Source organism: Kitasatospora sp. NPDC059327 (assembly GCF_042752535.1).
GTDB lineage: Bacteria > Actinomycetota > Actinomycetes > Streptomycetales > Streptomycetaceae > Kitasatospora.
Genome location: NZ_JBHYYB010000072.1, coordinates 1 through 45,583, shown reverse-complemented (window position 1 = coordinate 45,583; position 45,583 = coordinate 1). Strand labels below are relative to the sequence as shown.

Sequence of the window (45,583 nt, the reverse complement as noted above, 5' to 3'; positions counted from 1 at the left end):
CTCGGACTCGCCCACAACGGCACCACCTGGCAGATCGGGGCTGCCGCCTGACGGCGGCAGCCCCGATCACACCAAGATCTTCATCAGCGTTCTAGCACCCCTCGACGGTGACCTTGGCAAGGACTACCTCGAATTCGGCGAGATCAAGGCCATCGCCACCGGTAACCCCCTCCTGCTCAAGAAGATGCAAGTCGACGAGGAACTCCGCCAGCTCGAATCCGCCTACAGCAGCTGGAAGCGAACCAACAACCACCTGCGCAATGTCGTCGACACCGCCGACGCCACCGTCAGCGCAGCCCAGAAGCGCGCCGAGCTCGTCGGACGCGCCGCCGCCGCCCGCACCGACACCACCGGCACGGCCTTCAGCCTGGAGACGCCCGACGGCACCGTCCACACCAAACGCACCGACGCCGCCAAAGCGCTCCACACCCAGCTCACACTCATCAAGCGCCACTCGCGCGGCGCACGCAACAGCCGTTTCGAGCGCATCGCGACACTCGGTGGTCAGGACATCCAGGCGCGCATCGACAACTTCCATGACCACATCCAGTTCACGATCGAAGGGCTTAGCCATATCGCGCAGGCCACCTTCGCGATCGACGACGCCAGCGCCTTCCTCAGCGAACCCAAACCGCCGCTCGGCCTGATCGCCCGGCTCGAGAACCACATCGAGAAGCTCGACGGCCTCCACTCGATCCACCTCACGGTCGTCGACGAACTCAAACTCGAAGTCGACCGCGCGACCAAGCTCGTCGACCAGCCCTTCGGCAAACACGACAAGCTGATGCGCGCCCGCGCCAACCAGGCACAGATCGACGCGGAGATCGCCGGCCAGGCCACTGGCCAAGCGCTCTACGACGACGACCAGCCCCACACCCCGGCCCAGGGGGCGCAACCGGCGGCCGGCCCCGACTCGGTCCGGGACAGCGCCCGGGAGGTGCGCGACGCGTACTTCGGGTGGTACCACGCCAACGGCTACGGAATTCGCGACGGCAAACGCCTCACCGAGCCCGCCGACACCGACCCTGAGGATGCAGCGTTCCGCCTGCTGCTGGGCGTGGGCAACGAATGGGCCGCCGAGAACCAGCGGCACCTGGAAGACGCGCGCGCCGGCGGACACCCCGACTTCCGCGCCGTGGCTCAGACCCAGGCCCTCGTCGACGCGGCGACGGCCTACCTCGACATCCTCCAGACGCTACCCAACGACGAGAACAGAGACTCGGACAATCTTGTTCGCGAGCTGGTCTACGCGGCACGCGACCATCTTGCCGCGTCACCTACCCCCCACAGCGCCGCCGGGGCACCCCAGCCCTCCGCACCTGGCCCCAGGGCACCCCGCTTCCCCCGCGGCAGGCCCCTCCCAGGCCAAGAGGCTGCCCAGCCGTACGCCGACCGGGCGGAGTACTGGGCCGCAGAGCAGGCCATGCTGGACACCTACCAGGCCTGGACAGATGAACACGGTAGCCATCTCGCCGACGGTAGCCCGCAGGAGCAGGCACTCGCGCAGGCCGGGCAGCGGGCCATCACCGCGATCACCCACGCCCGGCGCGCCCGACTGCTCCACCTCCCCGGCCAACTCGACGTGCAGATTATCCGTGACCTGACCGACGCCGCCCGCCGTGTCGGTGAACAGTGGGACCGCGAAGCGCGGGCAAGACGTAGCGTCTCTGCCACCTGGGACATGATGAAGTCCGCGCGCGAGCACGCCGACCGCTATCTCGCGACCATCGACAACCCCCAGGTAGAGGCCTTCCAAGCCTGGAAGAACACCACCGAGCCGATCAGTGCTCCCGCGCAGGACGTGCCCGACAACCCTGACCTGTCAGGGTCCACCCACTACACCGTCACCGGAGGCGACGGCGTCCGGGGTCTGCCAGCCGACGGCACCGACCTGCAGACCACCCTCCAGCAACTGATCAGCGAAGGTGCCGTCCTGATGAAGCGCCCGCACGGGCTGACCCTGACATGGTCCGACGGCACCCGCTACGACATCGCGCCGGCATCACCCACCCCCGCTCCGGCCGCCCACGACCACGCCGCCGTTCCGGCGCCCGACCGTGCGTCCGAAGCCGACGACGTGATCGCGTCCCCTCCGGCTTTGGAGGACGCGGTCGGATCCTCGCTGCCACGGGTCAGGAACCTCGCCATACTCCTCGGGCACTACGGCGATGCCGGCGAAGCCGTGGCAGGGCGCGAACTGGTCCGCGCGAGGGCCGAAGAGCTCCGCACCGCCATCTCCCTGGCCGCGACCGGCACCCTTCAGCCCGCGGACCCCGAGGCGCTGGCCGCCACAGCCTCGGCGATCGACGCGGCGGCCAGCAGCGACCCGTACACGCCCGTCAACGTCTTCGCCGCCTACGACGCCCTTGCCGAGACCGCCGAGCGGCTCGCCGAGTTCGAGATCGCGGGCGTCTCAGAGCTGGCCCAGCTGCTGGCTGACCGCACTCACCGTCACCTCGCCCGCCTGCACGCCACCCGCGACCTGTACGAGCTGCTCCTGGACGCGGCCAACCTCGACCCTGAGTCCTTCGCCGTCCAGGCACGCAACGACCCGCTGAAGGAGAGGCCAAACCCATACGGTGACAGCGGACACTACTTCTACGCCCGCTCGATCGTCTTCGAGACGTACGACCGCTGGTCCGACGCCCACACCCCGGCCGGTAGCCCTGCCGCCCAGCGGCTGCGCACCGTGATGTGGGACCTGCGGCAGACCCCGGACACCCTTCTCGGCCGGGCGATCCCCGAGTGGCTAGAGGTGGCGGGCCTCGCCCTCGAAGCGGCTGTGGACGCCGAAAAGCCGGCCAGCCGCGAGATCCTGCGCAACGTCGCAAGACAGGCCTACCAGCATCAGCGCAGTCTCGCCGCCCCCCAGGTCGCCGCAGCCAACGTCGCCCCTTTCGGCCCGGAGCAGCCCTTCGAGCAGGGGACGCGCGATCTGACGGCCTCACTGGAAGCGTGGGTGAGCACGGCGACCGCGAAGCGCCTCGCCCACGGCGGAGTCGATCCCGCCGCCGGCGGTCCCACGTCCGCAAAGGCCCATGAAGGCCTGCGGGAAGCCGCCCACCATGCGCTCTGGGCGACCGCCGCCGACGGCACCCTCGACGATCTGGTCCGCCAAGCTGCCAACCTCGCCCACGCCTCCTACGCGATGGCCCTGAGCCTGCCGGAAGCGGCCTACCGCGACCGCGACGACCGTAAGGTCCTCGCGCACCTAATCCGGTCCGCCTACAGCTACGCGGCCGCTACCCGCGCCTCCCAGCAGGAGCCCGCCGCAACCGCGCAGATCCTGGCAGCCCTCACCGCCCGGGACAGCGTTCCGGCCTCCATCCCCGGCAGGCTCGCCACCGCCGACGCAGGGCCGCAGACCCTCGACACCCCCACCCCTGTACCGGCCTCGCCTGCCATCGAGATCGAGCACCACTACCTCACGAGCACGGTGCGAGGCGTCACCGACAGCGAGGGCGACGCCGCGGTCCGCACCGCCCTGGAACGCCAGGGCTTCAAGCCCACACCGACACCTGGCGCCTGGGCACTGCCGCCCCGCACGAACTTCAGCACCCGGGACAACCGAGTCCGCACCGCCACCTTCGCCCTCCAGAACCTCCAGCGCACCGTCCGGACCATCACCGACCCGCCCGCACTGCCCCAAGACGGCGACATCACCATCCCAGACGGGCAGCCCTACACCTCCAAGCAGGAAGCCACCCACGACTTCGACGAGATGTTCAGCGGCCTGTGGCGCCTGAAGGAGACACCCGCCGGCAGAAAGCTACTCACCACCGGCCTCGGGGCCAGACCGGACGGCGAAGCCGTCTGGAAGGCCGTCGAAGACCTGCGCCAAGGGCCGGTCGGCAGCAGCCTGGACCCCTTCGTCCACCCCGCTCGGGATGTCGCCGAGCGCTGCCGCCGCCTCGCTACCGCAGCCATCCAGCTGTCCCGCAACCTCGAGCGTGAGCACTACCGCGCACCCGTCGCACTACCCCACCTGCGCACCCTCACCCAGTACGCCACGCTCCTGGCCTCCCGCACCACCGCGACCGCCGAACGTGACGGCGCCCGGGAGCTCACCTTCACGGACATCGTGGCGCAGACCGGCCAGGAGCAGGCAACCACCGATCAGGCCGAGGCGGAGCCCGCCCAGTTCACCAGCGCTCCCGCCATCTCGAGCGATCCGCTCATCGCCGGACCGTACAGCGCCGAAGGCCTCCAGCAGGCCGCCGCCCGACTGACCGCACTCCACCAGCAGCTCGCCGAGGCCCTTCCCCGGCACGTCCGCACCTCGTCCGAAGGCGACGGCGCCGCAACCCAGTTCCACGCCACCTGGCAGGAAGCACACCGGGAGGCGACCGCCGACGAGCCGAACCACCCCGCCGTCATGGACGCCTACCTGCGCGCCCTCGCATCGACCAACCGGCTCGCCCAGCAACTCGCTGCGGCGCCGGCAGGCGACGACGCAGCGAGCGCGCTGGCCCAGCAGCTCCATAGTGAGGCCAAGAACCACATCGTCAGGCTCACCCTGACCATCCGCCAGGAGCAGGAGGAGCAGCGGCGCCGCGAAGACCGCCGTGCCCGCGACCGGGCCACATCCCAGCCCGGCAGCACGACCGACCTCCCGGCGCCGAATTTCGTCGACAGCGGCCGAGTAGGACTGGGTGAGGGGAGCGTCAGAGAGTCCGACGGCTCCCGCCGGCGAGCATCCGGGGACCTCACCCGGATGACCATGGTCACGGCCCTGCGGGCCGCAGAGGTTCAGGTCGAGGCCGTCAACCGCCCCAACAACACCACCAGCTACCGGGTCGACGGCGAGGAGATGTCCCTGGCGCAGGCCGGCGCCATCTTCCTCAACACCGCCGAACCCGTCCCCGGCCGACCCGGCTTCGTCACGGCTCCCTACAGCGGCGACCAGCACTCCGTCCGGGACGTTCTCTCCCTCCCCGACTACACCCCGCTCGCGCAACTGGTGTTCAGCCCGTACCTGCGGCAAGGATGGCAGGTCAAGATCGATGACGAACAGGTCGGCGACGTCCACACCGACATTGACCGGGCTGCGCAGGAAGCCGTCGACCAGGTCAGGCAGCGCACGGCCACCCCCGCCGTCGAGGACGTGCCGGGAGCTGCGTTCCTGCCGGACCGGTGGTACACCTACGCCAGCGTCGACGGCACTGTGAACGACGAGTCAGGCCGCATCCTCGGCGAGCTCGTCGCGACCACCCCGGGAGTCCAGGCCACCCGAACCCCCGAGGGGCATGTCATCACGTCCGGGCCCGCCGGCGAGGTGACGAGCACACTCCTGCCCGACGAGTTGCCGGCGGCGGTCGCCGGACTAGAGGACGACGTCCGGAGCATGCTCGAGGAGGCGGTTCGGCACTTCAACGGATCCGCCGGAGACCTCGCGGGCCGGCTGGACGCCTGGCTCACCGAACGCGCCGGAACCGGGCCACTTGCCGCTGCCATGACGTCGCCGGAAGACCTCCTGGCCTTCCGCCTGGCGATGCGCCACTACTTTCACGACGTCATGGCGAAGATCAACGCCTCCGCCGCACAGCCTGCCCCGGAGCAGTCGGCCGCACCGGCCAACCTGGCGACCGCCGCCGCGGTGCCGGTACAGAGCGCCGACGCCGACGCCGACGCCGGCGCCGGACCACCGGGCGCTGTCGACGAGCCATCGCCGCAACCCGCCCCGGACCAGCCGCTCGGCGAACCTGCGCCGGCCAGGGCCGAAGTCATCATCGCCACCGCGCTCGCCAACGGCTGGGCCGCCGAGGGCCGCTGGAACCGCGAAGGCTACTCCGACAGCTACGACGTCACACTGAACGCCCACACCGCCACGGGATGGCGCCACTACAGCCTCACCTGGGAGCTGACGAAGGGCAACTACACCTACAACTCCGAACACTCCGTCGCCGCCCGTCTCAGCGGGAAGTCGGCCAAGGAGGGCTTCCGGCCCAACCTCGCCACCGTGGAGCAGGACGTCCGTCGGCCCGCCGTACCCGCACCCGCCGACCAGATCCCCGCGGAGGGGCCCGGTCCAGAGCGGCCCGCAACCGCAACCGCGCCCATCGAGGCTGAACCGGACCGCCTGCCCACCCTGGAGTCGGACACGGCCGCCGTCGCCCCGGCAGCGGTCGACGATGGCGACCGGCCCCGCCCCGCCGAGGTGATCTGGATCGACCACACCGGTCCCACCGCTGAACTCCACGGAGTACCCAAGCAGGGCGACGACGAAGCCCAGGCCGCCTGCGGCGAAACCCAGTTCGTGTGGGCGCCCAGCCGCGGAGTCCACGTCCAGACCAGCAACACGAGCCGCTCCACCAGCCTGTACAAGTCCAGCCTGTTCGTGACGGCGATGCTGGCGCGCGGCCGCACCATCGCGGTCCGCCAGGACCCGGACACCCCGCCCGGCCCGGCCGACGCCACCGCTCCCGAACTCTGGTCCGACCAGCGCCAAGCCCTTCACAGCACCGAGATGGAGCAGCGCAAGGCCCGCTGGTCACCCATCGACCTGAGGGTCGGTGACGAGATCCTCGCCGGATCGACACCCTGGTGGCGCCGCGTCACCGCCGTCAACGGCGACGACATCCGCACCTACGGGAACGAGCCCGACGCCTACGCCAACCTCTGGGCGGTGCGCCGCGGCGACCACCTCCTCACCGTCGCCGACGCGCCCAGCACCGACCAAGGCACCGCAAGGCCGCTGACCGGCCCCCTCACCGACCTGACGGACGAGCAGATCCACAACGAACTCGGCCAGCTCGACCTGCCACTGGCACAGCCCGGCCACGCCGCCTACGTGGCCGCGCGCAAAGCCACGCTGAGCGCCAGCCTGGAGCGCCGCCACACCATCCGGCGCGAGAGGGAGCAGCTGCGCGCCGAACGCTCCGATCACCAGCGCACACCTGCAGGCCGCAGGAATCTCGTGTTGGACGAAGACGCAGAACCACTTGGCGCCACGGCCAAGGCCGGAAAGGTGTTCCTGTCCCTCGACCGAGACGGCCACCCCCGCAGCGAGCACAAGACCCGCCAGGGAGCACGGGACGCGGTCTACGACCGCGCCGACTTCGCGGCCGACCGCGCCCCGGCCGGCTGGAGGCCCACAGCCTTCGACGACCTTGAGCCAGGCACGGTGCTACGCCTCCCAACCCGTCGTCCGCCATCCGACGAGTCCGACCGCGAGATCCTCTGGTCCGAGCCGCTAACCCTGCTCTCGGTCACCCGCAACGACACGGGCGAGATCACCATCGAGGGCACCCGGGACGCGCTCGCGGTCACCGAGACGGTCCCGGGACCGCTGCGCCGCCACGGAGCCATGCGGCCGGCCGAAGGCGATGTGGCCTACACGGCCGACCAGCTCGCCCGCCGCGCTGCCCGCGCCTACCTCCGTGGACGGCAGGGACCGCGAGCCAGTTACATCATCACCACCCGCATGACCACGTTGGTGACCGCGGCAGCCGCTGCCGTCAAGGCCGCACTGGAGCGACCACTCGGCAGTCAGCAACTGGCCGAACGTCTGGACGCGGTGGCCGTCGCGGCGACTGCGGTCGCCGCCGGGGAAACCACCGGGGATTCCGACCTGCGGGCCGCGTACACCGAGCTGGCGACCGGCGCAGCCACCTGGGCCGGTCGCGTCCGTGACCCCCTTACTATGCCGGACCTCCCACCCGCCGGGTCTGCGCCTTCGGCCGTCGACGACGGGGCTGAACCGCTCGCGCCTCTGCCCCAGCCACCGGCCAGCGCGGAAGCTGACCTTGATGTCCCTTCCGCACCCCAGCCGGAGCCGACGGCCGACGAGGACACCGTTGCGCGTCCGATCGCAGAGGGAACCCACCTGCTGACAGAGGCGGACCAGGGAAGCGCGCGGCAGGAGGCAGCGGTCACCCACGCACAGGGAGCCCCATCGGCGGAGCGGTCTCTCCTCATTCCGGTCGACGGTCTGCCTGGCTTCAGCATCCGCACCCTCGTCGACAGCGGCGAGGAGCAGCACGAGCTGGTCTTACCCGACGATGGGACCGCGGCCACCTGGGACTCCGCCGTCGGTCACACCGTCGACGGTATGCGGGTGAGTCCGCAGATCACCTTCGGTGTCCGTGGCACGGACGGATGGGTCCCGGTTACGAACGACGCCGGGTTCATCGGCTCCGTGCGCCGGGCAGCGGAAGGCGAGTGGTCGGCCCGGCTCAGCGACGGCGCCCCGTTGGAAGGAGCACCGTTCCACCGCCAGGCGGGCGCTGCCGCTGCGCTGCACGCGGCAGCAACCCAAGCGATCGCCCTCCTCCCTCCTCGGACAGAAGGCGAGGTGGTGGGTGCCGAGCAGACCACCGAGGGGTCGGGGCCGACTGAAGTCGCTGACGGCGCAGAGCACGCCAACGGCGGCCTGGGCGCCGGCCATGAGTCGCCGGTACACGACGCGTCCGCCGCAGCAGATGAGGCCGTGTCGGAGGGCCCTGACGGCGCGGTGGCCGCCTCGGTGCAGCTCACCACCGAGGTCGATGCGGCAGCAGGAAGGCCGGCGGAGCATGAGCAGGAACCGGACCCGAACGCGTGGAGTAACCGCATCCAGATCACCACAGCTGGGCGGGCGACCCATATCACCGGGACGGGACAGTCGGGCTTCTTCGAGTTGGAGGATGACCTCCGTCAGGTGCTGCGGGACAACGGCTTCGGCTTCAAGAAGAGCGAGAGCCGTTGGACATACAGGCGCCGTGACCGCAGTGGCCTGCCGCGCATCCTCGACAAGATCCGCGGCTACCTGGCGGACATGGACGAGCGTGAAGCGGCTGCCGCCGCGAAGGCCCTAGCCGTAGAGGCGGGCACGGAGTATCCGCCCACCCCACAGCAGCAGAAGATCATTGACGCGTGCCTGGCTGGCCTGGACGTCGCCGTCCAGGCCCTGGCCGGTACCGGCAAGACGTCCACACTGCTGATGGTCACCCGCCGCCTGCCAGACAAGCGCATCGCCTACATCGCATTCAACCGGTCCATCGCCGACGAGGCGAAGCGCAAGATGCCGCGCAACGTCACCGCTGACACCAGCCACGCCTTCGCCCGAGCCGGACTGAAGGACACACCGATCGAGCGCAAGGTCGCCATCGCGCGCACCCACCCCGGCGCGCGCCGGGACAAGGATGTCGCCGCGGCCCTGGGCATCACCCGGCCCCTCATGTTCACCGGGGGAGAGGTCGACCCGGAGGACATCGCGAAGATCGCGATGCAGGCGGTACGCCGCTACCGTGAGAGCGCGGACGACGAACTTGGCCAGCAGCACCTCGGCCAGTGGGGCCGCACACCCGCTGCACCTGGCCTCCTGGACGCCGCCCGCCGCGCCTGGGCGGACATCACCGACCCCCACAGCGACAAGATCGTCTTTAACAGCGACGACTACATCAAGATCTGGGCACTCACCCGGCCCCGCCTGCCCTACAGCATGATCCTCTTCGATGAGGCGCAGGACATCAACCCCGTCCTGAAGCGCGTCATCCAGGACCAGCCCACCCAGACGATAGTCGTCGGGGACAGCCAGCAGTCGATCTACTCCTTCCGCGGTGCGATCGACGCGCTCAAGGACTGGCCCGCCGACATCGTGCTCCCGCTCACCCAGAGCTGGCGCTTCGGCCCGGAGGTCGCCGCCGTCGGGAACGGCTACCTGCAGCTCCTGGGCGCAGACCTGGAGCTCCAGGGGAATCCGTCCCTGGCCACGAGGATCGGCCTCGTGGAAGAGCCCGACGCCATCCTGACGAAGACCAACATCGGCGCGGTCGGCGCGGTCTTCGAGGGCCTGGACGCGGGCAAGCGCGTCGCGATGGTCGGCGGCGGGACCGACATCAACCTGATCGCCAAGGCCGCGAAGGACCTCAAAGCCGGCCGTCGGACCAAGCACCCGGAACTGAGGGCGTTCGAGGACTGGGACGAGGTCCGCGAGTACGCAGAGTCCAACGACGACGCCAAGGCACTACAGACCTTCGTCCGCCTCCTTGACCACTACAGCCCCGACGACATCATCGACATGGTCCGCCAACTGGTTCCGGAGGACGCCAAGGACCCCGGCCAGAAGCCGCAGTTGACCGTTTCCACCGCCCACAAGGCGAAGGGCCGCGAATGGGACCAGGTCCGCATCGGACCCGACTTCCCCCAGCCCAAGGAAGACACCGAAACCGGCGAACTCGTTCCGCCGGGAGGCGAGGACCTGCGCCTGGCCTACGTCACCGTCACCCGCGCCAAGAAGCGCCTCGAGCTCGGCTCACTCGACTACGTCCTGCGTGTGCCCGGCGCGATGCTCCGAAAGCTCAGCGACGGCGCCGGCGTTTCGGCGCTGCAGAAGGACGCCGAGCAGCTCCGCCAGGACGAGATCGGCGCCACGCCGACGCCCCCGCAGGGCGCCCCGACAGCCTCTGTGCTCGCCCCAGCTGTTCCGGATCGGCACTTCGAACCGGCACGCCGGATCGTGACCGGGCCGCGGACCACGATCACCCTCTCCGCCCCTACACCCGACCGGCTCTCCGTCACCCTGACACCGGACGATGCCGCGCCGGCGATCCAGCCGCTCCCCGGGATCCCCGTCGACGAGTTGCCGGGGACAGCCCTGCCGCTGACCGTGGTGGTGCCTGCATTGGTTCGGCCCGCGCACCGGAACGAGCACCTGGTTGAGACGAGCGAGGTGACCGCCTGGCTCGACACGGTCCTCGCCGACGAGCCGCTCGATGCCGCTTGGAACAGTGCTCCCGTGCGCGGGGCGCTCGCCTCCGCGATCGCGGAGGCGATGAACGACATCCTCGCGCCGTCCGCCGACGACCTCGTGGAGTGGATCGCCAACGATGTCGCGCAGGATCCCGAGCTGGTCCGGCATGTCGAAGCCGGCGATCTCGACCGGTTCGCCCAAGCGCTTGCCGACACCGTTGACGACCTGCTCTGGAACGGTGCGACGGAGCATCACCTCTGGGCCTACCTGCGCGACGGCGTGGCCGAGGACGTCCTTGCCCGGACGACTCCCCGGGCCTGGGAGAAGATCCGGACAGCGGCCCTGCAGCCGGCCGACACGGTGCTTGGTGCCCCCGAGCCGAGCACCGGCGGATCTGCCGCGGCCCCTGACCCCGCAGCTGTCGAGGCGGAGTCAGAGGCTGCGGTGGCGCTGCAGACGGCTTCTGACCCCGATCCGGCTAATGGCGTGCCCGGCGCGCCGGTCCCGATGGTTAGCGCAGGGGTCCCGGTGACATCGCGTCTGGCCGGTGCACCTCCGGTGCCTGGCGAAGTGGCCCCGCCCCACGACGTCGTGTCCTCGCACTGGAACCCCACCGAAGGGGGCCAGGTCTCCAACGTCGCTGCCCAGCGTGTGCTGGCGGCGGGCGCCGACCACGCCCGCAGCGCCGAATACCTGCGGATGCTGCAGGTCGCCGAGCGGCTCGAGCCGCTCGCGCAGTTCGACGCCAACTGCCGGCACTTCTGGGAGCAGAACCTCGGCCAGGCCAAGGCCCCATGGGTGCGGGCGCGGCAGGCCAAGGCCCTGCGCGGCGACATCGAACGGGTCGGCCAGCTCGCCCTAGCCGACTACCTCACACGGATTAACGACGCGGGCTTCGACCCGCAGGCTCTGAAAGACGTCTTCTTCGGCGACCCGCAGGGACCGCAGACGCGCCGGTCGGGCATCGCGGGCGAGACACGCCACCACGCTCGTCTGCGCCAGGTGTTCGCCGAGCGCCTGGTCACCGCGCGAGCCGAGGCTGAGAAGGAGAGCGACGACCCGGACGCCGTCGTGGACTTCCTGGGCCACATCGCCGGCGCGGCCCCCGCGCAGGACGCCGGTGGCCTGCCCTGGCTGGAGACCGTGCTGGACGCGGCACTCGCCGAGGCCTATCTCGCGTACGCCCGGGCGCACCTGAGCGAGGACGCAGCGAACTTCGCGGACCACCTGCACCGTGACGCGGAGCTCAGTGCCCGCATCCAGGGCACACCGCCGATTCCGCTCCCCGAGAAGTCCCGCTGGGTCGCGGGCGCCGACGTGGAACCCGGCGCAGTCATCCGCAGGCACCGCGACGGCCAGTGGGACAATCCTCAGCTGGTTGAGGCCAACTACGGCCACAGGGTTGACCTCGCATCGATATTGGAGGCGGGAGGATCCTACGGCGGTGACTGGGGCCGGCACTCGCACGTCGCCGTCATCGACGGGGGCCCGGATGGTAGGGCCGCCAAGCGCAAAGTCCGGACGGACAAGCGCCTGCGCGAGAAGCTTGAACGTAACCGGGCAGCTTGGCGCGAGCGGCAGCAGGAGCCGCCCGTCGACCGTGACGCCGGCCTTCCCGTCTACGGGGAGGGTTTGTTCAGCGAAAAGCACCGCCGGACCCTCACCCGGGCCGTTCTGATGCTCTCCGTCCAGCGCCCCGGCCCTGGGCCGGCCACATCCGCCGAGCCGTGGGTGCCACTGCGGTGCACCCCGGCCGACCTCGTCCAGGGGAGTTGGTTTCTCAGCGGCGGCAGCCACGCCAAGGCCTACCAGGTCGACGCCAGCGGACTCAGCAGGAACCTGCACCAGGTCATCGACCCCGTCATCGGCCCGGACCTCCACCTGAGCCCGGACGAAGAGATCACCGCGCTCGTACCAGCGCAGGATCTGGTCCTGCCCGGCGAGCGCCTGGCCGTGACGGCGCAGACCGTTGAGCGAGACACCCGCCGACTGGCCGCCGCATCGAGCACCGAGGGACTGCAGCTCGACGATCACGGTCACCGGCTGATCGACCTGGACCTGGACAGTGGCACGGGGCGGGTCGTCGATGCGAACGGCCACACCCAGGGCTGGATCCGCACCCGCAGCCACCGAGGCGATCGTCAGTGGTGGGCGCAGGACGCACGCGGTGGCACCCCCGCGGCCGACCGGTGGAGCGCCCCAGTGGGCGCCGCCGTCTGGACCGCCTGGCACACCTCCAAGCCGCTTCCCGAGACAACGCGGTTCCTCGCCGCCCCCGCCCTGAACGCCGACCAGGTCCAGCAGGTCGCTCCGCTGGCCGTCGCCTGGCGCACCAGCAACGATCCCCATCTCGCCGAGGCCGCCACCGCGTGGTCGCGAAACGCTACCGCCGGACGGCCGCTGTCCCACGGAGGCCTGCCGGTCACCAGCGCCCACCTGCACACGCTCGCGGACGCCGCACGCGAGGCCGCGGACGCCGCCCAACCGGGCACCAGCCCGAGCGAGCTGCTGACACAAGTGGCCCAGGCCCTGCGCGCCGAAGCACAATCCCTCGACGCCGCCTTCACGCCCCTGCCGCCACCTCACGAGCCCGACCCACTGGTCGAGCTGCCCACCTCAGCGAACCTGCACGGGCAGAGCGGCCTCGATGGCCGGCCGAAGGAAGTCCTGGCACACCAGCTCGTGATCGGCGACCTCGTGCGCGCGCCCTATCTCATGGCCGGGGAGAGGGCATGGGCTCAAGGGCGGCTCACCGGGTACTCGACAGCGACGGTTCGCTCGCACGAGGGAACCGTGACCGGACACCGCCTGTGGGTCGACGACCCGGACAGCCTGGACACTCCGTTCGTGCCGTTCGGCACCCGGGTGCAGGTCCTCACCCAGGAGCAGCTCGCCCAGAACGTCGGCGCTCCCGTCCGACCGGCGGCCGTCGCCGAGCCAGTCAGTCCGACAGACCCGGCACCCGCGGGCTGGCGGCCCCTGGACCAGGTGCCGCAGCGCCTGTTCGCAGGTGACATGGTTCGCGTCCGCCGCGGCGACGGCAAGGACACCTGGTACGAGAACGTCACCGTCCAGGACGGCCCCGACCACGACTGGTACGACACCGTGGGACCGCACATGCGGTTCTCGATCACGCGCGTCGTGGCCCTGCCGGAAGCGGACACCTGGTCGCTGCCGCCCACCGAACAGGTCCTTCCCAGACTCGGACCTACCCCCGCGCACGCAGTGGACAAGAGCGCGCCCACGGAAGCCACCGCACCTGTGGCCGAGGGGCCCGTCCCGCTTTCGCCCGCGGAGGACGACTTCGGTGTCGGCACCGCGCCATACCGTGCCTGGGCCGCAGGCGACCCTGCGTACTTCCGCACGGCAGACGGGTCGCTCGCACGCGGGGAGTTCCAGGAGGTCCAGTGGCCGTACTACGTGATGGTCGACGGCGACGGCACCTCGCACCAGGTCGGCGTCCGCGATACCTGGTACCGGGACGACGAACCGGTCATCCCGCCTTTCTGGGCCGAGGCCGTGCCCGAAGGCTACGGACCGGCCCGGGCGTCCGACGTCGCCATCGGTGACGTGGTTCTCACCGTCGAGCACCGCAACGAGAAGGCCGAGTTCGGGATCCCTCGCATCGTCACGAGTCTGGACCTGGGTCCCGGCGGGCTGTACGACATCCATCTCTCGAACCTCGGCACCAGCACCAACGGCCACACTCTCCGTCTCGCCCCCCGCGAGATGGTCCCCCTGTCCCACGACTCGGCCATTGTCGCCCGGGCCACCGCCCGGATGAAGCAGCCCGACATGCGGGAGGACCTCGCAATCGGAAGGCGCGGTGCGGCCCGCAACGCCGACGCTGTCTCCAAGGCAGCAGCAGACGTCGCCGCCGGACGGATCCCGGACTTCCTCACCCCGTTCCCAGCCCAGGACGGCTGGGTACCCGGCGACACCGTCGAGATCTACACCCGCGACGGCACCCACATTCCGTACTGCCACGTCACCATGGCCGAGCACGCGGTGGCCTGGTGGGTCCGAGACCCCGAAGGACACGACCACCTCGTGCCCCAGGGACGGATTCGCGCCACCGCCCCCCAGGGACCCGCTCCGACGCCGGACTGGGCCGCGCAACTGCCCGCCACCAGCCGCATCCTGCGCGCCGACGAACTGCAGCCGGGCCAGATCGCCCGCGCGGTCCGACCCCCATACAGCGGAACTAAGCTGTTCGGCTGGCCCTTCCTCGTGGCGGGCACCGGGCCCGAACGCCGCGGCGCGACGAACCTGCGCCTCTACACCTGGCTTCCCGAGGAAAACCTGGCATCCTCCTCCGCAGGCCGGCATCTGGACGGCGTCCACCCCCGCACCGAATACGTCGTCGACGCGGGCCCCGACGAGCAGGACCTCGCTTCGCGCCTGCTCGCCGAACCCCGGGTGCAGGCACACCAGCAGGCCGCCGCAGAGCGGACAGCGCTGATCCGAGCCCACGCCGACGGCAACGCGATCGCCCCGACAGGCGATGAGCCCACCGAAGCGCCCGCCCCCGAGGGATGGCAGGAAGTCGTCGGCGACCACCTCGCCCTCCAAGGCGGCGAAAGGGTCCGTGTCCGCGGACGCGGCAACACCTACCTCTCCACGCGCATCGGCCCGCTCACCGGCCGCGAGCACTACGAGAGCATGACCCCAGGGTTCCCCTTCGTCTTCCCCGCCTCGGCGATCGTCGCCATGCCGGCAGGCGCGCCCGTCCCGTACCGGCCGGGCACCACGTCGGCCAAGCGTCAGGAACGCCAGGCCAAGGCCCAGACGGCGGGGCAGGAACAGCTCGACTTCGACAACCCCGCACCGACGGCGACGACGGCGGCGCCCACGCCTCAGGCAGGCGATCAACAGCTCCCCGCCCCAACTGTTGCGCCAGGACCGGCCACCACGATTCCGGCCGGCGGGGCCGAGGTTCACGAGAGCGAGCCAGCTGCGGACACGCGTGGCACCGCTTCCCTGCCCTCCTTGGTCCGGATGGAGCGCCACCACGCCAGCGCGGCCACCATCACCGTCGACGGGCTGCGCTTCTCCGCACAGCTCACGCAGGACCAACGCGGCGCCGGGCAGTGGACCCTCTCCCTCGGCGGCTCGACATCCCTCGCGACAGCCCCGGACGCCGAAGGCCTGGTACCGGAAGCCGTGCGTCACGCGGCCCAGCTGTTCGCGCTACCGGCGGACACCAGCCTGTGGCCCGAAGCACCGACCGCCGACGAGCAGCAAGAATGGCTTCCCGGCCCCAGACTGCTGTTTACCACCAGCGGCCGGACCTACGACGTCGGCACCGACGAGATCGTCCACATGGCCACCGCCGACGGCACCAACTTGGAGGCGGCCAGCCGCGAGGAGATGCTCCACGTCCTGCGCCGCCACGCCGCGCCCCGGCGGGGTACCGCCGTCGACTCTCTGCTGGAGGAATCGGAGGGCTACACACCCCCCTTGATGAGCCGGGTGTACATCTCCGTGGACCCCGGCACGGGAGCGAGCGAGTACAGGATCCGTCAGTCGGACGGTGCCGGACTCATTCCCGTCGGCGGCTCCAGGTTCCGGCGGGCGTCATCCAAGCCTGCCAGCGACATCGCGGCAGTCCCCACAGACCGGGCGGAAGCGTTCGCCGGCAGGTCCGGGTACCGCATCGCGGGAACCTGGGAGATCGTCAACGAGACCACCAAACGAGCACTCCTCGACTTCGCGCAGCGCACGCCGGCACCGCAACCCACCACTGAGCCGGCCCTGCAACCCGCCACCGAGCAGGCCGTCGTGCCGACACCCGCAGAGCCGGCGCGCGCCGCGGTCCAGGCCGAGACGCAGCTGTGGATCGAGCACAACGGATCTGTCACGCGCCTGCACGGGGTCGACCCCAAGGACAAGGAGTTCGACCAGGTCCGCAAGGCTGTCGGCGGGTTCAGGCGCGTCACCTCCGACGGCCTGGTGCGGTACTGGGAGCTGCCGACGGCCTGGAAGCAGCGGGTCAAGCGCGATACACGGGTCACGTGGTTGGTCGAGCGTCTCGCCGACCTGGGACGCGAGATCCCCGTCTATCTCGACGCCGCCGACCGGACGGGGGCGCTCGAACCCGGCGGCCGCCACAGAAATCCGCTCGAACAACTGACCACCGACGAACGACGCGGACTCGAAGCCAACACCGCTGACGACCGCGCGCGCCGCTGGTCGCCCGTTGACTTCCGGCCCGGTGACGAGATGCTTCTCGCCAGGGGCTGGTGGCAGACCGTCCGCACTGTCCAGACCACCTCCCTCGACACTGGCGACTCCGCCCCCGTTCGGACGGGATGGGTGATCGCCCGCCGCCGGGCCGGCCGGATCACTACCGCCGACTCGCCGGTCCCCACCGGCCATGCCCGCCCGGGCTCGCTCGACCCGGCCAAGATGACCTCCGCCGAGGTCACCGCAGAACTCACCAGCCTCGACCTGCCCGCCGAAGACCCGACGCACGAACCGCTCATCGAACGACGGCGAGCCCTGCTCGCCCAGCGCGCCGAGCACCACCACGGCCTCAACGTCAGCCGTGAGCAGGAACGCGCCCAGCTTCGCGGGTGGATGGCCGAACCCGAGCAGGCCCCCCCGCACCTGGTGCGGGTCACCGACGAGGCCGGCGCGCTGGTCGGCTGCGTCGTGCCGGCCAGCAACGGCTTCGCGGCCGTCGATGTCGACGGCGGCTCCGCGATGGACATGATCTTCGGAGCGATCCCGGACGCGATCGCAGGCGTCCACGAGCTGCGCCGGCGCCACGAGGACCGGTCCCCGGCCGGCTGGAGCTACGCGGCCTGGGCCCAGGTCGCCCCTGGCGAGAGCGTTCGGCTGCCCCTCCCGGAGATCGCCGGCCGAGGCGAACTCGCCGTCGCCCCCGATCGCTGGGGCGAGCCGTTCATTCTCCGATCGGTCGAACGGGCCGCTGACGGCTCGCTGACTGTCGGCGGCGAACAGCACGGACAGACGTTCACCGAGCAGGTCCCCGCAGACACGGCGAACCTGGGCACCTCCCGGCCCGCCGACCCGGCGACCCCGGTCGAAGGCGGCCGCAGCTGGCTCGCCATGCAGGAGCGCGACTTCGGGATCCCCGCCCCGGCTGCCCAAGAAGCCGCGGACCCCTTGTCCGCCGACCCCTACGGCACCCCGCTCATCACCGTGGTCGGCGCCGACCAGGACACACCGCTGGTCGCCGGAGAAGCTGAGATCCCACGAGACCAGACACCGCCGGCGGCAGGCCCCCAGCACTATTCGGCCGCGGCCGCGGTCCAGGACACGCCTGGGCTCCCTGACACGCCCGAGCACTCCGTCATCGAGGCCGAGGAACGCCAGGGGCGCGACCAGGCCCGCTCCGAGCCCCTTCCTGGCCAGGACACGGCGACGGACAAGGCCGATGAGGAACCGGCTGGCGACGCGAGCGAGGCCGACGCCCCCGACACAACCGCGGCCGCCCCCGTACCCAGTCCCTTCGAGTTCGGGGAGGAAGTCCACGGCCACCAGGGTCTCGTCGGCCGGTTCTTCGCCGTCGACGACGAGGGCAAGGCCCACGTCCAAACCGAGGACGGCTTCACCGCGCGGCCGGTGGGCGAGCTGTGGCGTCCGGAAGGAACTCCCGCGACCCAGCGCTCCCGCGAGCACTGGCCCGCAGCCCTGGCCCAGGCGGCCACCACCGAAGGCATCGACCTCGCCGACGACGGCGCCCGCCTCTCGCACCTCGACGAAGTCGCCGGCTACGGACTCGTCACGGACCCGGACGGAAATGTCATCGGCTGGATCCGGGCACGCATCGGCCCGAAGGGGCGCCGCTACTGGTGGGGACAGGACGCCCGCGGCGGCAACCCCCACCTCATGCAGTGGCACGACGCCATGCCCGACACCGTCGGCATCCCACAGTTCCGGGCCGCCAAGGCCGCCGCCTACGACCACGACCGCGGCCTGAACAGCGACAAGCGCCCCGTCCTTCCCGGCCAGGCCCACGAGGAGCTGACACTCACCGAGGCCCGGGTCCGCGAACTCAACCTGCTACACCTCCCGGCGGACCGCGAGGACGGCCCGGAGCCGATGACCTTCAGGCCCGGAGTGTGGTTCCGGTACGTCTTCAGCTCCGCACACATGCGCGCCTACGCCGAAGCCGCGCGCAGCGCCGCCGCCGACATCGTCATCGACGACAGCACCCCAACGGCGGAACGTCGCCGCAAGCAGGTCCTCGAGCGCCTCGCTCAGTGGCTGCCCCTCAAGGCCCACGAGGCGGAGACCCGCCGCGTCACCCTGCCGCGCCCGGGCGAGCCCGACCCATGGGCCGCCCCCCATCAGGACAACCGACAGGACCAGACCCTCGACGCCGCCGCACCGGCACCGCAAACCGCGCAGACACCCGAACCGGCCTCCACGACCAACCCCGCCAGCGGTGACCCGTCAACCTTCACCCAGCCCTCGGAAGAGGAACCGGTGGATGAGGCACTCCCGATCCCCGAAGCCGCCCGCTACATCGGCCGGCCCGGCCAGCAACTCGCCCCGCTCCTGGCCGAAGTCGCCGAAGCCGGCATCGTCAACGGCGCCACGGGCCCCACACTCCGGGTCCGGCTGCGCACCGACGCCGGCCAGTCCCTGGTCCTGTGGAACCCCGAAGGCGGCCCCGCCGCAACCGGGGACCAAGTCCTCGTCAGCGGCACCGTGGCCAAACACTCGCTTCTCGCGGGCGAGCCACGGACCGAACTGCAACGCGCCCGAATCGAGCTGGCCGCCAACGCGCACGAGCGGGCCACAGCCCGCCAGGCCGCCCCTGCCGGATGGATCGCGATCACCCACGGCCGCGTCCCTCCGCAGCTGGCGGTCGGCGACCAGGTGCGTGTCATCGACCTGGATGGCCCGTTCGCCCGGCTCGACACACCAGCCACACCGGGCAGGTACTCGCCGCGCATGATCCGGCCCGCCACCACCAGCTACAGCACGGTGACCGTCGACTCCGTCACCCAAGACCCGGTCGGTGACCGCTACACCGGTCACACCCGGCACGCCCGCAAGATCGAATTCTCGGCCGCGGACATCGCCGCCATCATGCCCACGACCCCGCAGCCTCCCGCTCTCATTCCCACCCCCGCACCTGCCCCGCCGGCTTCGCCGGCGGTGGAGGTCCAGGCCGCGCCGGAACCGCAGCCGACGAGTCGGCCCGACGGCGCCGACCTGACGCCCGCCGAACGCCGCCGCCTGCGCGCCGTGCTCTCCGCCCTGCCCTTCGACCGCCGGGTGGCGCTCTGGGCCGCGCAACCCCTCCAAGCGGGCGACGACGTCCTGATCAGTGACAGCGACTGGCTGACCGTCGCCGACGCCAACCTCAACACCCTGCGCACCACCAACGGCGAGTTCCACAACGTCGCCGCCGTGTACGCGGCACGGCGAGGCACCCAGATCACCACCGCCGCCACCGTCCCACCCCGGGACCAGCAGACTGCCGCGCCCGAGCGAGCGGCGGAGTCGCGCCTGGAGGAGGACGGCCCCTTCACAGACCCGGTCACCCTTCTCGGTGCCCACCAGCGACTGAGGCAGGCACTGGTGGTCCTCGATGCCCTCATCGGCAAGTACGAGGTCACGGCGGAGGAGGCGTCGAAGAGCGTCCTGGCGGCTGCCCGGTCCGACTTCGGAGCGGCTCCCGCCGCCGCCCTGACAGCGGAGATCCTGATCCCGCCGGCAGAGATGGTCGCAGCCGCTCGCGTTCTGGCCGGCCACCCGGACGACGCGACTCGCCATGCCGCGCAGCGGGCCTCGCGCGACAAGGACCACAACATCCGGATCGAGGCGAGGATCGACGCCGGGCACCCGCTGAAGTCGGTTCGCAGGGCGGCCCGCGACCTCCACACCCTCGCCGGACACTTTGCCGGACGCCTGGAGGCGACGTCCGGAGCCGACCTCGGCACACTCGCCGCCGCTGCGGCGGCGCGGGCGACCGGAACCGAGCTGGAGGTTCCCGAAGGCTGGGCGTTCTCCGCGATCCCCGGATCGCTCGGGCAGGGCCAGGACGTCCGCGTACAGAACAGCGACGGCAGCTACACCGTCGCACGTCTCCTCGATGCCGGCCCCGGTCCTTGGCAGGCCACCGACCTTCTCACCGGGCGGCCGCGCACCATCGAGGCCAGCTCCGTCGTCGCACTTCCGGCCGGCCAAGCGCCCGAGGGCCCCGACGGGTCCGGTACCGAAGCGGACCCCGCCGGTGTCCTGAGGAGGGCGGCCTCCGGGGAATGGGGGCGCACCATCGCTGCCCTCGCCCTCGGCGCCCCCGAGCGGACCAAGGACTTTCGCCGAGCCTCCCAGGCGCTCCACCAGCTCGCCGGCTCCCTCCGCTCATGGGGGGCCGCCGTGCCGGAACCCATCGCCCTGCTCACCGCCCCAGGCACCCAGGCCGATGGCCCCGAGCTGCCGTTCTTCGACGACGCCGATCAGCTGAGGGAGCACTACCGCGAGCAGCCGATTCCCCGCGCACACGACCAGCGCGCCGCCCGGATGCGCCACGAGGAACGCATCCGCCTGTCTGCCGACGAGCACTTCTCCCTCTCCGAAGGGGGACGCCTGGTCATCATGCGTGCCGGAGACAGGCCGCTCAGCGGACGCCCGAAGCGGGGCCACGACGTGGGCTGGGAAGTCCGGTTGCCGTGGTTCCTGGCGAGGATTAACCACCCCGGCAGGATCACCACCCGTACCCACGCCCAGATGATCGCCAACGCGCTGGAGTCCATCACCAACGCGGACGGCAACCCATTCTCCTGGGACGCCCCCGAGGTGGACGAGCTCATCGAGACGTTCCGCGACCGCGAAGGTCGTGACTTGGCCGAGGCCATCGCCCACACCCTTGCCGTCACCCCCGGCCTGGACGAGGACGCGACGTTCGCCCGCACCGCGGCCCACCTGCGGGCCCACCGCGAACAAGGCTCCCCGCCCGCACAGCCCCCAGCCCCGAAGTCGCGCCCGCGGAGCACCGTACTGACCAGGCCTGTGCCCCGGCCTCCGGACGCAGCAACCCCCGTCATGCCCAGCACCGAGACACCCGCCCCCCGAACAACGCCTGGTAGCGGCCAGAACGTGACAACCCCCGACCACGTGATGACCCCGGCCCCGGTCAAGACGAGGACGGCCGAGCGCTCCGAAGGAACCGCCCTTGCCGAGGACGCCCTCCGCACGCCGGAGCCTTATCCAGAAGACGGACCCGCCGCAGCCGCCGAGCCAGCCGCGCCCGTTGCTCCTTCACAGGAGCAGGCGATTTGGCAGATCGCGCCCGGCCACCCCGACGCCGTTCCCGACCACGCCGCCCCGGACAGCCACTGGCCGAGCGTCGAGTCCCGGGGACACGAGCACCGCGGCGCCTGCCTGCGCTGCCCACACCGGGGCCCCGTGCGCAGTGACCAGGCGAGCGCTGTCGCGGACGTGCTCGACCACACGCACCCCGGCTGGCGTTCGACCCCCGTCTTCGCGTCGCCGTTCTGGATGGACGCCGCCAGCCTGCCGCGCCGTGTGCGGGACGCCGAGGCGTGGGCTCGGGCCTCCCAAGCCGTACTTCCGGACGGCTGGGTCGACTCCGCCGGTCCCGTTCGCGTCCATGGCGCGGAGCAGGCTGTCAGGCCGCCGAGCAGCGGCAGCGGACGCTACGAGGTCGTCACGAACGAGCCGGTCCACGTCGCGATCACCCGGAAGAAGGCCGGCCAAGGCGTCCTCACCTTCCCGCCGACGCCGGGCATCACCCGGCCCACCGACACGGAGGGTGCACGTCCACTGCTGGCCGCCGCGGCCGAGCACGCGGACGACGAACGACACGACGCCCTGCAGACGGCGCGCCAAGCCAAGACACTCGCCCCGGTGGCGGACGGCCTGTTCGTCACCTTCTACGCGGACAACGGGTGGAACCTGATGCCGGCCGGCGGCGCCCTCACCCCCCTGCCCCCCGCCCTGCGACGCTTCGAGAGCAAGGGAGAGGCCCTTCGGTTCGCCGCCAGGGCGGCGATCCTCCTCCACACGCCACCGCTCGCCGGCGCCACCCCGCCCCTCGACTTCGCGGACCCACAGTTCGAGGAAGCCGTCACCCGGCACCTCGCCGACACCAGCGCGCACCCCTCGACTCTGACGAACCTGCTGCTGGCCACCCGAGCAGGCCTCGAGCGGGACCTCCAGCGCCCCGGCTCCCACTTCGTCCGTGAACGGGCCCCGTTCGAGACAAACCCCGACCGGGCAGCCCCCCAGGACGGCCACGCCTGGGCCGACGAGCTCCGGCAAGGCCACTGGATCTCCATCACCCTCCCCGGCCACCCCACCCGACAGGCAGCCCGGATCGTCACCGCCGCCACAGACACCCTGGGCGCCGTCCACCTCGACCTCGACATCGACGGCACCCCGGCCAGCCACACGATCCCCCGCAACACCGCCATCGCCCGCGCCACCCGCCCCCAGCCCGTCGCCGCGCAGCCGACGGCGGCTGCGCCGGGAGTGATTGCGGGAGCAGAGGCGTCCCCCGAGGCTCCAACCGCGGTGGGGGAGCCCGCCGCAGATCCCTTCGACATCGTCGAACAGCCGGGGGCTGCGCCGGAGGCGCCTGCGGGTGCCGTCGGCGTCCCTGCGGACTCCGTCGCGGCCGAAGAACCCCCTGCGGACGCAGCCGACACCGCCGATGTCGTCACACAGTCGACGGCGGCTGAACCCTTTCCGGAGTCCCAGGACCCGGCCACCGTCGTTCGTACCGGACTGCTCGCGCGACTGGAGGAGTACCAGGACGTTCTGGACTCGGAGCCGGGCATGGCCCGCTTGGCGCGCGACGCCGCACCGGGGCCGGTCATTGACGAGCAGGTCCTGCACCTGGCCGTCGTCCTCACCCCCGACGGTGTGAAGGTGGCCGCCGCACTCGGCCACAAGCCCGGCCCGAACGCGGCAGCGTGGACGGCAACCGAGCTCCGGGCCGCCAACCCGACCGACCTCCTTTCCGCTCTCCGTGTCCCTGCGGTCGTCGAGCCACAGACCCAGCCGGATGCTGTAGTCCCCGCTCCGCAGGCCCCGACACCGGCCGCGCCCGCCAGAGAGCGGCTCCACCAGGTCCTGGCCGCCGCCCAGGACCTGCTCGCCACCAGTCTCAGCACGGGGGCACGGTCCGAGCCCGCCCGCCGCTACCTCGCCGAACGGGGCGTGCCCGCAGAGGGCCCCGTTGCCGCGCACTGGGGCGTCGGGTACGCCCCCGGTGGCTCGGGCACCTACGTGACCGCAGCCCTGCGAGCCCGGGGCTTCACCGACGCCGAGCTCCTCGCCGCAGGTGTCAGCGCGGAAGGCGACCGGGGCCTGTTCGATGCCCTGCGCAACCGAGTGACGTTCCCCATCCTGAGTGGCGACGGCCGCGTGATCGCCTTCACCGGCCGGGCCTTGCGCGCATCCGACACCAACCGCAAGTGGGTGAACACCCGCAACACCGCGCTGTACACCAAGGGCGAGGCCCTCCTCGGCCTTGGCCACCACCGCCAGGCCCTGGACGGCCGAGGCCCGTTCGTCATCGCGGAGGGCGCCTTCGACCTCGTGGCCGTGGGCGAGGCCCTGCGCCGCGCCGACCGGCCGGCGCCGATCCCCGCCGGGCCGTGCGGAACCGCCCTCACAGAGCAGCAGGTACAGGCCCTCGCGGCCCTGGACCGGCGACGCGACATCGTCCTCGTCTTCGACCCGGACGAAGCCGGCGACAAGGCACTGCGGGCCGCCTGGGACCTGCTCAAGGGCTGGCGGGGGCGCGTCTACGCCGTCCGCCTGCCCGCAGGCAACGACGCGACGGTCAAGAACGACCCTGGCCGGATCTTCGAAACGCAAGGCCCCGAGGCGCTCTACTCCCTCATGTCGAGCAACTATCAGCCGGCCCTCGACGCCGTTCTCGACGCCGAACTCGCCCCGCTGACCGGCGACCCGGTCCAGGCGTGGAAGGCGACCGAGAAGGCCGTCGAGCTGATCCTCGCCTCCGGGAACCCGCAGGAGATATCACGCCAGCTACCCCGCCTGGCTGTCCTGGGCCTGGACCTGGAGACGCTGGCGGAGGAGATCGAACGCGAGCTGTCCCACCTCGCCGACCAGGCCCTGGGCGATGCCTCCATGCGTGAACTGCGCGCAGCCCGGGCGGCAACGGGGACCACCGCCCACCCCGACCGCACTCAGAGGCCGACCATGACCACACCAGAAGCCACTGCGCCGGCCCAGCCCCAGCAGCCCGACGCCAATCCACCTGCGACACACCAGACAGAGCCCCTGCCAGCACCCGAGCCCTTGGCGGACCCGGTGCCGCCCGCCCCCGCGCCGGTCGGCTCACCCGCATGGCTGGCCCACTGGGCCGAGCGGCTCCCCGAGCAACTGCCTACCAGCGTCGCCCCGATCGAGCGTGTGCAGTTCCTCAACCTCGTGCGGGACCTGGCGTTCCGCCTCGGCGACGGGCCGGACCACCTGCCCGGGCTCCGGGAGCGGGTCCTCGAGGCCACGGAGATGTTCGCGCGCGGCGAGGGCGACCAGGCGGTGCGTCATCTCATCATCGCGGCCGGCGACCACCCGACCTATGAGGAGATCGGACGCGTCCGGCAGATCCTCGACCAGGCCGACCACCAGCAAATCCCGGAGCACGGAAACCGGTCGGAACCCGGCCCGACGGAGGAACCGGACGTGACAACTCCCATCCCCACGGGCAGGGCAGGCCAGAGCGACGCCCCGTACCGGCACGTCATGGGCAAGCCCAGCGGAGACCCCGAAGGCCCGACGTTCGCCACCGGCCGCGAGATGATCACCGACGAGCTCAAGCGCACCGACCTGACGCCCGAGCACCGCCTCGAACTGCAGGAACGCTGGATCCTCAACGCCCACGGCGAGGACAACGAGTGGCGTGCGACCTACGGCGAACCCGTCGACGGCACCTTCCCCGGCACGCAGCGCCGCGTGTGGATCGACCGCGACTTCACCGCCCCCGAACCAGCGCGGCTCGTAGCCGGCGCCCCCGCCGGACAGGACCCCGTGGCCGCGCGACTGGCCCTGATCCGTCACCTCACGACGCGAGCAGCGCAGGAGGCCAAGGATCGCCCCGACGTCGCGACAGCGTTCCGTGACACGGTCCAGCAGCTGCGCCTGGAGGTCACCGGCCGCCCATCTGACCGGCCCGGAGCCCCGGCCCTGACCGACCCGCCGCCCGACCTGATCATCAAGGCGACCCGTATCATCAGTCTCTCTGCCAGCGCCTCCCCGCTCGCGCTCTGGGCCGGACTGGGGACCAGCTACGTGGCCACCGAGAAGCTTCTCGACGCCATGGAGAAGGCCGGAGTCGTCGGTCCGTTGGCTCCGGGAGGAGCGATTCGGACGGTCAGGCGACGCCCGGCTGCCGAGGGCGGTACAGCTGGTACCCCCTCGCCGTCGCAGGCTACGACGTCGGAACAGGCAGCCCCGGCCGCGGGCACCACCACCGCACCGAACTCGGCCGACAACCAGGCAGCGCCGATGGACCAGCTCGTCGACAGCGCAGCCACCGCGATCACCGAATCAGCGGCCGGCACGGAAGGCGCCCTGGAGCAGATCGAGGTCCTTCGCCGGGAAGTCGCCGCGCTCCGGTCCCATCTCAAGCAGATGTTCACTCCGGAGGACGCCGCAGCCACCCGGAGCACCGCCGACCCGGAGAGCCCCGCCACGCTCGCCGAGGCCATCGGAGCCGTCGAGCGGGACGCCGCCTGGTACCTGAACATGCCGCAGTGGCTCCATATCCAGAGCGTCCAGGTCGCCGCCCTGGACGCCTGGTCCACGATCAGCGAGCACCTGCGGAGCGCGCCCGGGGACCACCGCCTCGAACGGCTGGCCCGGGCCGTCACCGCCCTCGGCGCCCAAGGCATCGCCTCCGCCGCGTTCAGCTTCGGAAACGAACTCGCGACTCGCGGTCACAGCGGCTCTCCGGCCTGGACAGCCCTGCGTAACCTCTACCGAGCAGCCGACGCACTACGCGCCCGCGTCCTGGGACACAGCCCCTCACCCCGCGATGCCCAACTGCAGATCGCGATCGAAGGCGACCTACAGGCCGTCGCCAAGGAAGTACGTACCGAACGGGATGCCGCAGCGCCCGACGTAACCCCCGAATACGGTCCCGCGACAGCGCAGACGCCGCCCGCGCCCGCTCCTGAACAGGCCGACGAGCAGGCACTGCCCTGGCTGCGGCGCGCAGCAGAGGGAGTCGGCACCTGGCTGACGGACATCGACCGGCGTCTCGGCAACACAGCCGACCAGGCGTGGAGGGGGATCATGTCCCTCTGGAACCGCATGACCGACGCCCTCCAGGCAGCCGCAGACAGCGGCGAGAGGTTCGGCACCGACCTGCGCTCCGTGGGCCTCTTCAAGACCCTCTGGCTGCGCGCCGTCGAGAAGGTCAGCGACCTCCTCACCGACTACACCACCCGCCGCACCGCCGGCGACCAGCCACCCACCCGCACCGACGAACTCGCCCGCAGCGCCCGCCACCGCCTCGAAGAGCACCGCGAACACCTCCGCGGAACCCTCCCCACCAACCGCGTGCGCCCCGAGGGCTACTACGACGACACCTCCTTCCTCAGCCGCTCCCGCGCCTCCCAGACGCTGCGCACCGAGCGGCGAGCCCTCCTCCAGGAGCTCGAGCAGCCGAACCTCGCGCCCCACCAGCGGCTCGCGCTCCAGGAACGCTGGATCCTCAACGCCCACCGCGAGGACACCCTGGCCGCCGGCCACGCCCAGGTCGCAGGGACACCCGAGGCAGCCTGGCAAAGCCAGCTGCCTCTACCCGAACACGCCGCACTGCGGGAGCCGGCCGAGCTGGTCGCGGGCTCCCGGCCCACGCCCGATCCCATCACCGCCCGCGCCGACCTCGCACGACACCTGGACGCCCGAGCTGACCAGCTCCGGCGCGCCGAGCCCGAGACGGCCCGACTCTTCACGGACATCGCCCAAGGCATGCGCCGGGAGATCACTGGCCGGCCCCTGGCCCTGAGCGACGAAGACGCCTTGCCCCCGGAGAGCTTGCGAGCCGCCGCCCGTATCATTGCCGAGGGCGCACCCGCCTCACCCCTCATGCTCCGGGACCGGCTCGACCTCAGCTACGCCGACGCCGCGCGCGTCCTGCTTGCCCTCGAAGGCGTCGGCGTCGTCGGTCCCATTCCCCCGCAGCAGCAAGGCGTGACCCTGCGCCCGACCCTCGTCAGGCCCGACCAGATCGCCGACCTCGACCAGCGGATCAACGCCACCCTGCCCGCTCTGTCCGGGCCGCCCAGCCGGCAGCATGCCGACCCGGCGTCCCCGGCCGACCTGACGCCAGCCGAAGTCCGCTCCACCCTGCGCGCCTTCGCCGAGGACCACCTGCGACGTGTGGGACCGGACACCTCGCAGGGCAAGGTCACGAAGAACCTCCTGGAGTCCCTTGACCCCGCGGCACCCAGGCCGGTCGTACGCAACACCCAGAGTAGGGCGGCGGCACCCGTGGTCCTGGCCTCGCTGCAGGCGGCCGCCGCGACCACCTCCGCGGCCCACCAGGACCTCGCGGTCATGAAGCAACTCGTCAAGGACGCCCTGCGAGGCGATGCGCCGGTCGCCGCGGCTGCGGCCGGGCGCGGCTCGGCCAGCAGCCGTCAGGCCAAGGCCGGCACCCGTCCGGCACAGCAGCAGCGACCCCAGCCGCCCGCGGCCGGGCGCCGCCCGGTGGCGGGCGGCTGAAAGACAGGGAGGAGTGCTGGTTCATGGCAAGGCAGATGAGTACCCGGGATCTCAGCGAGGAGCGCGCCCGGCTGATGGCCGCCCTGCTCCGGTGCCAGAGGGGCGTTCTTCGGACGGCAGGCTGGCCCGAAGGCACCAGTGCCTCGGCCGAGCTGCAGCGCCAACAGGCGGAACTGGAAGCTGTGGCCGCGCAGCTGCGGGAGACGATGGCCGAGCTGGAGCGCCGCACCGCGGCGGCGGCCGACGGCCCGGTGCAGGCGGTTCGGAAGACGCTTGCACCACTGGCTGAGTGGCAGCAGACGCAGACATGGCATCACCGACGCACGCCAATGGGAGATCGCACGGAGGAGGAGCGGCGCGGCAGAGCGTGACCGCGCAGCTCTGCTTTCCCGTCGACAGCAGGCTCAGGTGTGCTGTTGACCCAACCTGCCTGTGGCTCTGTTCACGTCACAGAGCAGCGTTTCGACAGCAGTTCGGGCGGCAGCGCCCAGTCCGGATGTTCACGAGAAAGGGCAGCACCTCGGTGGTGGCCGGCCGGACGCCGACTACCGCCCGCTCGGGGCACGGGGCAAAAGCGCTGGCTACGGGCGCAGGCGGCAGCCACCGACGCGCCGTTGCCGGGCGTCGGCAGGTGACTCCCGTTCTTGTGAACATCGAGTCGTCCGGTCTGCAGACGCCTTCCAAACCCGTGAACAACTGACTTCACGAGTCGTGAACAAAGCCACTGCCTGTATGGCCGATCAAGCACCTGCCTGGGAGAAATCCCAGTCGCCCATCGACGGCCCGCACCCGCTGTGACCGGCCGGAAGCGTTCGCCGATCGCGTTCATGTCACCGTTCGGGCCGACGCAGCGGGGCAGCCGCTCCTGTCCGGCGAGGTCCCAGTCCCGGCTCCGGCTGGATGTCCAAGTGAGCCCTCGCTGTGGTCGCAGAGCCGACGGCATGACAGTGTCAGCCGGCGGGTGGGGGCGGCTCCACCGGTTCGGCGGAACCTGCTGGGGCCGGCGGCTCGGCTTGGCAGGGCGGGCCGGCCTCCAGCAGTTCGGTGCGGTAGGCGGCCTCGGCGAAGGGGATGCGGGACTTCGGTTCGTGGAAGCCGTTGACGCAGCCGCCGAGCCAGTTGCGGCTGATCCGCTCGATGGCCCGGGCCAGAGCGTCCTGCCACAGGTAGGGGGAGGCGCCGACGTCCTCCTCCGAGGCGTACGCGGAGGAGTGCGACGTCCACAGAGCGGTGAGTTCCTCGACGACGGACGCGTGCTGCCACCAGCACTGCCGGGGAAGCTGCTCGGTCGTCAGCTCGTACGCATCCGCGAGCCAGATCACCCACGCGACGAACTCCGGCCACAGTGCGGCCCTCTGCTCCTCACCCATCGACTGCCACAGCACCGGCGCACCGGCGGCCCGGTCGGACGGACCGCCGCCGGCCGCGCCTTCACCGGCTCCGGCACTCACGGCGGGCTGGCGCTCCTCCAGGGTGGCGAGGCGGACAGTGATGGAGGCCAGTTCGGCGTTGATCGACGCGAGTTCGTCGAACAACGGGTCGAAGGCGTCAGGCACCGGGGACCACCTCCGGGTTGACCATGGCGAGTGCCTCCTTGGTCGCGGCGGCGATCTCGGCCCCCCGCGGCCCCTCGTATGCCCGGACGAACCGCACCCGGGTCGCCGGGGTTCGCCGGTGGACCAGGAGCCCCATCCGCTCCTCGAGCATGCGGATGTCGCTGGGCTCCAGCGCGGCCCGGCGTCGCACCGACAGCGAGGAGGAGACCCGGTCGCCATCGTCGGACACTGACTCGGTGTCCTCGTCGAACTCGCCGACTAGCGCCGAGTAGGCCTTCAGCTCCTGCTCGTCCGACACACCACCGAGAATGATCTTCGCCGTTGCGGATCCGAACAGCTTGCGCACGCCGGTCTGCCCCCAGCGTTCCTCGGCCTGCGCCAAGTTCTGCAGGACGGCCGCGACGAAGATGTTCTGGGACCCGCTGACGGACATGAAGCTGGGGATCTGGGGGAGTGGCGCCACGTTCGCGAGCTCGTCCAGGAAGCATCCCAGGGGCGGGTCGAGCCGCCCGTTGGGCATCCGGGCCGCGACCTTCTTGGCCGTGTCGAGAATCGCCTGCACGAACGTTGCCAGGATCGGTGCCAACGCGCTGCCCTCCTCCTCGTCCCCGATTAGGAACAGTGTCCCGCCGCCGCGCAGCCACGCCTCGATGTCGAAGTTGCTCCGCCGCGGAGCGAAGATCCCCGCGACCCGCTCGTCGTACAGCGCGATGAAGCTCTGCTCCGCGGTACGCCAGGACGCGCTGCGCTCCTCCGGCGCGGCAGCGTGCTGCGCCGCCAGCGCCCGGGACAGCTCGACTTTGCGGTGGCGGGCCAGGAGGTCGACGGCCTCCCGCTCGGTCGGCGAGGTCGCCCACTTCAGGATGTCGAGAGCGTTGCGGCCGTCGAGGGCGGCCGCGTGCAGCCAGCAGGTGATGAGCATCTTCGCGTTCATGACGAAGTACCCGCCGTTCTTGGTGCCCTCGTCGCTCTTGGTGGAGGAGGTGAGGGTCTCCGCACGTCGGCGGGCAGTCTGGAAGTCCTCGCAGCCGTCGGTCAGCGGCCACTGGAGCTGGTGCGGCCATCCGGAGAGCCCGGTGGCGTCCAGAGCCATCACCTTGCCGTGGCGCTCGCGTAGCTTCGCCGTGGCGAAGAGGACGTCGGTCTTGCTGGATGTGGCGAGCACGGTGCCGGCGAAGTCCAGGATCGCGGGCAGGATCAGTTGCTGGGTCTTGCCCTCCCGCGGCGGCGCCACGATCAGCAGGCTCTCCTCGATCGTCAGCCACAGCGGCAGCCTCGCCGGATCGGCGGTGCCGCAGAACACCGCGACCTCGCGCACGTCGACCGAGCCGGCCGCCGCCTTGGCCAGACTCGGGCGCAGCGACGCCACGCGGGACAGCGCCTTGGCCTCGCCCATGGCGTTCTCGAGCTGCTTGCGGGTGGCGAGGCCGTCGGCGCCGTCGGACAGGCGGCGCTGCCAGCGCAGCCACACGGCCTTTGTGAGGTAGAAGGCCCCGGTGCACTCGCCGGCGAACAGACCCCAGAAGGGGACCGGTCCACCGACGCCGGAGCTCGCGTGGAAGGCATCCGACGGAGAGGTGAAGTGGACGAACACCCGAGCCGACGACGCGCCGGCCTCGGTCCAGCTAATGGCGGCCGGCTGGTGGTGAGTCGGGAGGCCGGACATGACGGCGGCGAGCCAGATGAGGGCGGACAGGACGACGAGTGCTAAGATCAGGCCGATCCACCACGCGTCCCGGCCAAGGCGTATCCGGGTGGCGGAGAGCGGCGAGGCGACCTTGTTCATGCTCCTGTGGCGCTCCCCTTGTGGAGGGCGATGAGTGGGGCCTCCGAGCCGGTGGGCTGGCTGGCAATCCCTTCGCTCATTCGGCTGTTGGTATTCGTCAACCGAACCTCCGTGCTCGAACGAATGTGCTGTACCAGCGATATTCGGCCGCCGACTTGCCAGACCGCGCGTCCGGGCGCGCACACGTTGGCACCGTCGGCGATGGCCTCGCGTGCCCAGGCGGGGAGTTGCAGGTAGGCCGCGGTCGCGTCGGCGTCCGACTTGTCGAGGTGGTAGAGCACGCGGGTGGCGGTGAGCTTGAGGATGGCCATCGCTTCGGGGGATTCGTCGACGTCGACGTCGCTCAGGTGGTGGATGACGGCCATGAAGGACAGGCCGAGGCGGCGGCCGTAGCGGACGAATTCCTCGAAGAGCCGCGCGACGGGACGGTGGCTGAGGATGTGCCAGGCCTCCTCGACGATCAGGGTGCGCTTGATCCGGTCGTGCGGGCGGATCCATCCGAAGCGCAACCATGGTCCGATCACCGACATGAGGAGCGGCATCGCCATGCCCTCGCGCGGGAGCCGGGTCAGGTCGAAGATGATGAGGCGGGCGTCGAGGTCGATGCCCTCGGTCGTCGGCCCGTCGAAGAGGCCGGCCAGGTCGCGGGTAGGGGAGCAGAGCTCGTCCAAGGCCAGCGATGCGGGACGGCCCCAGCGGCCGAGCTCCGCGGCAGTGACGGTCTTCTTCCCGAGGTCGGAGGGCTCGGGGGCGGTGAGGGCGTTCAGCACGTCGGACAACACCGGTACTCGGGAGGCGGTCGAGGCTGTGGTTACGGCGACCTGGTGGGCGACGGAGAGGGCGAAGCGGGTCTCCGCGGTCATCTCGCCGTCGATGATCTCGATCATCGAGCAGAGGATCTTGAACTGGTGCTCGGCCGGGATGCGGGGGTCGAGCGGGTTGATCCGCACCGCTCCGTCCTCGTCGGCGCCGCCGTAGATCAGGCGGATCGGCTTGATGCCGAGCGCCCGGGCTATCGAGTCCCATTCGCCCACGCCGTCCTCGCCCTGGGCGTCCAGGACAGCGAACGCCCGGTCCTGGAAGCGCAGCTGGCGGAGCACGTAGCACTTCTCCAGGGCGCTCTTGCCATAGCCGCTCTTGCCCAGGATGAGGACGTGGCCGCTGGGCAGCCGCTCGCGAGCGGAGGGGTCGTACAGCACGAACGGGTCGTAGATGAACGCCTTCCCGCTGTACATCTCCCGCCCGATGATCACCCCCCTGGGGTCGCCGGTCGGTGCGCCGACCGCCGGGTATAGGCCGCAGGCCTGCGCGGTGGTCGTCCTCAGGGCCCGTCGGCGGGTCTGACGCTGGGGCCTCAGCATCTCCAGCACCGGCTCAGCCCTTCAGCAGGCCGCCGGCCAGCGGCAGCGTGTTCGCATGGGCCCGGAAGTGCTCGCGGTCGCACCACTCCAGACGGAGGTTCGCGCGCGTGGCCTGGGCCCGCAGCAGGTCCCGGTGCTGGCGCAGCGTCTCCGCATCCGGTGCGGTCACGGTCACCCAGCCGGCCAGGCGGATGCCGGCGGCGCCGTTCGCGATGTCGTGCATCGTGGCCGTCGCGGTGCGCCGATCCTTGGCCTCGCGAGGGTCGCCGACCTTCCCGACCTTGCTGTCCGCCTGGCCGATCTCGTTGGTGACGTCCGCCATCGCTTCGCGCAGCGCCTCGTCACTGGTGACCAGGTCCATCGTCACGGAGACCGTGAAGATGACGTCCTGCACGTAGAGCAGCAGCGGTGCGAGGAAGTTCACCCCGACCGGGAGCACCGGCAGCTGCTTCCACCAGGCGGTGACGCTGTGCCAGGGTTCGGTGCCTTCCCAGCTGCGCGAGAGCATCACGGCCGGGTCCCGGGCGTCGACCTCGGCCGGCCAGGCGCTTGCCCGGTCCATGCCCGCGGTGTCGTTGATCCAGTGGCTCGGGTCGTAGCTGTGGTGGAACCAGCTGGCAAGAGCTGGCTCGTCCAAGTTGCGCACCCACCGCAGCTGAGCGAGCCCGAGCCGGCGGATGAACTCCTCGATCTCCTTGCCGAGCACGATTCCGAAGCCCTCATGCAGGGTTCGGTAGCGGCGGGCCTCGGCGACCAGCTCCGCGTCGTAGGGGATGCCCACCACGATCAGCAGCCGCCGGTCCTCTGCGGAGATCGCCACCGTGCGCAGCAACTGGTCGTAGGAGTCATGCAGCCACTGCGGCGCGGCCGCATCGCGCCTGGCCTCGGCGTCGCGGGCATGGGCGTTCGGGTCGGTCGGCACCACCCGGCTGACCCACTGCAGCCTTCGCACCCGCCCGCCGGAGTCGGCGGTCGACTTCAGCAGGAACTCCCATGCGCCGACCAGCGCCTCTTTTTCCTCCGCGTCCAGGCCACCGAAGCTCAATTGCCCCTCGACCTCGATCGCGGCGGTGAACATCGCCTCGTCGGTCTGCAGCAGGATCGCCAGATCCCCGTAGGCGGTCCGGGCACTGATCCACTCCACATCCGGGATCCCCGGGGGTGGCGTCACCTTCCTTGGGGTACCGTCCCCGCGCCGGCCGACCTTCGGTGCGATCGACCGGTAGAGCAGGCGGCCGTCGCGCAGCAGCCGACGGTGCGTGCGGCGGATCTCGAACCACTTCAGGAAGGTTCGGCCCTGCCAGGGCGCAAGCGTCGCCCACCCGCACAGACCCGCCGTCACCGCGAACCCGAGCAGTTTGAGCGGGACGCCGGGGGCTACCCAGAGCAGGAGCAGCCCGCCCAGGACACCGGTGGCCAGCACCCATTGCTCGTCCATCTCGAGGCGGCGGCCCAGCAGGCCGCGCGGCCGCGGGCGGGGGAAGAGGAAGGTGCGAGGCATCGTCACTCCTGACAGATGGCGGATGGGTTTCCTACTGGCCGGACCCTGCGTCACTCACCGTCGTCAGGGGGCTCCTCCACCGGACTGCCGTCCGAGAAGGACTCGGCGGGCACACCAGTGGACGACGCGGGCGCCGATCCGGACGGGCCGGACTCCGAGGGCGCCGCAGGGGCGAATCCTGCACCGTCATGGCCGCCAGAGGTCGGCGTTGATCCGCTCGCTGGTGCCGGGTCGTCCATCACCGGTGTAACGCTGCCTGGCCCCCCGTCAGCGGGTGCCGCATCTTCAGCGGATCGTTGGTGCGGATCCGCACCGTGCGCAGTGTCGGCCGCATCCGGCCGGCCGGACTCGTCGGCGTCCTGTGCCGGCTCGTTCGTGTCCGCCCCCTGCTCGGGGGCGCCGCTAGCGCCGTCGGCGTCGCCCGCCCTGCGCGTCCCACCGTCTTGGTCGTTATCTGGCTCCGAGGCCGCCGTGGCGCCGTCTACGCCGCGCATCGCGGCGGCCCTGACCTCCTGCTCCCCACGCTCCTGGGCGGCCTTCGCGAGCCCGATGCCCGGTGCCGCACCCTCGCCGCCCGCGGCCGCGGCGTCGATCTCATCACCGTCCCCGCTCTCCACATCGTCCCCCTCGGAGCCGCCGCCGAGCTTGGACTTGATGTCGTTGAAGCTGGACTTGGCGGACTGGGTCATGTTGGACAGGCCGCCCTCCATCTGCTTGCGCGAGCCGAAGACGTCCTGGACCTGGTCCCCGAGGATGGGAATGAACTTGGCGACCTGGAAGGGGAGGTACAGGGCCAGGAAGAACAGCGCGACCGCGGTCAGGCAGGTCCCGAGGGCTTGGGCCACGCCGACGTTCTCGCTGCTCTTCCCGGCCAGCAGGGTGGAGGCGAGGGCCAGGGTCGTGAAGGTCACGTACTTCGAGGCGATGACCCCGACGACGATCCCGAACCATCGCTTGGTGTGACCCCAGAGGTCCTTGTCGACCAGCCCGGCGAAGACTGTGGGGCCGAAGACCAGACCGATGTAGATCAGAGCGTTGCGGGCAATGAGCTCGAGCCAGACACCGAGGACCGCCATAAGCAGGAAGAAACCGACAGCCAGGACGATGACCGGCCCACCAGGGATCACCAAGAGGAGTGCGAGCATGCTGCCGAGTACCGCGCCGATCTTCGGCAGATCCTGAGTGACAGGAGCCAGCATTGCCTCCGCGATGCCGTCGAACACCTGGGTGATGTAGGCGACGGCCAGCGGGGCGAAGGCGGAAGTCATGACGGACAACAGGAGGTAACCGATGGACTCGCCCATGGCTTGCACAGGGTTGACGCCCTGAATGGCCCGCTTCGCCACGGCCACGAGCCACAGCACGACGGTTAGGACCACTGAGGCGCCGAAGGCCATGGTGTAAGTCCGGATAAAGCCGGCGTTGCTCCAGTCGATCTGGGTAATTCCCATTAGCGTGTGAGGCCCTCGGTCAGCGAAGTCATAGAACTGACAACAGAGTTGGAGAGTGCCCGTGCTACATAACCCAGGGGATCCTTGGCGAAGTCGACGAATTCGTTCGCGCTCTTGACCGACTCGACGGCGCCGCACACCACGTCAGCGAACGGGACCTTGCACAGGGCGTCGGAGATGCCGTTGGCCTGGGCGGGCGGAGCGATGATGACGGCCATCGTCGCCATCCACACGCACCCCAGCGCGACGACGACGCGGCGCGGGCGGACATCAGCTGACGTAGGGAGGCGCATCGAAGTCCTTGTCCATTGAGGTGAAGACGTCCGTAGAGGTGGGCTGCTGGCCCGTGGACTGCAGCGGCGTCGGACCGGGCGTGACCGAGATGGACGAGGCCTTCCAGTCGCCGTCGCGCCAGACGAGCACGAGCGTGTAGGTCGTCCAGGACGCCGACACAGGGACGGGGGCGTTCGGCGTCGGCAGTCCGACGATGCCGCTCATCCAGACGCTGACCGTCGCCACCTCGGGGGAGTAGCTCACGACCTGGGACCCGAGGGGGGAGGCCCGGGCGATCAGCTTGCCTGCGGTGTCGGCCGTCAGTCCCAGCGCCGAGTAGAACCGCGCTCCGGCTTCGTTGTCGTCCTTGATCTGGCCGGCCGAGGCATCGGAGGCCATGATCGTCTTCAGGATCCGCTCGCGTGTCCCGGAGTCGGTGAGGTAGCGCGGACTTGATCGGGCGATCTCGTAGTTGACCGCTGCCGCGATGGCCCCCTCCCGCGTCCGGCTGTAGCCGACCGGAACACCCTCGACCAGCCGGGATAAGGCTGCTTGGCCGGGCGTGGAGGCACCGGTCAGGCTCGAACCACCGGCGGCACTGCTCGCTGTCTCCGAGGGCGTCGGACGGTTCGGTCCGGAGCCGGAGTCGTGCGAGCTGCGGCCGACCAAAATAGCACCGAGAATCAGGGCAAGGAGAACGACGGAGATAACCAAAATGGGCCCCCGGAACAGGCCAGGGGAGTTCTGGGGCGGCTCATCGTCCTTGAGGACCCGAGTGCCGCCACTGTTACCTCGGCGGGGCATCAGAGGCCCATCCCGTAGACAATAGTGAACAGCGTCCCGATGGATGCCACGATGAACGCGGCGACGAGACTTCCCGCGAGTTCCTTCTGTCCCTGCTTGACCTGGACCGTGTCGTGCTGAGACCCGCCGACTTTCAGGTGGATCACGCCGATCAAGGCCCTGCCCAGCAGGATCAGGATCACTGCAGCCATGATGGCCTGGATGACCGTACGCGCCGTTCCGCCGACGGATGCGAAGGGCCCCCAGTCCGGTGCCAGCCCGGTGACCAGGCCGTCCACTGTTCCGCCCGACGGCTTCGGCGTCGGGTTCGCCGCGAGGACTTCGTCGTGCAGTGCCATATGCCCACCCTGTTCCCTAATTTCCATACAGCACGGGGAACTTTGTGAATCCCTTTCCCCATCAAGGATGATTATTTCCACGGGGTGATCTGGCCTCCTCGGGTCGGCGAATTTCGAACTTGTCGAGCCGTTCGCCATTGCCCTATCGGGAGCCCCGGGCCCACAGTCGCCTTCTGACCACGCCATTACACGTGCCTTGGCGAGCCAGCGGCAGCGAGGTTCCGCCTCGGGCCCTGCGGAATCCGCAGGGCGGGAACTTTACGCAGGAAATCCCGGTCTCCGGAAACTTCCCCGAAGGTGCCTAAGCCCGGCAGGGATGCGCCCGCCAGAGTGGGGTGGTGAAGAAGAGCGCCCCACTGCTCGTTGCGCTGCTCGTTGCCGCCATAATGGGTCTGCCGATCACGATTCTGGGCGGTGCCGGAGCGGCAGACGCCAACTCCGCGACCTGCGCCACCAGTCTCGCTCCAGCCGGCGACGGTACCCACGGCGCGGGCGCGGCCCTCCCCGCAGCGGGTTGGGAGCCGCCCGTCGCCTATGCCGGCGCAGCGGTCGTTGTGCCGATCAGCCCCCAGGGCCCGCAGCAGAATCCCCACTGGACCGAGCAGCAGGTTCGCAACGCCTCCACTATCACCAACGTCGCACGTACCCGTGGGCTCAGCCCCCGGGCAGCCGTTATCGCCGTCGCCGCCGCGATGCAGGAGTCCACGCTGGAGAACCTCGACCGCGGTGACCGGGACAGCCTCGGACTCTTCCAGCAACGACCCAGCCAGGGCTGGGGCACCGTAGTGCAGATCACCGACCCGGTGTACGCCTCGAACAGGTTCTACGACCGCCTTGTTCAGATCAAGGACTGGCAGACCCGGCCACTGACCCAGGCCGCCCAGGCCGTGCAGCGCTCCGGCCTCCCCGACGCCTACGCCAAGTGGGAACAGAGCGCCGGCGGACTCGTCAGCGCCACCTGGGGTACCGCCGCTGTCACCTCCGTCTTCGCCGGCTGTGCCCCCGCCGCCGGGGGCCCGGGTCCGGACCCAGCCGCAGACTTCACCGCCCAGAACCCGCGACTCGCGACCCAGGCCATCGCCGCCGCAAGGGCGGCCGCGGCCAGCGGCCGCTCGGACTTCCACAATCGCTGCGACAACTTCGTGGCGCAGGCCTACGGTTGGGGATCCTCAGGATCCGAGTCCGCCAACATCCACTGGCAGCGCCTGGTCGTCTCCGGGGACGGCCACCCCGGGGATAACTCACCGCCCCCTGGCGCACTGCTGTTCTACGACAGCGGAAGCCAGTTCGGCCACGTCGCCTTGTACCTCGGCGGCGACGTGATCGCCAGCACCGACATCACCGGCTACGGCACGATCGGCATTCGCCCCAAGTCCGACGTCACCAACGGCATCTGGCACATGCGCTACCGCGGCTGGGCCGCCCCCGCCTTCCCGTCCGCAGGAGGAACGAGCACCCTTCCCGTCCCCGGAGGAACGACGTGACTGACACCCAGGTGCGCATCACCCCGGACGGCGCCGCACTCATCGACGCCGAGCCCATCGACGTCCCTCCCGGCACCGACCCCGCACGCGTCGTCCTGCAACAGCTCGCTCTCGACGCCGCGGGCTCGGGTGGGCCGATCGCGGCCGCCATCCACGACACCCGCACCGAGCAGCGCCTCAGGCTGCAGATCAACCCGGACGGCAGCACCCGCCCACTGGCCCCCGGCGAACCGATCCTCCCGCCCACCCCCGCCCCACCCGCCCAGAACAGCGCATCCCCCGCGCACGACCGAGTCCTGGAAGTGGTGTACGAGGCCGGTCGAGCTCACGACTTCGCCCGAGCGGCCGCACAGGCGGACCGCCTGCTCGCCGACCTGACAGCCATTCACGGTGAGCACCACCCCGCGACTCTCAGTACCGCCGGCGTTCGCGCCGACCTCGCGTGGATGTCGGGCGACTACCGCTACGCCACCGAGCTGTGGACCTACATCGCCCAGGGCTGGGCACGGACCGCAGGACCGACGAGTCGACCCGCACGCTCCAGCGCCCGCCAGGCCGCCGCCTCATGGAAGGACATCCCCGACACCGAAGCCCTTGCCAGCGGACAGCCACTCCTGGATGTGCTCACCAGCATCGCCCCAAGTCCCGAAACCAACGCCACCGTTCTGGCGGTCCGCCGCCGGATTAGCCTCCTCACGTCGGCGTGATTCGCGCTACCGTGGCCATCTGGACCGAAAGGGGGGCCACCATGGCCGCGATGGCGCGACTTACGCTCATGTTCATCCGGTACTTCCCGCACCTGCTCGTCATCGTGGGATTCCTCATGGCCGGGCCGATGGTGAACACCGACGATCTGGCTGCCAGCTTCCCGAACCTCTTCGCTCCGATCGCTGTAGTCGCGGTGGGCGTGATCCTCGCTTTCGTGTTCCCCCCGCACGGTAGGCGCCGACGGCGCCGCTGAGCTGGCAGGCCAGCCGACGATCCCGTGACGCGGGAACCGGGGCCGGCGCTTTCCGCAGCACGGGAGGCATGCAGGCCAGCCCTTGATGCCCAGGGGGTGGCGTCGCACTGTAGGAGAAGCCGCCGCCCTACAGCGCCCGCGACGGCCTGCCAGCTGACCGCCCACGCGCCGCCAGGACGGGCCCGATCGCCGGGAGCCAGGGATGAGCGGTCCCACCACCTCCGGCAGCGCGAACGTCGGCGACTCCACATACCATTGGCTTTCCACCGCCATCGGCGACGTGTTGTACGCGACCAGGGCCTCCGGCTGGCGCGAGCGGCTTCTCATCGGCCCCCAGGTGCAACGGGTCTTCGCCACCCTGGCACAGCACAACACCAGCGACCCCCTCGAGCGGCTCCGCCACGAGCAGCGCACCCTCGAGCAGGCCCGACTGGAGGAAGCAGAACTGGAGGATCGGGCCCGGGAGAAGACCGAGCACCGAGAGCTTCAGCAGGCCCTGGATGCCGGCGCGATCACCCCGGAGACCTACGCTCGCCACCTGGCTGACCTGGCTGACCAGGCCGCCCGGCGCGCGACACCGCCACCCTCACTCCAGGACCGACTGGCCGACCATCGGATCCTCGCCAGGCTGGAGCGGGACCTGCAGATCGGCAGAGTCGGCCAGATCCTCGACGCCCCTGGCAGCGACCGATCGCCCGGCGCCGACGACGCTGCCCTCACCGACCTTGAAGCCGCGTGGCACGGTGCGCCCCGGCGGGCGGCAGCCGCCCAGTCAACGCAGCTTTGGACCGCCCGGCCCCACGGCCATCTGCCTGCTGCGACGCTCGCACGACAGCTCTCCTGGCTGAAGCAGTCCCTACCGAACCTCATCAGCCAGGCGGAGAGCGCCGAGGCCGAAGCCGCCGCGCTGACGGCCGACGCCGAGCACGGCCGCGGCCCGACAGCGAGCGCCCTACGCGAGGACATCCAGGCGGGACGCGAGGCCGCAGAGGCGACACGAGAAGCCACCACCGGCTTCCAAAGCGCCAACGCCCACATACGCCGATCCCTCGCACTCCACCATGCCGCCGACGAGGCCGAACGACGCGCCCACGCCAGTCCCACCCACCTGCTCCTACGCGGCACAACTTCGGCGGCCCAGCGCCACAACGCCCGCGAGCTACGAGCCCAGGCCAAACTCGCCAGGAGCACCGCCGACGAAGCGATCACAGCCGCCACTACCGCGCTGACCCGCGCCCGCACGCTCCGCCCCACACCTCCCCGCCGACTTCGGAACCCCACGACCGCCGACCAGCTCCGGGTCGCCGTCGAACGCGACCTGCAGGACGCCGATGGCCCGGCAACTGACCTCCGATCGGCGGCAGCCCGGCTGCGGACGAAGGCCACCAAATACCAGGACCATCTGGAACAGCTCACGGCCGAGGCGAACACCCGCTCCGAACTCGACCCGTGCCAGCGGATCGCCGAAGACCTGGAACGCCAGACACAGGACCGGCAGCGCCACGGGGCCGGCACGCCTGCTCGAACCGGGCGTCCGGCCGAACGCCATTCGAGTGCTGGCCGACACCCCAAGCCGCCCACCACCGGCCCTTCGCCCACCTGATACCGAGTCACCAACACGCCCACCCGGCGGCAGGTGCGCAGCACGACACCCCGACCGCATCCGACCAGATGCCGGCCACACGCGTGCGATCCGCCGCCGCGTCCTCGCCCTGCCGTACCGCCCACGTCGAACGCCCGGTGGGCGGACGCGCCGGCGCGGCGACGCCCCCATCCGTAGTGCGCCATCTCTCGCTGACGGAAGTCGGGGCGGGAGCCATACTCGCCAACATCTCGGCCCAGCCACAGGACCTCGAACTGCGGCCAGAGTAGCCCCCTCGTCCACTGCAGTGCCGTCTTTGCGCGAAATCAGTCATGTTCGCCGGTGGCAGGGTCTTGATTGCACCCTGGGAATTCCTAGCTTCTGCCTCATCGAAGCGGCCAAAGGAAATGGCCGCGAAAGACGAGGCTCAAATCATGAAGGCAGTCCAGAAGTCCGCTTCGCGTGGTGCAGGAATATCGATGCCCTTCCCCATCTCGCCCGACTACGTGAAGCAATGGACCACTCCCAGGGCGATTGTTGAGCTGATCGCCAATGCCCTTGACGAGGACCCCGAGGCCAACGTGTCCTGGGCCGACGGAATCCTCACCATCGAGGACCGGGGGCCCGGAATCGCCCAGGACGCCTTCGTGCTCGGAGCGTCCAGCAAGACCAGCCACCAGATCGGCCAGTTCGGCGAGGGCAAGAAGCTCGCCGCCCTAGTGCTGGCCCGCGACCCCGAGATCGGAGAAATCCTGTTCGAGACCGTGGGGTACACGTTCACCCCGAGCATCGAGAACCGCAGTCCCCTGGACGGCATCGTCCCGATGCGGGGCGACAAGGCCGCCGCCACCCTCGTCTACACGCTGTACCCCGGCGAGCGCACCACCGGCACCAAGATCACCATCCAGTGCCCCGAGCGCGTCGCCCACGACGCCATCTCCCGCGTCCTGCACCTGGCACAGCCCGACTACACCCCACCCCAGGGCAGGGCCCGGGTCATGCTCGACGGAGACCCCGGAAGGATCTTCATAGGGGGGATCCTGGTCAGCGCCGACCCCCGACTCTCAGCCAGCTACGACCTCCCACTCGGCCTCGCCAAGGGCGACCAGAACAGGGACCGCACCATCGTCGACGGCCGCGCGCTCGACCACTACCTGAGCCAGGCGCTCGCCGCGTGCTCCGACCCCGACGTGATCGACCACTTCGTCACTCTGGCACTGGACCGGAAGACGATCGCACCGCAGGAGCAATATTTCGGCAAGGTTAGCGACTACAACGTCAAGCTCGCATTCCTCGGCGCAGCCAGGCGCGCCTTCCCCGCCGGGGTCCGCCTGTACTACAGCGACGGCAATGAGAACTCTGAAGGTGCCGACGGAATGGAGGACGGAGCCTGGCTGATGGACCGAGGCGTGGTCATGGTCGAAACCGAGCTGCCCCCGTACCAGCAGCGCTCCCTCATGGAATTGCTCGGCGTCGAGCGTCGGCGCACAGCAGTCCGAACGGAAACCCGCAGGCGCGAGAGCAAGACCACCTGGGTCTCCCTCGCCTCTCTCACCACCGCACAGCTGCGGAACCTCGACTACGCGATAGCTCTCTTCCGAGCCGCTCTCGGACCCGAGAGCATAGGAAAGATCCGGGTCTACAGCGAGAGCGAGGACATCGGCTGCGGAACCGCCGGAAAGTACTACACCACCACCGACGTCATCGCCTTCCACCGTGACACCCTGACGGACCGCGAGGACACCATCGCCACGCTCGTCCACGAGGCCGCCCACCGAAAGGCCTTCTTCGAACAGAGCACCCATTCCGACCGCAGCTCAGGCTTCGAGACGGCGCTGGAGGACATCGGCGCGAAGCTGCTGAGCCTGTGCATGACCCTGGCAGACGGCTCACTCGACCTCGAGCTCACCGAGCCGACCGCCTGGGAAGGCACCGCCCTCCCGCCAGGAGCACGGCTCACCTCCGGCCAGGACCGCACGCCTCCCGCCAAGCCGGACAGGAAGGCCATCGCGCGCGCCAAACTCCTGCAGGCCGCACCGGCGCCCCGCCGCCTGCTCGCCGAACTCCTCCATGTCCGCATGGAGGCACGCCGGGCGAGTACCGGCCTCTCCGTCCCCCGCCTGCTTCGGAGCATCGCCCTCAAGCCGGTCTACTGGAACGTCCTCCACAGCCCCCATCACGTCGGCTGGCGCAGGTCCCAGGGCGTGAGTTGCATCAACGACTACGACAAGATCACCGCCATCGCCGGACTCGTCGGCATGAACCCCGGCGTCCTCTGGCTCGCCCACATGGCACCCGAAGCGCCCACGTACAACCGGCGAAAGCCGGAGGACGAGCACCGGCCGTGGTCCCAGGTCGTTCAGAAGCCGTTGGCACGGGCGCTCGCGGACCTCGACCGTGCCGGGGGCGTCTACGCCGAACAGGTCCCCCTGCTCCGCGCGATGGCCGACGGACAGACCCCCTACGACACCGAGGACAACTGGCTCCAGCCGGTTCTCGATCTCCTCCACGCCGAGACTGAACGCCGCCCCTGACCGCCAGCCCAGGTGCCGCCGGGCCCACCACTACGGGCCCGGCGGCACCCCGACCACACAGCCGGTAGGCCTTGACTCCCGGCACTGTGGAGCTAACGTCCTCACCACGACGGCACTACCGGCCTGCCAGCTGCGCACAACTTCCGTCCGCTGGACCACCCGACCAAGCCCGTTGTCGAAACCCCAAGGCCCACCAGAGCCGTTGACTGTCCGGAACCCGCAGCAGCATCGAACAGCAAGGCCGGAGCACCCGGGCCCTGCTGCCCGGGCCGCGCCCAACCTGCTGCACCACCAGCGCGTGCCGGCGAACCCACGCCTGGCAGAACCGAGGAGACATCCAGCATGCTCGACACCCTCATACGACAGGTGGCGACCCAGCTCCCTACGATCGCGACCCGTGCATGGACGCACGAGAAAGACTCCTACCAGATCTACAACAACGAGCCCGCCGCGGCCCTGACCGACGGCTCCCGCCGGATCCTGGTCGGCACGGACTGCGACTCGATCATCGTGGCAGGCTACTGCGGCGGCCCATTCCCAATCGGAGCCCACGTCTACATCCCCAGCTCCCAAGCCACCGCCGGCCCGACTGGCGGCCGAGGCCCTGCGCACCATCCTGCCAGACCTGGACAAGCGGGCCGCCCGGTCCGAGGACGGCGAACAGCGCACCCGCCGCCGCATCCGCGCACGACACGCCATCGCCATGGCGGTGCCCGATTCCGCCATCGAAGGTTTCGCCTGGCAGGGCGACGAGGCCCGCTGGCCGAACTCCCGCTACGGCACCGCATCCGCCACCGTCAACGAAGACGGCCACGCGGTGACCCTCACCGCACCGCTGACACTGGCCGCAGCCGAACGCGCCCTCCCGCTGCTCCTCAGCCCGCCTGGGCGGCGTCCCTGGCACCGGATCCAGTCGGTCCTACGTTGTTCCTGGGTTGGACGGGCCGTCGTAAGGTCCAGAGGCCCAGAGACACCGGGTATGGCTTTCAGTCGGTTGCCCTCGATGGTTCCCGTACACCTGGCCGCCCGGTCCCTCACGACGAGTCGGCCGCTGATTAGGAGCTGCGAGCACCTGCGGGTGTATCGCTGAGTAGGACCACGCTGGCGAGGTCGTTCGGGAGAACAGCTCATACCGACGAACCGGAGGAATCCGTGCCCCAGATATGGGCGGGCGTGGACATCGGCAAGACCCATCACCACTGTGTGGTCCTGGACGCCGAGGGTAAGCGGCTGCTGTCGCGGCGGGTGCTCAATGACGAGCCGGAGCTGCTGGCTCTGCTCGCCGACGTGCTGGCCCTCGACGAGGACGCAGTGTGGGCGGTCGACGTCGCCGACGGCATGGCCACCTTGCTGATCAGCGTGCTGCTCAACCACGGGCAGCAGCTGCTCTACATCACCGGACCGACCGTGCACCGCGCCTCGGCCTCCTACCGGGGCATGGGCAAGACCGACGCCAAGGACGCCACCGTCATCGCCGACCAGACATCCGATGCGGTTTGGCGTCAAGCTGCCACCTCCAAATCGATGGCCTTGGTTGGGAAGGCCATGGCTTCGCTGTAGGGGGTGCG

General features: G+C 70.5%; 15 protein-coding genes and 1 pseudogene. 8 read left to right on the top strand and 8 right to left on the bottom strand.

Annotated features, from left to right (window positions below; genetic code table 11):
* Nucleotides 1–184 precede the first annotated feature (184 nt).
* On the top strand, nucleotides 185–28,384 hold the full coding sequence (locus ACFXHB_RS32410; RefSeq protein WP_380578330.1) for a DUF6349 family protein: 28,200 nt from the start codon (nucleotides 185–187) through the stop codon (nucleotides 28,382–28,384).
* Between the two features lie 23 nt (nucleotides 28,385–28,407).
* Complete coding sequence (locus ACFXHB_RS32405) at nucleotides 28,408–28,755, top strand: hypothetical protein (RefSeq protein WP_380578328.1); 348 nt, start codon at nucleotides 28,408–28,410, stop codon at nucleotides 28,753–28,755.
* Nucleotides 28,756–29,334: 579 nt separating this feature from the next.
* On the opposite strand, the gene ACFXHB_RS32400 is transcribed toward ACFXHB_RS32405, so the two are convergent.
* The 8 genes from ACFXHB_RS32400 to ACFXHB_RS32365 all read right to left on the bottom strand — a co-directional run bounded on the left by ACFXHB_RS32400 (nucleotide 29,335) and on the right by ACFXHB_RS32365 (nucleotide 37,454).
* Entirely contained in the window at nucleotides 29,335–29,940 is a 606-nt protein-coding gene (locus tag ACFXHB_RS32400; RefSeq protein WP_380578326.1) for a hypothetical protein, read from the bottom strand.
* Nucleotides 29,933–31,726 (bottom strand): type IV secretory system conjugative DNA transfer family protein, encoded by a 1,794-nt coding sequence (locus ACFXHB_RS32395; protein WP_380578323.1) that lies wholly within the window; start codon nucleotides 31,724–31,726, stop codon nucleotides 29,933–29,935. Before ACFXHB_RS32395 ends, ACFXHB_RS32400 begins: the two co-directional genes overlap by 8 nt.
* Nucleotides 31,723–32,961: an ATP/GTP-binding protein gene (locus ACFXHB_RS32390; protein WP_380578321.1), complete on the bottom strand. Its 1,239-nt coding sequence runs from the start codon at nucleotides 32,959–32,961 to the stop codon at nucleotides 31,723–31,725. The genes ACFXHB_RS32395 and ACFXHB_RS32390 overlap by 4 nt, the downstream gene beginning before the upstream one ends.
* Before the next feature lie 139 nt (nucleotides 32,962–33,100).
* A complete protein-coding gene (locus ACFXHB_RS32385; protein WP_380578319.1) occupies nucleotides 33,101–34,588 on the bottom strand; it encodes an SCO6880 family protein in 1,488 nt (495 codons plus the stop codon).
* 50 nt (nucleotides 34,589–34,638) lie between these two features.
* Nucleotides 34,639–36,039: a hypothetical protein gene (locus tag ACFXHB_RS32380; protein WP_380578317.1), complete on the bottom strand. Its 1,401-nt coding sequence runs from the start codon at nucleotides 36,037–36,039 to the stop codon at nucleotides 34,639–34,641.
* The gene (locus ACFXHB_RS32375) at nucleotides 36,039–36,257 is read right to left on the bottom strand and encodes a hypothetical protein (protein WP_380578315.1); all 219 of its coding nucleotides are present in this window, start codon (nucleotides 36,255–36,257) and stop codon (nucleotides 36,039–36,041) included. Before ACFXHB_RS32375 ends, ACFXHB_RS32380 begins: the two co-directional genes overlap by 1 nt.
* A 52-nt stretch (nucleotides 36,258–36,309) precedes the next feature.
* Nucleotides 36,310–37,116 carry a hypothetical protein gene (locus ACFXHB_RS32370; RefSeq protein WP_380578313.1) on the bottom strand — a complete coding sequence of 269 codons (807 nt, stop codon included), beginning with the start codon at nucleotides 37,114–37,116 and terminating at the stop codon, nucleotides 36,310–36,312.
* Entirely contained in the window at nucleotides 37,116–37,454 is a 339-nt protein-coding gene (locus ACFXHB_RS32365; protein WP_380578311.1) for a hypothetical protein, read from the bottom strand. The genes ACFXHB_RS32370 and ACFXHB_RS32365 overlap by 1 nt, the downstream gene beginning before the upstream one ends.
* A gap of 338 nt (nucleotides 37,455–37,792) precedes the next feature.
* Here ACFXHB_RS32365 and ACFXHB_RS32360 point away from each other — a divergent pair, with 338 nt between their 5' ends.
* From ACFXHB_RS32360 to ACFXHB_RS32335, 6 genes and pseudogenes are all read left to right on the top strand, one after another.
* Nucleotides 37,793–38,938, top strand: coding sequence for a hypothetical protein (locus tag ACFXHB_RS32360; RefSeq protein WP_380578309.1), 1,146 nt, complete (start codon nucleotides 37,793–37,795; stop codon nucleotides 38,936–38,938).
* Complete coding sequence (locus ACFXHB_RS32355; RefSeq protein WP_380578308.1) at nucleotides 38,935–39,645, top strand: hypothetical protein; 711 nt, start codon at nucleotides 38,935–38,937, stop codon at nucleotides 39,643–39,645. The genes ACFXHB_RS32360 and ACFXHB_RS32355 overlap by 4 nt, the downstream gene beginning before the upstream one ends.
* A 41-nt stretch (nucleotides 39,646–39,686) precedes the next feature.
* Nucleotides 39,687–39,899, top strand: a complete 213-nt coding sequence (locus tag ACFXHB_RS32350; protein ID WP_380578306.1) for a hypothetical protein — start codon at nucleotides 39,687–39,689, stop codon at nucleotides 39,897–39,899.
* A gap of 202 nt (nucleotides 39,900–40,101) precedes the next feature.
* Nucleotides 40,102–41,502 (top strand): hypothetical protein, encoded by a 1,401-nt coding sequence (locus ACFXHB_RS32345; RefSeq protein WP_380578304.1) that lies wholly within the window; start codon nucleotides 40,102–40,104, stop codon nucleotides 41,500–41,502.
* Nucleotides 41,503–41,960: 458 nt separating this feature from the next.
* The gene (locus tag ACFXHB_RS32340; protein ID WP_380578302.1) at nucleotides 41,961–44,015 is read left to right on the top strand and encodes a hypothetical protein; all 2,055 of its coding nucleotides are present in this window, start codon (nucleotides 41,961–41,963) and stop codon (nucleotides 44,013–44,015) included.
* 1,152 nt (nucleotides 44,016–45,167) lie between these two features.
* Nucleotides 45,168–45,497 (top strand): annotated as a pseudogene (locus tag ACFXHB_RS32335) (IS110 family transposase); the annotation flags it as partial.
* Between the last annotated feature and the right edge of the window lie 86 nt (nucleotides 45,498–45,583).

Bases quoted from the DNA above. Each gene is read 5' to 3' on its own strand.
- ACFXHB_RS32410 (WP_380578330.1), top strand. From the start codon at position 185: ATGCAAGTCGACGAGGAACTCCGCCAGCTCGAATCCGCCTACAGCAGC.
- ACFXHB_RS32405 (WP_380578328.1), top strand. From the start codon at position 28,408: ATGGCAAGGCAGATGAGTACCCGGGATCTCAGCGAGGAGCGCGCCCGG.
- ACFXHB_RS32395 (WP_380578323.1), bottom strand. From the start codon at position 31,726: ATGAACAAGGTCGCCTCGCCGCTCTCCGCCACCCGGATACGCCTTGGC.
- ACFXHB_RS32390 (WP_380578321.1), bottom strand. From the start codon at position 32,961: ATGTACAGCGGGAAGGCGTTCATCTACGACCCGTTCGTGCTGTACGAC.
- ACFXHB_RS32385 (WP_380578319.1), bottom strand. From the start codon at position 34,588: ATGCCTCGCACCTTCCTCTTCCCCCGCCCGCGGCCGCGCGGCCTGCTG.
- ACFXHB_RS32380 (WP_380578317.1), bottom strand. From the start codon at position 36,039: ATGGGAATTACCCAGATCGACTGGAGCAACGCCGGCTTTATCCGGACT.
- ACFXHB_RS32375 (WP_380578315.1), bottom strand. From the start codon at position 36,257: ATGGCCGTCATCATCGCTCCGCCCGCCCAGGCCAACGGCATCTCCGAC.
- ACFXHB_RS32370 (WP_380578313.1), bottom strand. From the start codon at position 37,116: ATGCCCCGCCGAGGTAACAGTGGCGGCACTCGGGTCCTCAAGGACGAT.
- ACFXHB_RS32365 (WP_380578311.1), bottom strand. From the start codon at position 37,454: ATGGCACTGCACGACGAAGTCCTCGCGGCGAACCCGACGCCGAAGCCG.
- ACFXHB_RS32350 (WP_380578306.1), top strand. From the start codon at position 39,687: ATGGCCGCGATGGCGCGACTTACGCTCATGTTCATCCGGTACTTCCCG.
- ACFXHB_RS32345 (WP_380578304.1), top strand. From the start codon at position 40,102: ATGAGCGGTCCCACCACCTCCGGCAGCGCGAACGTCGGCGACTCCACA.
- ACFXHB_RS32340 (WP_380578302.1), top strand. From the start codon at position 41,961: ATGCCCTTCCCCATCTCGCCCGACTACGTGAAGCAATGGACCACTCCC.